We start from the raw sequence: 56,624 nt of genomic DNA, 5'->3' as shown, positions 1-56,624 counted from the left end.
ACCACCTGCAGCACCTGCGCATCCTGCCGCGAGGCAGCTCCGTTGCCGTGACTGTAAACGCGGTTGCGGGCGGCAACGGCTGCCGCGCCGTCCCGCGCGACCGCGCGCGCAATGCCTGCCAGCGTCGCCAGCAACACGTGCTGGTAATACGCGGTCTGATAACGGAAGCGCGTGGCAAAATCATACACGTGCTGCGTCTCCACATGCGCGTGCTCGAAACGCGTCGTGCCGCTGCCGGTCAGGCGCTGGCCAAATCCGTCCCAGTCATCTTCACGCGTGACGCCCGGCTGATGCGTGTTGACCAGCGCGATCACGTCACCCTGATTGTCATCGCGGCGCGCGTAAACATCAATCCAGTCGGCGAACAGCGCACCGGTGCTGTAAAACTTCTCGCCATTCAGCGTCCAGCCATTGGCGGCAGGCGTAACGCGGGTAATGACGTCGCCCAGCCTGACGTTGCCGATCTCCGTCCAGCCGCTGCCCACCAGCTCGCCATCTATAAAACGGCGAAACCAGGCATCGCGCGCCGCATTGTCCGGCTGGTTGAGCCGGTCCTCGACAAAAGCAAAGTGCGCGCGCAGCGCCTGCGGCAGGTTGGAATCCGCTTCCGCCAGCTCAATTAATAGCTGGAACAGCTGCGGCAGCGAAGCGCCCCAGCCGCCCTTTTGCTGCGGAATGCGCACCGTACCAAAGCCGGCCTCCTTTAGCCACTGTATCGGTTCATCAGGCAGAGTGCGCGTGCGCTCACGTTCCGCCGCGCCCGCCGCAATGCGGGCAAACAGCGGTCGGAAGTGCGCCGCCAGCGTGTCATAGTCAGTACCGGTAGAAAGAATGCTCATGTTTTACTCCTGAGGGGAAAGGTCGTCGATGTCGTGGCGGGTCGGTTCGTGACGCACCGCCAGCAGGAAAAAGATCGGAATGATGGCGGCCAGCGATACCACCCAGAACATGTTGGTGCCGAGCGCCGCCTGCAGAATCGGCAGAATAAACAGCGCCAGCGCACTGCCGATGCCTGACAGCGCACGGCTAAAGCCGACGCCGGTCGCGCGAATCGAAGTGGGATACGAGAGCGCCGGATAGACCATCAGCTGCGCGCCCGGCCCGAAGCCTTCGGCGAACAGCCACAGCCCGAGCATCAGCACCGCGAACACGATGCCCGGTAATGCCTGCGGGTGGCCAATCAACGCCAGCGCCACCAGCGCAAAAAACTGCAGCGCAAAGCCGGCGATCGCCACATGACGTGACGGATATTTCCACGCCAGGCGCATCCCCAGCAGCCCGCCGGTGAAGGCAAACAGCGCGTTTAGCCCCAGCGAAGCTGAAATGGTCTCGAACACGCCGGCACCGAGAAATTGCGCCAGTATCGACGGCAGGAAGAAGGCAATAGCGGTGTACTCAAACGAAATACAGATGTTCATCACGCCGGCCACAATGGTGCGTTCACGCCACGGCTTCTGAAACAGCACGCGAAAACTCACCTTCGGTGCCGCCGCCGCGGGTGGCGTTTCCGGTTCTGCTTCGTGTGCATGAATACCGTACGAATCACGCAGGATCCGTACCGCCGAGGTCAAGTCGCCCTGATTCGCGGCCCATAGCGGTGATTCATTCATGAATTTACTGCGCACCGCGATGATCACCAGCGCAGGCACCGCGCCAAACAGCAGCGAGGCGCGCCACAGCCAGTCGGGATGCTCTTTAGGCAGCAGAAAATAGAGGCCAAAAATCAGCAGGAAGCACACGGTGGAAGCCGCATACCACATCGGGCACCAGGCCGCGAGCCGTGCGGCTTTGTTGCCTTTGCCGGCGAATTTGGAAAACTCCGCCAGATAAGACATCGCCACAGGCAGATCGATGCCCACGCCAATGCCCATCAGGAAGCGCGCGCCAATCAGCACCCAGACATTGGGCGCTAAGCCGGCCGCAATTGCCGATACGACAAAAAACAGCATGTCGGCCATGAATACCGAATAGCGGCCGTATTTATCCGTTAGCCAGCCACCAATCAGGTTACCAACGATGGTGCCGACCATGATGGATGAGGTGACCAGCCCGGTGGTAAACGGCGACAGCTGGAACTCGCGCACCACGTCATCGATGCCGTACGACAGCGTAGTCAGGTCGTAGGCGTCCAGGAACACGCCACCCAACGCGAGAAACACAATCATGCGCGCATAGTTGTTTTTGCTACTGCGGGTGTTGATCAGCCTTGCCACATCACTGACCGAACGTACCGGTTGCGAAGCCGGCAAGGTGTTTTCTAAAGGAAGTGTACTCATAACGCCTCACGTCTGTTTTTGTTGTGCAGGTGAGGTGGTTATAAGCGCTTTATGCAGGCAACCAAAGCAACAATATTTGCTATTAATTACAATATAATCAATAAGATAATAAAGACACCAACACTCAAACCCGGACGCGCCATGCGGGTCCGGGTAAAGGATTACGCGGTAAAGTTATTCAGCAGAAACCGGCACCAGCACGCCTTTGACCAGCGGGTCATCGGTGGTTTTTAGCCACTGCTGCACGCGCGGATCGGCAAATGCCTGTCTGAGTTTGACGATGTTCTCCTGCTCCAGGTAAGGCGTACCGATCACCAGCTGCGAGGCAAAGGTGCGCGGCGCGGGCGGGAACAGAATACCTTTGTCACGCGGGACTTTACCGGCGTCAAATTGCGACACATAACCAATTGCCGCATCCACCGAATTGAGCGCCCGTGGCATGGTCAGTAGATCCAGCTCTTTAAACACGAAATCGTGCGGATTGCCGACAATGTTTTTCAGTTTGGCGGTGCGCGGTTCTACCGTCGGATCGAGGGTGATCAGCCCCTGTCGCGCCAGCAGCCAGAGCGCCTGGCCCTGATTCGCCCCATCGTCAGGCACCACAATGGTTGCGCCCTGCGGTAAATCCGCGACTGAGCGGTAGCGATTGGAGTAGATACCAAACGCCCACTGGAACAGCGGCAGGCTGGAAGTGAGCTGGAAGCCGTTAGCATCGACCACCTGCTTCAGCCACCACTGATGCTGATAGACCGTCGCAGCGTACTGCCCTTCTGCTACCGCACGGTCCGCCTGCACCGGGTCCTGCACACCGACCGCCTCCAGCTTCAGGCCGTAATCCGGCGCGATATGCTCACCCACATAGTCAATCAGCTTCTGTTCGCCAGCCATTGCCGGCTCATAATGCACTTTCAGCGTGGTACCAAACACCACCGCCTGCGGCTGCTGGCTGCGCCACAACCAGCCTGCGGCGGCCAGCAAAATGACCACTATAATCAGCAGCAGCCACGGCCAGCGGCGTGTTTTACGTAACTCAAATTCTTGTGTTGTCATAATGATGTCCCCTGAGGATGGCGCAAGGCCGCAACCAGCCGGTCGCCGAAAAATTGAATGGTCTGAATCAGTGCAATCAGCACTACGATGGTGGCGATCATGATGTGGTTATCAAAGCGCTGATAGCCGTACACCACCGCCAGATAGCCAATGCCGCCGGCGCCAATGGTGCCGGCAATCGCCGAGTACTCAATCATGGAGATCAGGTTAAGCGTGATGGCTGCGACGATCGCCGGCAGCGCTTCACTCAGTTGGGCGGAGCGGATGATCTGCCAGCGCGAACCGCCGCATACCAGCCCCACCGCGGTGACCTCAGCGGGCAACTCACGTAGCGCGTTATCGACCAGGAGGCCAAAGAACGGAATGCCAGCGGCGATCATCGGTACTACCGCCGCCGGAATGCCGATGGTGGTGCCGGTCAGCCAGAAGGTAAACGGGATGATGGCCGCCATTAGCACTAGGAACGGTAGCGAGCGCCCCATATTGACAATCCAGCTCAGCACGCGCTGTACGCCGGGCTGCGGAAACAGACCACGCGGCGAGGTGTTAAACAGCACCACGCCGACCACGCCACCAAGGCTCACTACAAACAGCATCACGATACCGACCATCAGTGCGGTTTCGCCCAGTGCCGGCAGCATCAGTCCAGGAATCTCCGGCCAGGGCGTATCCTGGCTTATTACCGATACGCTCATACCGCCTCCCGAAACGGCTGCACGTTGGCAGACACGCTGGCCGCCAGGCCATACTGCTCCAGCTGCGTCAGCAGCCGTGCCAGCGGCACCTGCTCCTGCTGAAAATGAATTCCTACCTGCAGTCGTCCGGCCTGCACGCCATTGACCCGCTCAACGTGTGCGCCCAGCAGGTCCACGCGTACAGCAAACTGCTGGCTGAGGCGCGAAATCCAGTCGCTGGTCACCGTGATATCGGTGCGATAGCTCAGCTGCAGCACCAGCCCGGCATCACTGGCTGAGGCTGTTAGTGGCAGCAGTCGCTGGCCCAGCGCGCTATCCGGCTGTGCCAGCAGCGCCCTGACCGCGCCATACTGCACAATCTCACCATCGCGAATCTCGGCAACCGCATCCGCCGCCTGACGTACCGCATCCATCTCATGGGTGATCAGTACAATCGCCAGCCGGTAGTCGTCGCGCAGCTTTTTCAGCAGTTCGAGGATGGTGACCGTCGCTTCCGGATCGAGGCCAGAGGTGGCTTCGTCGGCCAGCAGCACCGTCGGACGCAGCGCCAGCGCGCGAGCAATACCGATGCGCTGCCGCTGCCCACCGGAGAGCTGTGCGGGCAAGGCGCTGGCTTTGTGGCTCAGCCCAACGCTCTCCAGCAGCTCGCCGACGCGGGCGTGGATATCGCGCTCGACCACCCCCAGATAGCGCAGCGGCAACGCGATATTTTCCCAGGCCGTTTTACGCTGCAGCAGTGCCGAAGACTGAAACACCGTACCGATTGCGCGACGCGCACGACGCAGTGCTTCGCCATCCAGCCGGGATAAATCGCTGCCGTTGACGCTAATGCTGCCGCCACTGGGCTGCTCCAGCAGGCTGATGCATTTGGCCAGCGTAGATTTTCCGGCACCGCTCGGTCCGACCACCGCGGTGATGCTGGCTTCCGGCACCTGCAGCGTGATGTTTTTCAGCACGTCGGTGACGCGACCGTCCGGCGCACGGTAGTGCTTACTCAGCCGTTCGATTTCGATCATATGACCTCCTGCTGCTGTGCGCTGCGTACACGATAGCCGGCACCCGGATGAGGCGCGCTGAGCTGCGGCCCGGCGGCAAACAGCTTTTCGCGTAGCGTGCCCGCCGCGTAATCCTGCTTGTAAACGCCGCGCTTTTGCAGCTCCGGAATCAGCAGCTCAACCACATCCTCAAAGGTTTCATGGGTCAGCGCGTAAGCGAGGTTAAAACCATCCACGTCGGTCTCCTCTACCCAGCTCTGCAGCTCATCCGCCACCGTTGCGGCACTGCCCACCAGCAACGGACCAAAACCGCCGATGCCGACCCAATCCGCCAGCGCTTTCACCGTCCACTGACGGTCGGGATCGGCGGTGGAGAAGGTTTCAACCGCTGACTGAATGGCGTTGGTGTGCAGGTATTTCAGCACCTGGTCCGGCTGATATTGTCCAAAGTCGATGCCGGTCCAGCCGGAGACCAGCGCCAGCGCGCCTTCGTAGCTGACCCAGCTTTTATATTCCTGCCACTTCGCCTGCGCCGCCCGATCGGTTTCACCGACAATCACCGTCTGCAGGTTGAAGATCAAAATACTGCGCGGATCGCGACCGGCTTCGGCCGCGCGACGACGGATATCGGCCACGGTTTTCTTCAACAGCACTTTGGACGGCGCGGCGACAAACACACATTCAGCATGCTCAGCCGCAAACTGTTTGCCACGGCTGGATGCCCCGGCCTGATACAGCACCGGCGTACGCTGCGGCGAAGGCTCGCACAGATGAATCCCCGGCACGTTAAAGAAGGTACCCTGATGGTTGATTGGATGGATTTTGCCGGGATCGCTGAAAATACGACGCTGACGATCGCGCAGCACCGCATCCTGCTCCCAGCTGCCTTCCAGCAGTTTGTACACCACCTGCAGATACTCATCGGCATAGTCATAGCGGCTGTCGTGATCCGTCTGCGCCTGGTGGCCAATGTTGCGCGCGCCGCTCTCCAGATAGGAGGTAACAATGTTCCAGCCTATGCGGCCTTTGGTCAGATGATCGAGCGTCGACAAACGGCGCGCGAACGGATAAGGATGCTCAAATGACAGCGAGGCGGTTAAGCCGAAACCGAGGTGCTCAGTGACCAGCGCCATCGGCGTGATGAGTGCCAGCGGATCGTTCACCGGCACCTGCGTGGCCTGGCGGATCGCCGCGTCACCGTTGCCGTTCAGCACATCGTAAATGCCGAGCACGTCGGCGATGAACAGGCCATCAAACTTGCCGCGTTCTAACAGACGCGCCAAATCGACCCAGTATTCGAGATCTTTATACTGCCAGGAGCGATCGCGGGGATGCGCCCAGAGTCCGGGCGACTGGTGACCGACACAGTTCATATCAAAGGCATTGAGGCGTATTTCGCGTTGCGATGGCATAGCAATCTCCATAGCGAGGCCGTGATCGTGCAGCGACCCGGCGTTCGTCAGTTAATTTTCAGGATGTTGAGCGTTCAGGATGCGGAGCGGGGACATCGCTCAGCATGAGCGATTTGCAATGCAGAAAGGATTTCATGCGCCACGGCAGCAGCGTGATCGGCCACCTGCGGCAAGCCCATCAGCTCGCCAAAGCGGGCGCGCGCCGCCGGGCCGACGACAAACAGACGTGTACTGGCCTGCCCCTGAGCATTAAGAGTGCGCGAGTGGCTATCGACATCAATACCGAAGCCGAGCGCATCGGCGCGGATCAGGCCCTGCTCACTGAGCGATTGCAGCAGCGGCTGGCTGGTCGTCAGCGCTGCGTGTCCCGGTCCGGTCGTGACAATCAGTTTATCCAGCAGCCGGGTGTGCGTTGTGCCGTCGCGCTGGCGCAGGGTGATTTCCAGTTGCTGCGCGTGGCTGCGTATCGTTTCCAGCCGGGCGGCCAGCACCTGCAGTGTGCCCTGCTGCTGTCGCTGCGCGATGACGGCGGCGACCTGCGGGGCAATGCGATAACGGTGCACATCCCACCATGAACGCAGATGACGCGCAAAGCGCTGCTGTTCACGCAGCGGAAGTGACTGCCAGATGGCTTGTCCCTGCACACGCACCTCATCAAGCACACGCTGCCACGGCAGCTGCTGCGCGGCGGCGCGAGCGACTTCACCACGGATATGATGCAGCCAGCGGCGCGCGCTGGGCTGAGGTTGCGCGGCCAGTGACCATTCCGGCCATTCGCCGCTGAGATTGGGGCGTGATAGCTGTCCGCGCCGTGAGAACGCCAGCAGCGGACCGCGATGCTGACGCGTCGCCAGCGAAGCGACCACGTCAGCCATGCTCAGGCCGGTGCCGACAATCGCTACCGATGCGTCAGGCTCAACGTTATCCAGCACGCCTGGCTGCCACGGGTTGGCAATCAGCGCCGGATGGTTAGCCAGCGGCTGTAAGCGGCGCGGCAGCGACGGCGGCGGATGGCTGATGGCCAGCGCCAGCACATCGCCAGTCAGCGTTTCTCCGTTGCTCAGTAACAGCTGCTGGCCTGACCATGACAGCGCACGCGCCTGAACGTGGCGCAGGCTAACATGCGGATGTGCCTCAGCAGCGGCGGCAAACTGCTTAGCCAGATAGCGGCCAAACAGCGCACGCTGCGGATACACCGCGCCATCTGCACAGTGCGCTGCTGAATCCAGTGAACATTCCGGCTGCTGACGGTACCAGCGATCAAACGCGCCCTGCTCTTCTCCGCTGAGCTGCATACGCGCGGCCGGCACGTTGATACGGTGCGCCGGTTCCGATGTTGAATAGGCAACGCCGGCGCCGAGACTGGCACGCGGTTCGACCACTGTAATCAGTAGCGGTGCGCGTGACGTGCGGGCAAGATGAATCGCCAGCGCCGTACCGCTGAAACCGCCACCAACAATAATGATGCGTGCTGTTGCCATCGCCCTCTCCTGCATCAGCTGGCGCTCGCCTGTTTCGCCACCGGGCGCTTATCACTGCCGATGGTTTCACCAAATGGACCGGTATTGATAGCGCGGGCGCGCTGCTGATGACCGTGTGCCAGTGGTAATAACGGTAGCAGCAATTCCGCCACCCGGTGCGCCTCTTCCAGATGGGGATAGCCCGACAGGATGAAGTTGGTCACACCCAATGCCTGATATTCACGGATGCGCTCAGCAACCTGTTGCGGACTGCCCACCAGCGCGGTGCCCGCACCGCCGCGCACCAGCCCGACGCCCGCCCACAGATTGGGCGCAATATAGAGATTATCGCGGGAACCGTTGTGCAATGCGCTCATGCGCGCCTGCCCGGCTGAATCCATGCGGGCAAAAATCTTCTGCGCCTGGGCGATGGTCTCATCGTCCAGATGCGCTATCAGTTTGTCTGCCGCCGCTCTGGCTTCCTCTTCGGTTTCGCGGACAATCACATGCAGACGGATACCGTATTCCAGTTTACGCCCGCGTGACTCAGCGCGCTCGCGCACGACCGCCAGTTTTTCCGCCACCTGTGCCGGCGGTTCTCCCCAGGTGAGATAGGTATCAATCTGCTGCGCCGCCACGTCGATGGCCGCCTCTGACGAGCCGCCAAAGTAGAGCGGTGGACCGTTTTCCTGCACCGCTGGAAACAGCACCTCCGCGCCCTCGACCTGAATATGCTCGCCCTGGTAATCCACTTTTTCACCGCGCATCAATCGGCTGTAGACATCCAGGAACTCGCGCGTGACTTCATAACGTTCACTGTGGTTGAGGAAGATGCCGTCACCTTTGTTCTCCACCGGATCGCCGCCGGTAACCACGTTAATCAGCAGACGACCTTCGGACAGGCGATCCAGCGTGGTGGCCATACGCGCTGCCAGCGTCGGTGGCTGCAGGCCCGGACGCACGGCGACCAAATAGCGCAACCGGCGCGTCATGGGTGCCAGCGCGGAAGCAACCAGCCACGAATCCTCACAGCTTTTACCCGTTGGAATAAGGACGCCGTAGAAGCCCAGATTATCGGCTGCCAGCGCGACCTGCTGTAAATAGGCTAAATCAACCGGCCGCCCACCTTCAGTGGTGCCAAGGTATCGGCCATCGCCGTGCGTCGGCAGGAACCAAAAGACATTGATGCTCTCGTGCGCAGATTCAGCCATTATGCTTTTCCTATATAACTTTATGAGAAAACGGTCATTTTAAACTTTCCATTTGGTTATATAGCCTCTAGCGAAAAGCGTGCCAGCTTTCCGGTGACTGCAGTGTGTGAATTTTCAGTCAGTTAGCTCTGAAGCAGGGCGCAGCGCTGTTGCATTCGCGACGCTGTCCCGACAGCATTTGCTGCATATGCAACTGCTTATGCATTTTTCCTGCTGTTGTTTATCGGCTGCGATGTTTAGCGTGATGGAAATGCTCACTGGAATCTTCATTATGCTGACACCTTACAATCAACCCGAATCACCTCGTCTGGTCGACCCGGCATCGCTGGCTTTCCAGTCGCTACTCGATAAATTCGCCCCTACCGATGCCACGGTGCTGATCGTGGGCGAGACCGGCACCGGCAAGGAAGTGGTCGCGCGTTATCTGCATCATCACAGCCCACGCCGGCATGCCCCTTTTCTCGCGGTCAACTGCGGCGCCCTGACGGAAAGCCTGGCAGAAGCCGAGCTGTTTGGGCATGAAAAAGGGGCGTTCACTGGCGCAACACAGGCGCATCCTGGCTGGTTTGAAGCGGCGCAGGGCGGCACGCTGTTGCTGGATGAGATCGGCGAACTGAGCCTGCCGCTACAGGTCAAGCTGCTGCGCGTGCTGCAGGAACGAGAAATCACCCGCGTAGGCTCGCGCAAGGCGATAAAAGTTGATGTCCGCGTGATTGCCGCAACCCATGTCGACCTCGCGCAGGCGATTCGCGAACGGCACTTTCGCGAAGATCTGTTTTATCGTCTTAATATCGCCGTGGTTCCCCTGCCACCGCTGCGCCAGCGCCGTGAAGATATCCCACTGCTGGCGCAGCACTTCCTCGCGCTGTATGCACGCCGCCTCGGCCGTCCGGCGCGTCGCCTGTCGCCTGAGGCGCTGGAAGCCCTGCGCAACTACAGCTGGCCGGGGAATATCCGTGAGCTGGAGAATACGCTGCACAATGCGGTGCTGCTCAGTCGCGATGAAACGTTAACGCCGGCGCAGTTGCGTCTGGCGGGCTACAGCGACCGCGCATTCAGTGATGACGATGACTCTACGCTGGACAGCTTCCTGCGCCAGCAAATCGTCAGCGAACCTCAGCAGCTGTTTGATCGCGTCATACATAGCCTGATCGGTAATGCCCTGGAGATGGCAGATAATAATCAAACCCAGGCCGCCGCGCTGCTCGGCATCAGCCGTCACACGCTGCGCACCCATCTGGCCCATCGCGGTGTGATCAAAGGCCGGCGCAAATCTCCCCTCAAATCATTGCCGCACGGCGACGACAACATCCGCCCGGAAAGGGAGTTGCGCATTGGCTATCAGAAGTTTGGCAACCTTGGCGTATTGAAAGCACGTCAGAGTCTGGAACAGTGCTTCGAACAGCAGGGCATCAGCGTATTATGGAGTGAATTTCCGGCTGGTCCTCAGTTGCTGTATGCGCTGCAAAACAACGAGATTGATTTTGGCACCACCGGTGAGGTGCCGCCCATTTTCGCTCAGGCCAGCGGGAGTGCGGTGAGGTATATTGCCTGGGAGCCGCCGGCGCCAGGCAGTGTGGGTATGGTTGTGCCGCACGACAGCGCGATTCACAGTCTGGCAGATTTACGCGGTAAGCGTATTTCAGTCAACAAGGGGTCGAACGTTCACTGGCTGTTGTTACAGCTGCTGGAAGAAGCTGGCATTGGTCTGGACGAAATCAAAGTGGTCTATGCGCCGCCGAAATATCCCCTGACCGCCAGTGATTATCTCGCCGTCGATGCGTGGATGATGTGGGATCCCTTACTCAGCGCCGCAGAAAGTCACCCTGATTTGCGTGTATTAGAGAAGGGCGAAGGCCGGGTGCGTAATCATCAGTTTTATCTGGCACGCCACGATTACGCACAGCAGCATGATGATATTGTGCAGCAGTTGGTGGTTTGCCTGCAGCAAACTGGCACCTTTATCGATACCCATCGTCATGAAGCCGCCGCGTTGCTGGCTCAGGAACTGGGACTGGAATACGCTGCGGTGGCACGCGCGCTGTCCCGCCGCAGCCATCAGACACGGGCGATGGCGTTTCATGTCATTAAAGAACAGCAGGCCATCGCTGACCGCTTTTATGCGCTGGGGTTGATTAATAAGCCCGTGCGCGTGCGCGATGCGGTGTGGCAATCTACTGCGCAGCTGGCGCTGATGGCGTGAACCCCGCATTTAAAGTTATCCACGTTTTCTGTGGATAACATCCTGAATATCGTCTGGCTAAATTCACGATAATCTGATGAGTGCATAGAAATCCAGGACAATAGCCGGGCGATTTCAGCCTGAAATTCTCTCCATTAAATATCTATAATCATAGAGTTAGCGATGAAATCGCCATGGCGAACCCTATCGATTTCAGGCTGCATTTCAGCGCTAGCCTGAAGACCAAACACCATTGTTGCTTTCGCGCACAGCTGAGGCAAATTTATTCACAGTCTGAACTAACGGGCTGGGATTCAGCTACAACCCGACTGGTTGATGGCGATTTCAGCCTGAAATTCTGCGCGAGGTTAATGTGAATTCATGCACTTAGCGCTGAAATCGGCCTGGCGAACGGTAAAACGGCGACGAATGTCAGGTGGGGGAAGTAAACTCTGTAGCAGCACAGTTGACGATAGACGGTATTGTGCTGCTACAGAGATCTGACGCAGGAAGAGTGAAAGGCCTGCTACTGGTTGAGATATTTGTTCAGCGTCTCGGTGATGACGCGATCCAGTTCTTCCTGCAGCTCTTTCGACTGGCGATTGAATTCGTAGCTGAACATACGTCCTCGCGTTTTTTTGCGGGCGTAGCGGTCTTTATCGGCGAAGGTCCACAGCGGCGTGGCAACCACTTTATCTTTTGCCGGTGCCTGCATCAGCGTCTGGCTGCCATTGCGCACCAGTCGCAGAATACCGTTCTTGACTTCATCTTCTGCCAGCCCATCTCGCGCGCAGACGCTGTCCACATCCATGCCGATGGTTTCAATCAGCGCATCCACCGACTGCCCGGTCTCCTGCAGCTTTTCATAAGCCTGCAGCAGCGTTTTGTAATCGGGATAGGTCAGCTCTGAATGATTGGGAAATAACGTCACCAGTTCCAGCGGCACGCTGGCGGCCTGCAACGCACGCGTGACTTTTGCCTGAGACAGCCCTTCACTCTGCGCGATTTCCTTCTGCGACAGGCCGCTGTCCTTCAGCGACATCAGGCGCATGCCCACTTCACGCAGATTGTGTTCACGGGCAGTCTGAATATCCTGCGCCAGACGACGGGCTTCATCGGCAGAGATAGCTACCTCAGTCACCAAAACATCCAGCCCGCTTTTACAGTGCAGTGCCGCCGCACGACGACGTGAGCCATCAAGAATCTCAATCCGATCGCCACGCTTTACGCCTATGGCCGGGAAAAACTGCTGCAGTTTGATGGTGCGGATGATATCGCGCAGCGACTCGGGCGTCAGACCGGATTGATCGCGACCGTTGGTTTCCATCACCACGTACGTTCTTTCTTCAATCTGTTTCGCCGGAATGTGCTCCAGCATAAACAGGGCGCGTTTGCCGGTGGAGAGGATAAAGGTTTGTGAGTGACCCTCCTCGCTGGGTTCATTCTGTAACGGGCTCTGGCTGAAGGTTCGGCCAATAGTGATTCTTTTTGCGCTCATAGTAACCTCAGTTCAGGCGAATAAATTCAATACGATCGAATACGGCTTTGGCAAAATCCTCTGCCGCCGAACGCGCGTTTTTCAGGGCTTCGCTGCTGCCGACATACGTTGACGGGTTGGCAGAGATAACCGTGTCGAACGATTCACCGCAGCGCTCAAATCCATCCAGTCGCGGCAGTGCGGCATCGAGCATATCGCCGCCAAATATTTCTTTCGCCAGGCTGTGACACATCTTGTGGTCCGCCTTATTGGACAGCTTCGACATAAAACCAATGTTGCCCTGCAGGCGGCAGGTGGCACCGGATTCTTCAATAATGTCGATAAGCTCCGGCAGGCGCGTCAGATACTTCAGCGTTGAGTGGAAGTCGACCTGAGCCGGCGGCACCGGCGTCATCAGCAAATCGGACGCGGCGATGGCGTTTTTCAGGAAGGCGTCCAGATGCGGACCGCTATCAATAAAAATGAAGTCGTAGTCTTTTTTCAGCTTCGCCACGACGTTTTCATACAGCACCGCATGGACGTTTTGCTGCGGCAGATGCTCCGCACATAACTCTTCCCAGCGCGAAGCAATAAAAGCGTCATCGATTGAGGCGGGCAGTACGTCAACGCCAGGAATAATCGACGGCACGATAAATTCGCTTTTCAGCTCTTCGCGGCTGACATTTTGCAGCATCGCCTGTGCCGCTGTGGCCTCCACCAGACCAACTGAACGTTCATGATTCAGGAACATGGTGGCAGAGGACTGCGGATCGAGATCGATAACCAGGATGCGCAAGTCTTCAAACAGCAGATGCGGATGCGCGCGCAGTGCATGCGCCAGCGAAACAGTCGAAACAGTTTTGGAAACGCCGCCTTTGAGGTTACCGACGAACAGCGTGAACGCTTCGGAGTGGCGGTCGCGGTATTTTGGTACGCCACGATGGTGATAGATATCGATGATGTTTTGAATCGACATCGCATACTTGGTCGAGCTGCCCGCCGCGCGCTTATCAAACGGATAGCCGTTTTCTTCCATCTCATTGACCGCATAATCGACGCTGGCGCGCGTCAATTTAGGCAGCTTGGCCAGCGCCGCTTTGGCGTAAACCTGATAAAAGGTATTCTCGTGCAGCTCTTCTTTTTGCGCCTGAATCTGCTCGGTCAGGCTCATCAGCATTCTTTCTGAGCGTTGAGCGACTTTCAGAACTTGCTTCTCGTCGTTAGCCATACTTGCTCCACACATGTAGGATTTATGACTTTATACCGAAATCCTGCACATGAGGCAAATCTATCTCATCTGTTCATCATCGGCACGCGTTACAAAAAGGCCTTTTGCGTGAGGGGCTTAATGCAGAGATTCACTGCATTCAGTAAGTCGAATTGTCTGAATGATAATCAACTGGTGAAAATGTGATCGGCGTGCCGTCTGCGAAAGCGCGACATTCACTGTAATCAGTGGTCGTGTCCTGCAGGTAAATGGAAAGGTTGCGGTCACAGTTTGCGCATAGTAATCCTCAGGTCACGCTGCTGGTGTTCACTGTAATCAGCAACTCGACGTTGTTGTTGATCACTGTTCACTGTATTCAGCGTCACATTCACTGTAATCAGCAGCGTTGAAGAAGGATTCACTGTAATCAGTAAACCTATGGGTCAGCCAGATAACGCGTCAAAGCAGGGCAGGTAAGGGAAGAAGCGGTTGAAAGATTCACTGTAGTCAGTAAACCCATGAGTTTTGCAGCGCAACACGGCTAACGTTCACTGTAGTCAGTAGAGCGTCTCCTGATCAACGTTGCGTAGCTTAACGTCGCCGTGGCGGATTAGGGCTTTGCAGCCATCCGTTCCGGCGGACAAACCGTTAGCGCAGAGCATTGCTGGCGTTTGCGGTTTGGCACTACAAGCAATACGTATAGCAGCAGCGGTATAAGTGGTCCTGAGTGGCCGCAACGCGGTAAACGCCTGCCAGCCAACGGTCACCATCCCGCATAAGATTCACTGTAATCAGTAAGCCTGCACCTCATCACACCTGCCATTCACTGTAGTCAGTAAACTACGTAACCCCTTTCGTCAATGTTCACTGTAATCAGTAATGTGATCGCTGTCAGATAATGGTAATGACAATTTCCGGCTGTTCGCTGAGCAACATTCACTGTAATCAGCACTAAAAACGACCTGGTTGCACAGTGATTGAGCTGCCCGATAAAGCATTCACTGTAATCAGCACAGACGCGATTCGCTTCTGCGCGGGTATTCAAAATCGCAGGTGCGGGGCAGGGAAGGGCGATCGACTAAAACATTCACTGCAATCAGTAACCGATACCGCTCTATACCGTCTGGTAAAGCCGGATCATCACAGGCTCGTTCACTGTAATCAGCGCCCACCGGCTGCGCCTTATGACCTCTGGTGTTCACTGTAGTCAGCATTCGTCATTCAAAGATCGCTCCGTCAGCCTCTGGACGGCAGGCGGAGAAGCATCCGCGATGTTCACTGTAATCAGCAGTTGCGCGGGCTTAAGCGCAGCCAAAGAACAGAGCTGCGGGCGTTCACTGTAATCAGTAAATCACGGCAGGCATTCACTGTAATCAGTGCGTGTGACCAACCCTGTCACTTTTACTGGTTGTTTTCACAGCATAATTACTGATTACAGTGGGCACTTACTCGTTCAACTATTATTAAGCTTATTAATCATGCAATTAGGTAACAACGTTCACTACAATCAGTTCTGCTAGGCCGTCTGATATTCACTATAGTCAGCAAGACCACGTGGCAGACAGAACATTCACTGTAATCAGCCAGCCGCTGCTCTGGCGGGGAATTAAATACGATTTATACCCACCTGGTAAGTACCCACTATCGTTACAGGTGGCATAAAGTGGGAAAACGGGTAGCGTAGCGATACAGGGCGCAAAGCGGGAACGTAAGCTATTACTGATTGCAGTGAACGTTACCGATTACAGTGAACAACAGCGGCTGTACTGATTACAGTGAACGAAGAGAATGCTGCCGTGTCACTTTTGCAGCTCAGTGACACGGCGGGAAGAGGGCTTACTGATTACAGTGAATGGGGGAAATCAGTCTTCAAAATCGAGGTCTTCAAGCGAATCGATACTTTCGAGATTGCTGATGCCATCGAGTTTCGGCGTGCGACTGTGGATGATGAAAAACACCGAACGGCCGCGTTTCACTTCGGAATAGTCGAGGTAGCCGATCTCTTTCAGTTGCTCCATGGCGCGTCGCACCACATGGTTTTGCGTGGTGGTTTTTGAACCGAGATTGAGGCGCATCCGCAAGCGCGCCAGCGAAATCGGCGCCGGGTTAGTCGGCAGACTTTCCAGATACGTATACAGCGCCTGCGCCGACTCCTTACGCTTGAGGCGCGAAATAGCCCGCAGCTGCAACAGCACCTTGTGGTCGAAGTTATACAGCTCAAACAGCTTAGGATCGGCCTGAATGCGCACCAGATCTTTCTCACGATCGTAGTAAGCCGACTGCACCAGATGCGTGTGGTAGGCTTTACCATTCCCCTCAAACGACAGGGTATTGGTCGCGATACGTCGCAGCGAGGCGTCAAGACGCTTACGCAGTGCTGCGGACGAGTTGGCTGAAGGAATACCGCACATCTTGACGAAGTCGATAAACGGCAGCGTGACGGTGTCGCCCTTCGACGGATAACGCGAGAAAGACTGAATGATGCCGGCCCAGGTTTTGAAATCATTATCCATATCCAGCCGTGCGCCGGTGATGGTAATCTTTTCATAGCCTTCCGCTTTCACCAGCGACAGGTTCTTAAGTTCTTTGGTGGCATCAGTTGAAGCCATGGCGCCGGATTTGCCGCGAGCCGTCGACTTCAGGGTAGGAACAAACAGACCCAGGCGCATCAACGCGACCGGTTGTACGGTGTTATTTTTATTGGGATGAAGCTGAATAACTTCACCGCTGTTTTTTGTCACCGACAGAAAAGGTTCAAGTAACGCCTTGTTTTCACTCTCTTTATCTGCCATAGCCTGAGATCTTCATTCTGTGGATGAAAAGGATCGGTATCTGATTACAGTGAACATTAACACTGTTTATAGTGAACATTCTACTGTCTATAGTGAATAAAGTACTGACTATAGTGGATACTTTACTGATTATAGTGAACACGATCACCTTCTCAGCCCTTGTCTGGTGCGGCCTGCCGCAATCGGGGATCTCTTAGGATCTCTTTTAGATCTCTTTATGATCTTTCTTTAAGATCTAATCACTGTATAAGTGAATAACCCGTTGAGACGACTCACGCTGATAAGCGTAACCTGCAGAAAATTCGCTTACGTCGATGAATCCTCATGTGACGCTAGAAACTGAAAATCTTCAGGGCAGTTCACTCCCTCAATTCATTTCAGGTGAACAACTTGCTCTCATCTATTCATTTTTCATCACCTGATAGCTGGCGTAAGGTAGATCCCAATCTGATCAACCCGATTATCTGACGAAGGCATCTTATGACTGAGCACGTTATTTCACGTAATCCCACCAGCGGCGAAATCATTGGTACGTATCCACTGCAAAATGCCGCTGAACTGGAAACAGCGTTACAGCAGAGCGCCAGCGCCTTTGCGCAGTGGCGTAACACAGAGATGGCACAGCGCGTGAAGGTGCTGCGTCAGCTGGGTGAACAGCTGCGCCAGCGTCAGGATCATCTGGCCACGCTCGCTACGCTGGAAATGGGTAAGCCGATTGCCCAGGCGCGCGCCGAAGTCCTGAAATGCGCCAGCCTGTGTGACTGGTACGCTGAACACGGACCGGCGATGCTGGCGGATCAGCCCACGCTGGTGGAAAACCAGCAGGCATGGCAATCCTTCCGTCCACTCGGTGTGATCCTGGCGGTGATGCCATGGAATTTTCCTTACTGGCAGGTTCTGCGCGGCGCGGTCAGTATGCTGCTGGCTGGCAACACCTACCTGCTGAAACACGCTCCGAGCGTCATGGGTTGCGCTTACCTGATGGAAGAGCTGTTTGCCGCAACCGATCTACCGCGCGGCGCATTTAACGTGATCAACGTGGATAACGACGGTGTCTCTGCCGCTATCAACGATCCACGCGTTGCGGCCATCGCCGTGACCGGCAGCGTGCGCGCAGGTGGCGCGATCGCGGCGCAGGCCGGTGCGGTATTGAAAAAAACCGTGCTGGAACTGGGCGGCGCAGATCCTTTTATCGTGCTGGCCGATGCCGATCTGGATGCAGCTGTGGCCTCAGCGGTCGCAGGACGCTACCAGAACAGCGGACAGGTGTGTATGGCGGCCAAGCGCTTCATCATTGAAGAAAGCATCGCAGACGCCTTTGAGGCGCGTTTCAGCGCAGCCGTGCAGGCGCTGAAAGTCGGCGATCCATTGCTGGAAGAGACCTATATCGGTCCGATGGCACGCTACGACCTGCGCGATGAACTGGATCATCAGGTGCAGGAAACGCTGCAGCAGGGTGCTCGTCTGGTACTGGGCGGCCATAAGATCGACGGCGTTGGCAACTATTATGCGCCGACCATCCTCGCGGACGTCACGCCAGCGATGACGGCTTTTCGCCAGGAGATCTTTGGACCGGTTGCGGCGATCAGCGTGGCTCGCGATGCGCAACATGCGCTGCAACTGGCAAATGACAGCGAGTTTGGCTTGAGCGCCACCGTGTGGAGCGGTAATGAAGCGCTGGCCCAGCAACTGGCGGAGCAACTGGAAACCGGCGCGGTGTTTATCAACGGCAACGGTGCCTCGGATCCGCGCGTCGCTATCGGTGGCGTGAAGAAAAGCGGCTATGGCCGCGAACTCTCCAGCTTCGGTGTTCACGAGTTCTGTAACATCCAGACGGTGTGGAAAAACCGTCGCTAACCACACCGGGGCGCGCGATACTGTGCGCCCCGATTTCCGGAAGCCATCCTAAAATGCAGACGCCAGGCATTCTCATCCTTGCTGCCGGTCTTGGCAGCCGTTTTCGTCAGGCCGGCGGTACCGGACACAAACTGCTGGCACCGTATCCTGATGATAATGGCGTGCCTCAGCCGCTGCTGAAGCTGACGCTGCAGCAGGCGCAGCGCAGCGGTTTGCCACTTCTGCTTGTGCACCGACCGGACGATCACCCCCTTCAGCAGCTGGCACAGCAGTGCGGTGTGGCGAGCTGCTCTATTGCCAGCGCCGGCAGCGGTGAAAGCATTGCCGCTGGCGTGCGGGCCACCGCGCACTGGCATGGCTGGCTGATACTGCCGGGCGATATGGCGTGGGTGAGGGCGGAGGATCATCAACGTGTGGCACAGGCGCTGCGCCAGGGCGCGCCACAGGTGCGGCTCAGCTGGCAAAACCAGCCGGGCCATCCGGTGGGATTTGCCGCGCACTATGGCGCGGCGCTCGGTCAGCTGCAGGGCGATAGCGGTGCCCGCGCGCTGCTCGACCCGGCGATGCTCATCACCTTACAGGCCCATCAGGGCACGATCCGCGACGCGGATCTGCCACGATCCGGCGAGCGCCGCTAACCGGTATCGTGCCGCCTCAGTCAGTGGCTGCCGGGATTCGCGCGCACCTGCGCCACCTTTTCAGTCAGATTTTGCCACGCCGGTTCATCAGGCGCGTAGCGCTGGCGCAGCCAGGCGGCGATATCAGCAACCTGCTTATCCGACAAACTGGCCGCAAAACCGGGCATATAACCGAGTGCATCGGTTGCCGGTTTGTCGATACCGTGCAATACCACCTGCAGCAGATTATCGGGCGTTGCGCTGGTCACGCTGCTGCTGTTGGCCATTGACGGGCTGACGCCGAACAGCTGCGGTCCGCCCTCGCTGGCGCTGTGACAGGCCTGACAGGCGCCTTTAAACAGCCGTTCCCCCGCGGCAGTGTTCCATGCCGGTTTTGCCGCCGGCGCCGCGACAGGGCGCGCAGCCTGACCATTAATATCCGCCAGATAACTGGCCATCGCGCGCACATCGGCTTCCGGCAGGGTGGCGAGATGGCTTACCACCGGTGCCATCGGTCCGGCGGCAACGCCGTGCTGCGCATCGTAACCACTGCGCAGATAGTTATACAGCGACTGCGCCGTCCACGGCTGCGGGGCTTTACTCAGCTGGTTAAGTGCGGGCGCTTCCCAGCCGTCGACCCAGCCACCGGCGAGGAAATTGTCCCCGCTTTTTTCCGCGCCCATCAGGTTGCGCGGCGAGTGGCAGGCGCCGCAGTGTCCGGCTCCGTTCACCAGATAGGCACCGCGATTCCATTCGGCGTTTTTGCGGGGGTCAGGCTGATATTCGCCGCGCCCGAGGTAAAGCGCGTTCCAGCCCGCCATCAGGAAACGCAGGTTATAGGGAAAGCGCATCTGGTTTTCTGCTGGTGCCTGTTGTACCGCCGGTTGTGACATCAGCCAGGCATACAGTGCCTGCATATCGCCTTCGCTCAGCTGACGAAAGCTGGTGTAGGGAAACGCCGGATAGAGATGATGGCCGTCGCGGCTGATGCCCTGGCGCATGGCGCGATCGAAGGCGTTGAATGACCAGCTGCCAATGCCGGTCTGTTTATCCGGCGTGATGTTGGTGGTGTAGAGCGTGCCAAACGGCGTCTCCATCTTCAGGCCGCCGGCATTGGTCGCGCCACCTTCCGTGGTGTGGCATACGGCGCAGTCACCGGCTGCGGCCACCTGACGGCCGCGTTCCAGCATTTCCGCCGACCAGCTTCCGGCAGCGGGGGGTGTCACAGGTGCAATCGGCGCGCGCCACGGCAGCGCGTTGATCGCCACGCCAGCGGCGAGACCGAGCAAGCCTGTCACGCCGCCCAGCGCCCATTTACGCCTGCGGCGACGAGCGGTTTGGGCCGGTGCCGCCAGCCGGGGCTCCGGCTGCGGATCGGGGCCGTTCAGCGCCTGACGCAGTTTGTCGGCGGTAATCGGCAGCTCGCGAAAGCGGATGCCGGTGGCATCAAATACTGCATTGGCGATGGCCGCGGCGCTGGGCACCGATGCAGATTCTCCTGCGCCGAGCGGCGGTTCGTGCGGGCGCGGCACCATCATTACGTCAATATCCGGCACTTCCGGAAACGTCAGGATCGGATAGCTGCCCCACTCCTGGCTGGCGATCAGGTTGCTTTCAATCGTCACCTGTTCTTTGAGCACCCGGCTGGTGGACTGAATGACATTGCCGTGTATCTGATGCTTAACCCCTTCCGGGTTGATCATCATGCCGGCATCATGGCCCACGGTGATGCGCGTAACGGCGATCTCGCCGCTCTGCTTATCAATCGCGACATCCGCGACCCAGGCAGCCCAGGCGGCACCGAAGCCGGGAAATTTGCTGTGAATGTAGCGGGCATAGGCAAAACCGCGCCCGCGCAGAATGCCGGGCTCGCTGGCCGTCTGCTGAATGGCGGTGCGCGGCGTCCAGTCCGCGCGCGCGGCGGTGGAGCGCATCAGCTCAGCGGCGCGATCGTCCTGAATGTAGCGCAGCCGGTACTCGACCGGATCGACGCCTGCCGCGTGCGCCAGCTCATCCATATAGGATTCATGGGCGAAGGTGTTGGGCAGGGCCGAAACGCCGCGCATCCACGAGGCGCGCACGATGGGCGCCATGTCCTCAATGGTGACGCGCAGATGGGGAAAATCGTAAGGCGGAATCGAGGTGCGATCGCCCATTTCATACGCCAGCGCCACCGGATCGACGCGGCCGGTCAGCAGCAGCGCAAGGGTAGGCGCGCCGTTGGATGGATAAGACGTCCTGAAATCATACACCTGCGGATTGCCCTGCGCGTCCAGCCCGCCGTCGACCTCCATCAGCTGCGCGGTGCCTTTTGGCTCCCAGACGTGCTCCTGCGCGCGCGTCAGCTGTACCCGTACCGGCTGGCCCACCGCGCGCGACAACAGCGCAGCATCGGCGGCCACGTCGTCAGCGCAGTTGCGACCGTAGCAACCGGCAGCTTCCATGCGGTTCACTTCAATCGTCTCTTCCGGCCTCTCCAGCAGCCATGCCAGATCGGCGCGCAGCAGGTGCGGATTCTGCGTACCACTCCACACCTGCAGCGAATCGGGCTGATAGTCGGCCACCGCGCAGGAAGGGCCAATCGACGCATGCAGCTGATAGGGCCAGACATAGCTGAGGGTGAAACGCTGCGCGACATTCGCCAGCGCGTCATCCACTGCACCGCTGTCATGCACCACGCGCGAGGTGCGGGGATTATCACGAATGGCCTGTTCGATATCGCGCAGGTCCGGCAGGCTGTGCTCCCACGGCTTCCAGCGCACTTTTAACGCATCCATCGCGGCGATGGCCTGCTCTTCGCGCTCGGCCACCACGCCAACAAAATCGGCGATCTGCACCACTTTCACAATGCCTTCGAGATGCGCGATCGAGCTCTCATCAATGCTCAGCAGTGAAGTGCCAACAAAGCTGCCGGTGTCATAACCTGCATACGGCGGACGGATCACCCGGCCGTGCAGCATGCCGGGCACACGCAGGTCATGCACCCAGGTCAGTTCGCCGGTGGCTTTGGCGGGAATATCCACCCGCGCCGAGCTGGTGCCGACTAAGCGATATTCACTGGCGGGTTTGAGTATCACCTGATGATCAATCGGCACGGTGCTGCGCTGCTGCTGCACCAGTTGCGCGAATGACAGTTGCACTCCGCTGGGGTGCTGCACGCAACCGCCGTCCAGCGTCAGGCTCCCGGCTGGCAGCTGCCAGCGTGCGGCGGCCTGCTGTAGCAGCCACTGGCGTGCCGTCGCGGCGGCTTTACGCAGCGGCACGGCAGAAATTTGCAACGTGGCGCTGGCGATGGTAGCGCCCTGGTTGGGCACGCGCAGCGTATCGCCCAGCACCATCTGCACCTGATCCATGCGCAGATTGAGCTCTTCGGCGACGATTTGCATCAGCGCGGTTTTCACCCCGGTGCCGAGGTCAACATGCCCGTTGAACGCCCAGACGTTGCCGGCCCCGTCGATAGCCAGAAACAGCGCCAGCTCTTTGGCCTTCAGCGTCGGGGTTTGTCCTTTGGGCACCAGCCCCGGCGGCGGCTGAATCTCATCGACAATCAACAGAACGTCGCTGGCTGCCAGCAACTGCTGCTGCGTGGGGACGTTAGCAGCACTCATGATGCCGCCTCCGCCTGTTGCAGGCACAACGTAATGGCGCGCTTCACTGCGCACAGGATCTCCTGATGGGTCCCGCAACGGCACAGGTTGCCGCTCAGTGCCAGACGTATCTGCCGCTCATCGGGGCAGGGCTGAGCACGCAGCAGCGCGGCGGTGGTCATGATCATACCGTTGAGGCAGTAACCGCATTGCGCCGCCTGCGCCTCAATAAACGCCTGCTGCACCGGATGCAGCGCATCGCGGTGGCCAAGACCTTCCAGCGTAGTGATGGCGCGCTGCCGCACGCCATAGGCCGGGATGACGCAGGCGCGCGCGGCAACGCCATCGATCAGCACGGTGCAGGCACCGCATTCACCCAGGCCGCAGCCATATTTTGGCCCGTTAAGCTGGAGTTGATTACGCAGCACCAGCAGCAGCGAGGTATCGCGGTAGCTGGTGACGGAATGAGTCGCGCCGTTAACCTCAAGGGCGTAATGGCGCATATGTGCAGGTGAAACCGGTGTGGCAGTCTGAGGTGCCAGCATTTTCATTATTAACCGCCTTACCGAGGCGGCTGAGCGCCCCGGATTATGGCTGGCTCGTATCGTCCAGCATTTTCTTCAGCAGATAAATCAGCGCGACCCGTTCGGCCGGATTCAGCTGCCCGTAAGTCATTTCGGTGATGCGCGTGGCGTTGTCAGTGGTGCTGTTGATCAGGCTGTGGCCCGCGTCGGTCAGCATCACAATCACTTTGCGTTTGTCGGTGGGATCGGGACCCAGACTGACCAGATCGCGCGCCTTCAGGCGCTCGACGACGCCGCGAATGGTGGCCTGATCGACGGCGGTATAGCGCACCAAATCGTTCTGTGCGCTCGGACCGCGATCGCGCAGCGCACAGAGGGTAATAAATTGCACCGCGGTGATCTGTGAATCACCAACGTGTTGCTGAAAAATCGCCGCGTGGCGTTGATAAACCTTGCGCAACAAATGGCCAACCTGCTCGGTATAGTCATAGCGCTGCTCTGCGCGCGGATCCTGCTGGTGCGACATGCCCTTATCCTTTTTCCCGGAAACTGTCAGGCAGTGTAATGCATTGTCACTGCGCTGACAGCCGTTCCCTGCGTACGATTAACGCGCGCGTGAGGCCTCCGGTGCCACCACTTCACCTTCCGCCACCACCAGCAGATCGTCTACTTTGATGTCGCAGCGGCGCAGGGCAATGTCCATGTGGCATGGCGTTTTACGCTTACCGCCCACTTCGGTGTTCGGTCCGGTCGAGAACAGGAAGTTGCCGTAAAAGGCGCGCGCGTCCATACACATGCCGTCGTTTTTGTCGTGTAACCCCATCGCGGTCCACTGCGCGCGCGGCTGCAGCCCCCAGCCGATGTGGGAAATGCCGTACACTTCCGGATCGTTGAAGTAGCGCATGTAATCACGCAGATACTCGGCTTCAAAGCCGCCGTGAATGCGGGTGACAAAGCCTTTCTCGATCTCCAGCGTGATGCGTTCGCGCGCGTAAGATTTAAACGGCAGCAGGATGTCACCCACGTCCAGCACTAGCACGCCTTCAGCCTGGTCTTCATTTGGCCAGGTAAACAGGAAGCCGCTCGGCCAGTGATCCCAGCGGCCCGGCTCGTCGGCATAGCCATATTCCGTCACCGTAGGATACTGACCGAGCGGGGCACGAAAATCACTGCCAGCCGGCGACTTCACCGTCATCATGCGCGCTTTTTCCAGCACTGCCGCCGCTGCCAGCACGCGCGACTTGTCCTCTTCGGTTGGCAACATTCGTGCCAACACTTCCGGCGGCTCAACCGCCAGCAAAATTCGCGTCCCGGTTTTCAGGATTTGCTCCTGCTCCGGCGAATGCAGCAGCATCATGGTATCGACGATCAGGTCCGCCGCTTCCAGCGCACGCTGCGCGGCAATGTTGCCGGTGAGCGCGGTATCACCGCAGTAGGCGGTCATGTCGTTGCCCATCGCCGTTGGGTGATTAAAGGCCGGCAGCTCGACGCAATACACCTTCGCGCCCAATCGTAGTGCAGCATCGGTGGCGGCCTGCACGGTACGTGCATCGGAATAGTGACTTTTCAGGATGGCGACGCTCTGGCTGGCATCGACTTTTGACAGCCGTAAAACCTGCTCGAACATCTGGCCTAACTGGCTCTGATTTACTGCCATACCGGTTTCCTCTCAGGGTTAGATGTCAGACAACCTGTTGCGCAAAACTTCAGCTATTTATAGCGAATACGCTGTATGTGTTTGTTATAGACGTGTTGCGAAGAACAGTGCAAGCATTTCTTTTTGACATAAGAAAAGCCTATTTAACCTTCTCATCAGGCTGTGATTAACATCATGTTATCGAGTTTTCACTGTAAATACGGTTGCTTTTAACAGTGTCATAACCTCAATAATTAAAGTGTATGCACTATAAATGAATCGTCGAATTTGATTGTTTATCCGCGTGCATACCTTCAAATCAGCGTCAGTGTGAGAGGAAAATATGAGCAATATGAAACGCATCGCGGTGATCGGGGCCGGGCTGGGCGGTCTTGCCGCTGGCTCGCTGTTACAGAAAGCGGGTTTTCATGTCACGGTCTACGAGCAAAGCCCGGCGTTCTCGCGTCTCGGCGCCGGGATCCACATGGGGCCAAACGTGCTCAAAGTGTTTCGCCGCATGGGGATTGAGCAGCAGCTGGAGGATCTGGCCTCGCATCCGGATTTCTGGTTCAGCCGCGACGGTGAAACCGGCGATTATTTGTCACGCATTCCGCTGGGTGCCCATGCGCGTAAAGAGTACGGCGCGGCTTATGTCACCGTGCACCGCGGTGATTTGCAGGCCATGCAGATGACCAGCCTGCAGCCGGGCAGCGTCCAGTTCGGCAAGTGCCTGAGCAGCGTCGAGGACAGCGGTAGCGATGTGGTGCTGCGTTTCCAGGATGGCAGCGAAGCGCGCGCGGATATCGTGATTGGCGCGGATGGCATCAACTCAAAGCTGCGTGAACATCTGCTGGGTGTGGAAGCGCCCACGTACAGCGGCTGGGTGGCACACCGTGCATTGATCCGCGGCGAACAGCTGCGCAAGTACAACCTCAGCTTTGAAGATTGCGTGAAGTGGTGGTCTGAAGATCGTCATCTGATGGTCTATTACACCACCAAAGCGCGCGACGAATATTATTATGTCTCCGGCGTGCCCCATCCGGCGTGGGACATCAAAGGCAGCTACGTCGATAGCAGCCAGCAGGAGATGCTGGAAACCTTTGGCCACTACCATCCGGTGGTACAGGCGCTGATCGAATGCAGCGAATCGGTGACCAAATGGCCGCTGCTCAACCGTCAGCCGCTGCCGGTATGGAGTGAAGGGCGCATTGTACTGCTGGGCGATGCCTGTCATCCGATGAAACCGCACATGGCGCAGGGCGCCGCGATGGCCATTGAAGATGCCGCCATGCTGACGCGCTGCCTGACGGAAACCGGTCTTGACGATTACCGCACCGCATTCCGGCTGTATGAAGCCAACCGCAAAGAACGCGCGTCGCGCGTGCAGGCAGTGTCCAACGCCAATACCTTCCTGCGCACTCAGGAAGATCCGGCGTGGGTATACGGTTATGACGTGTTTGCCTCACCGCTGAAAAGTGAGGTGACCTCATGAGCCGTTTCATGTACGGCGGCCAGGTGCAGGCCAACGGCATTCGCCAGCACTATTTACGCTACGGCGGCAGCGGGCCCGCGCTGATCCTCGTGCCGGGCATCACCAGTCCGGCAATCACCTGGGGTTTTGTGGCGGAGGTATTCGCGCAGCATTTCGATACCTGGGTACTGGACGTGCGCGGGCGCGGGCTCTCCAGCAGCGGTGAAGGGCTGGATTACGGCATGGAAAGTTGCGCCGATGACATCAACGCCTTCGCCGACGCGCTGGGGCTGACGCGCTATCATCTTGTCGGACACTCGATGGGCGCGCGCTTTATCATGCGCGCGGCGGTGAAACAGCCGGCCGGCGTGCTGTCGCTGTCGCTGATCGATCCGCCGGTTTCCGGTCCGGGCCGGCGTCTCTATCCCGGCCAGTGGCCGTGGTATGAAGATTCCATTCGCGATGCGCAGCGCGGCATGGACGCTGAAGCCATGAAGCAATACTGCCCGAGCTGGAGCGATGAACAGCGTCAGCTGCGCGCCGAGTGGCTGCACACCTGCTATACGCCGGCAATCCGTCGCGCCTACGACGATTTTCATCAGCTCGATATCCATCAATATTTCCCTCAGCTGCCGGCAAACACCCTGCTGATGGTGGCAGGCAAAGGCGGCGTCATTCAGGCGGAAGACGAAGCCGAAATCCGCGAGCTGCTGCCGACCATCGCGATCAGCCGGGTGGCCAGCGCCGGTCACATGATCCCATGGGATGATTTTCACGGCTTCTTTAATGCCTTTGGCACCTTCCTTGGCCCCTCACTGACTCCGGAGACGCAGCCATGACGCGTTCATATCGTATCGGCCAGATTGTGCCGAGTTCCAACATCACCATGGAAACCGAAATTCCCGCCATGCTGCAGGCGCGTCAGCTGATTCGCCCAGAGCGGTTTACCTTCCACTCCAGCCGTATGCGCATGAAGCACGTCAATAAAGACGAACTGGCGGCGATGGATAAAGAGTCCGATCGCTGTGCGCTGGAGCTGTCCGACGCGCGCGTTGACGTGCTTGGCTATGCCTGTCTGGTGGCGATCATGGCGATGGGGCCGGGCTATCATCGCCAGTCACAGCAGCGCCTGACGCAGGTCACGCGCGACAACGACGCGCTGGCACCGGTGATCACCAGTGCCGGCGCGCTGGTCGATGCGCTGCACATCATGGGCGCGAAGAAGATCGCGCTGGTGGCGCCTTACATGAAACCGCTGACCGAACTGGTGGTGGATTATATTCAGCGCGAAGGGATCGAAGTAAAGCAGTGGCGCGCGCTGGAGATTGCCGATAACCTCGCCGTCGCCCGGCACGATCCGGCCAATCTGCCGGGTATTGTGGCGGACATGGCGCTGGCCGATGTCGATGTGGTGGTGCTGTCAGCCTGCGTGCAGATGCCATCGCTGCCGGCGGTGGCAAAGGTGGAAGCGCAGACCGGCAAGCCGGTGATCACGGCGGCGATCGCCACCACGTACGCTTTGCTGAAAGCGCTGGAGCTGGAGCCGGTGGTGCCAGGCGCGGGCGCACTGTTGTCCGGTGCGTGGTAAGGAGAACTCATGAGCCAGAGTGTCAGTGATAACTACGCCGGTGTCTGGGGCAACCGCATCGGTTTTGGTCAGCGTCCGGCGCTGCTGATGATCGACTTTCTGCAGGGCTACACCACGCCGGGCGCCGCGCTGTATGCGCCCGGTGTGGTAGACGCCGTGGCTGCCGCGCAGGGCCTGCTGGCGGCGGCGCGGCAGTGCGCGATTCCGGTGATCCACACGCAGATTCGTTACCATCCGCAGCATCAGCAGGACGGTGGGATTTGGGTGCAGAAAGCACCGGTAATGCGTGACATGGTGGAGGGCAATCCGCTGGCCGCGTTTTGCCCGGCGGTACAGCCGCTCGCCGAAGAAGTGGTGATCGGTAAGCAATATGCCAGCGCCTTTTTTGGCACGTCTCTGGCATCAATGCTGGTGGCGCAGGGCATTGATACGCTGCTGATCGCCGGCTGTTCCACCAGCGGCTGCATTCGCGCCAGCGCGGTGGATGCGCTGCAGTATGGTTTTCGCGCCATGGTGGTGCGCGAATGCGTGGGCGATCGCCATGACGCGCCGCATCAGGCCAACTTGTTTGATATCGACAGTAAATATGGCGACGTGGTGAGCAAAGCTGCGGCGCTGGAGTATCTCGGGAAGTTCAGCGCCCGTTAAGGGCGCGTTTCACCTGCACGGAGTGCGCACAAACAGTCCGTTTCGGCTGCGGCTGAGACGCATAACAACATCTCCCCGATAACGGGGTTATTGCGCCCGGAGAACACCATGACTGACGTTTCAACCCGTCCCGCTGCGCTGGCAGCCGAGGACACCGCTTCGATTTATCGCAAAATCACCTGGAAGCTGATTCCGTTTCTCTGCCTGTGTTACCTCGCGGCCTACCTTGATCGCATCAATATCGGCCTGGCCAAACTGCAGATGGCAAGCGATCTGGCGCTGAGCGAAACCGCGTTTGGTCTGGGTGCCGGACTGTTTTTTGTCGGCTATATCCTGTTTGAAGTGCCGAGTAACCTGATCCTGCAGCGGGTTGGTGCCAAAATCTGGATCGCCCGCATCATGATCACCTGGGGATTGCTCTCGACCGCCACGCTGCTGGTGCAAACGCCGACCCAGTTCTACATCATCCGTTTTTTCCTCGGCGCGGCCGAAGCCGGTTTCCTGCCTGGCGTGCTGTTTTACCTCACCAAATGGTTTCCCTCATGGCGCCGCAGCCGCATTATTGCGCTGTTTATGATTGGCCTGCCGCTCTCCAGCCTGATTGGCGGACCGCTTTCCGGCTGGATCATGGGCCATTTTCATGAGGTTTACGGCATGCGCGGCTGGCAGTGGCTGTTTCTGCTGGAAGGCTTGCCCAGCGTACTGTTAGGCGTGCTGACCTTCTGGCTGCTGCCGAACAGCGTCGAGAGCGCCACGTGGCTCAGCAGCAGTGAGAAGCAGGCGGTGCAGCGTGAGCTGGAGCGCGATGAAGGTGACGCCAAAGGCCTGAAACACAGCCTGCGTGATGGTCTGCTGAATATTCGCGTGGTGATGCTCGGCGGCATCGACTTCTCGATTCTGCTCAGCGCTTACGCCATGGGTTTCTGGATGCCGACCTTTATTAAGAATGCCGGCACCACCGATATCACCACCATTGGTTACCTGACGGCGATCCCCAGCCTGGCGGCGTTAATTGGCATGCTGGCGATCGGTGCCAGCTCAGACCGCCTGCGTGAACGCCGCTGGCACATCATCGTTCCGTTTATTATTGGCGCGGCAGCGATGGGCACCAGCACCTTCTTTGCTCATAACGTGGCGATGACCGTGCTGCTGTTCTCGATTGCGCAGGCGATGATTATCGGGGCGGTGCCGGTGTTTTTCAGTCTGCCTGCCACCTTCCTGAAAGGTACGGCGGCAGCGGCGGGCTTTGCGCTGGCCTGTTCGATTGCCAATATCGCCGGGCTGGTGAGCAACTCGGTGATGGGCGTGGCGCTGGATCTCACCGGCAGCAGCAACGGCGCGCTGTGGTTCTTCGCCGTCTGTCTGCTGCTCAGCTCGCTGCTGGTGGTCGCGTTGCCGGCGAAGCTGGTGAACCGGTAGCGAATCCCCTGCGTGTTAGAACCATCGCTGATGGATTGCCATAATAGCGTAATGCCAAATAGTTCAGAACACTGCAATACGCACAAATTCGTAGCGGCGCGATTCATCGCGCAATGAATTGCGCCGCTACGATAAGTGCAATCATTTATGCACAAATTCAAAGGTTAACGGGCAAGGATTTCTCCATTCATGGCGACCGCCTCACAGCCGCAGGATGCAGCTTCGCACCCTCCAGACCGTAACGGCCGCCCGCACCAAATCCTCCTCGCTTATCGTTTATCCATAAGGTAAAAATCTTGTGGGATAGCTCAAACTATCAGCTAAAGGTATTATAAAGGTATCTAAACTGGTGTTAGATTGGTTCTACCAACACCGGGGAGTCTATTTCGATGAAAACTACAATTCCAAAGCTGTCGTTCATGATGTTCTTAGAGTGGTTTATCTGGGGGGCATGGTTCGTGCCGCTGTGGGCGTTTCTCAGCAAAAACGGCTTTTCGCCGGTTGAGATCGCCTGGTGCTACGCCTGTACCTCCATCGCCGCCATCCTGTCACCGATCCTGGTTGGCTCGCTGGCTGACCGTTTTTTTCAGGCACAGAAAGTCCTGTCGCTGCTGACCATCGCCGGCGCGATTCTGATGTTCTTTGCCGCGCAGCAAACCCATTTCGGCAGCTTCTTCCCGCTGCTGCTGCTGTATGCGCTCACGTATATGCCGACCATTGCGCTGACCAACAGTATCGCGTTCTCTCACGTCGGTGACGTGGAGCGCGATTATCCGCGCATCCGCGTGATGGGCACTATCGGCTGGATCGCCTCCGGCATCGCCTGTGGCTTTCTGCCGCCGCTGCTTGGCTTTGGTGATATCTCCGCCAGCAACGTACCGTTGCTAATCACCGCAGCCAGTTCGCTGCTGCTGGGCCTGTTCGCCCTGACCCTGCCAGCCACCGAACCCAAAAGCACCGGCAAGTTCAGCCTGCGCGTGGCGCTCGGCCTCGACGCACTGCACCTGCTGAAAGATCGCAGCTTCCTGGTGTTCTTCGTCTGTTCATTCCTGTTCAGCATGCCGCTGGCGTTCTACTACATTTTTGCTGAGGGCTATCTGACCGAAGTCGGTCTGCCACACGCCACCGGCTGGATGACGCTCGGTCAGGTGTCGGAAATCTTCTTCCTGCTGGCGCTGCCGTTCTTCATTAAACGCTTCGGCATCGGCAAAGTGCTGCTGCTCGGTCTGGTGACCGCCGCGCTGCGCTACGTGTTCTTTGTGTTCGGCGGCGATCAAAACCTGCTGACCTTCGGCCTGCTGTTTATGGGCATTCTGCTGCATGGCGTCAGCTACGACTTCTACTTCATCACCGCCTACATTTACGTGGACAAGAAAGCGCCGGTGGCGATGCGTAACGCTGCGCAGGGCCTGATCACTCTGGCCTGTCAGGGCATTGGCAGCCTGCTGGGTTACCGCCTCGGCGGCTATCTGATGCAGGAGATGTTCGCGTATGACCAGCCGCGCAATGGTCAGACCTTCAACTGGGCGGGGATGTGGATGTTTGGCAGCGTGATGATTGTCATCATTACCATCGCCTTCATCGTCCTGTTCCGCGACGGCAAAAAACGCAGTGATGAATTAACCGCTTTTGAGAACTCAGCAACCGCTGACAGCCATAAATAAGAGATGTAACCATGACGATGACACACCAGGAAAAACGGATTTTGGGCGCATTTTACGGCCAGGCATTGGGCGATGCGATGGGCATGCCATCGGAACTGTGGCCGCGCAGCCGCGTGAAACAGCACTTCGGCTGGATCGATCGCTTCCTGCCCGGCCCGGCAGAAAACAATGCCGCCTGCTACTTTGGCCGGGCGGCTTTTACTGACGACACCTCAATGGCGCTGGCGCTGGCCGATGCCATTATCAGCCACGACGGCGAAATTAATGCGGAAACCATCGGCGCCAATATTCTGCGCTGGGCGGAAGCGTTTGATGCCTTTAACAAAAACGTGCTCGGGCCGACTTCCAAAATCGCCCTCAACGCGCTGAAAAACGGCACGCCGGTGGCGCAGCTGGAAAACAACGGCATGACCAACGGCGCAGCGATGCGCGTGTCGCCGCTGGGCTGCCTGCTGCCGGCACACGACCTGCCGGCCTTTATTGATGCTGTCGCGCTGGCTTCCAGCCCGACGCACAAATCTGACGTGGCGATTGCCGGCGCGACGGCGATTGCCTGGGCGATTTCCCGCGCGATCGACGGTGCCGGCTGGGCGACGATTCGTGATGAGCTGCCGGCGATTGCCCGCGCGGCGCAGGAGCGGCGCGTCACCACTTTCAGTGCGGCGATGGCGGCACGCATCGAACTGGCGTTGCAGGTGGTGGCGCAGGGCAGGGGCACCGAGTCGACCATGCAGCAGATTTATGATCTGGTCGGCACCGGCACCAGCACCATTGAATCAGTACCGGCGGCGATTGCCATGGTGGAACTGGCGGCGACCGATCCCAACCGCTGCGCCATCCTGTGCGCCAATCTCGGCGGCGATACGGACACCATCGGCGCGATGGCGGTTGCTATCTGCGGCGCGCTGCACGGTATCGATGCGATTGATGCGCAGCTCAAAGCCGAACTGGATGCCGCCAACGCGCTGGATTTCACTCACTACAGCCGCGCGTTTGTCCGCTTCCGCCAGCAGCGTGAGGCCGCCTATGCTGACGCCTGACGATCTGGCACGGCTGGCGGGCCGGTTGCCGGTGTGCGTGGTGGGTGCGGCGGTCGTGGATGTGATTGCCGATGCCTGGTCGTTGCCGCATCGTGGCAGCGACATCGAACTGCATCAGCAGGGCGTGAACGTTGGCGGCTGTGCGCTCAACGTCGCCATTGCGCTGCATCGTCTCGGCATTCCATCCATCAATGCGCTGCCGCTGGGCAATGGCATCTGGGCCAGTATCGTGCGGCAAAAGATGGCGGAGTATGGCGTGCAGAGCGTGCTGGAAACCGCGCACGGCGATAATGGCTGGTGCCTGGCACTGGTCGAACCGGATGGCGAACGCACCTTTCTTTCCGTCAGCGGTGTGGAGAACCAGTGGGACGCCGCGCTGCTGCGCACGCTGCCGCAGCCGGCGCAGCGCTGGATCTATCTGTCCGGTTATCAGCTCACCAGTAAAAGCGGCGAGGTGTTGATCGACTGGCTGGAGCAGCAGGCACCGCCGTATCAGCTGCTGGTGGATTTCGGTCCGCGGCTGGCGGACATCGGCGAGGCGCAGTTTGCGCGCATCATGGCGCTGCAGCCACTGATTACAGTGAACAGGCAGGAAGCGGAACTGCTGTGGCACGAACGTCTGCACGCTTCCGAACCCTTCGATGCGCAGCAACTGATGGCGCGCTGGCAGCAGCAGTTTGGTGGCGCGATGGTGGTGAGGCTGGACAGCGAAGGCGCGGGCTATATCGACGCTGAGGCGCAGGGCTGGCAACCCGCGCTGGCGACGACGGTGGTGGATACCATCGGCGCGGGCGACAGCCATGCCGGCGGGTTACTGGCGGGATTAGCGTCCGGCTGGTCGCTGGCGGAGAGCGTGGCGCTTGGCAATGCGGTGGCGTCGTATGTGGTTTCTCAGCGCGGCGGCGACTGTGCGCCCGATCGCGCCACGTTACGCGCTTACTGGCAGCAACGTCTTACTCAGCAATAAACACGTACATATCGCTGCGGCAGTAGCTGATGCTGTACTCCAGCGGATTGCCCTGTGCGTCGAGTGCCAGCTGCTTAATCACCAGCACCGGCACAGTGGCGGGCAGGGCGATTTGCTGCTGTAACGCTTCATCCGGCATACGCGCGCTGACCCGGCTCTGGGATTTCACCGGCAGGATCTGCTGGCGATGAAAATAGTCATACAGCGAAATACCAATCTCATCGGCATCGGCGATGTAGCGTGCCGGCACCCACGACTCTTCAACCGAGACCGCCTGGCGGTCGACATAACGAATACGCTTCAGCAGATAAACATCGCTGCCGGTGGTCAGCCCCAGCTTGTCGGCGATCTCTGCGCTGCAGGCGATTTTGCTTTTATTGATCCACACCGTGTCCGGCTTTTTACCGCGCAGCACCGCCTGCTGCGACAATCCTTTCGGCTCTTTGAGTGAGTATTCAAACTGGCTGCAAATCTGCGTGCCGTAGCCGCGCGAGCGGAACACCACGCCCTCTTTCTCCAGCTCGTCCATGGCTTTGCGCACGGTGATGCGTGAAATATTCAGCGACTGGCTGAACTCGCGCTCGCCCGGCAGAATCTCTTCATGCACCAGCGTGCCATCGCGTACCGCCTCTTTAATCGCGCTGGCAAAGCGCTTGTAAAGCGGGGTGCGGCTCTCTGCCGCCAGCGTGGTAGTCAGCCGCGCAAACAGCGCATTGTGGTCAGTCATAGCGGGCAGGGCACTCACTCGGGTCAGCGGCAGGAACCGCTATAATACTGAATTTTAATGCGGCGCGCAGCCAGCGGCGTTTTGACCAGCCATCATGTCTCTTTATCCTGCTGATACTGAGGCACATCGTCGCGTTCTGTTAGCCACGGCACGGTGTGTGAACACCAGATATAGGAAACCGGCGTCTGAGCCGGATCGTCGTCCAGCGTGGCCACACGCAGAATCACGTGGCTCTGATGAAGTCTTTCAGCCATCAGATGAGAACCGCAGACTGAACAGAAATAACGCAACTTATCCGGGGAAGAGTTAAATGCCGTCAGAAATTCTTCTCCCTGGGTCCACCGGAAATCCTCACGCCGTACGCGCGCGGTGGACGTATAAGCGGCGGCGTGCGCTTTTCTGCAGGTGTGACAGCAGCAATGCATGATGCTGCCCGCCAGGCGATCACATTCGTAGCGCACCCTTTTACAAAGACAACTTCCGTTCATTTTTTTCTCCTGATTCCTGTGCCGGATTATTGCATCAGCTTCAGATGGAGGAGGGGAAACGGCTTTCCCTCACCATCTACGGCAGACCGTCCAGTCGCCTGAATCAATAAGTAATACTCTTCCTTGCTGACTTTGCTAATTGTCACAACGCCTCCCTGTCAGGCTAACGCGATGGATTAGCGCAATGCCTGCGCTAATCGCTGGTCAGCCGCGCATAAAGATATTCATCCCCCCACATCCCTTTGAAAAAAATATTCTGCCGGTAATGTGCTTCACGGCGAAAATTCAGCTTTTCCAGCAGGTTTATGGCGCGACTATTACGGGTGTCTACCACTGCAGTGAGTCGGTGTTTCGCAAACTGCGTGAAAAGCAGGGTAACGATGGCACTCATTGCTTCCAGCGCAAAACCCTGGTTCTGATATCCGGCATCAAATGTCATGCCGAGTTCAGCTTGTCTTCCTCCATCAAAAAAATGAATTCCGATGTCCCCAATCAGCCGGTCACCTTCCTGTTGTGCAACGGCAAGCTGGAACCAGGTGTTATCGCTGTTAAATGGCAGCGCATCCTGCTGCGCATATAATTTCTCAGCGTCCTGCCGGGTAAATTCTTCCCAGCTCTGACAACGAGCAACGTCTGGCAGATTGCGATAGCGCGACAGATGCGGCAAATCAGCCACTGCCAGCTTGCGCAACACCAGGCGTTGAGTATAAATCGGCAACGTCAGCGCCATATGTTCTCCGCTGCCTGCGTGCAGGCACGTTAAAGTAAACCGGGAGCGGTGCGTATTGCTTCCAGCCCGACGCGTTGCCCGAAAGACAGCTCCAGCGTATTTCCATCGGGATCGGCAAAAAATACGTAATATCCCACCGGTTCGCCAGCCTCTTCAGGGGCTTTGCGTAACACGCCTTCGGCGACGGCCATCGCTGTTTTACGATCGATCTCTTCGCGTGATGCGCAGGCAATGCCTAAGTGTCCAAATTTACCCAGTGGCGTATCTGACACGTCATCCGCCTGCACCAGAACCAGCGCGAAGGGACGGGTATGATCGCTCAGCCATGCCACCTTGCGGGCAGCCGGGACGTCAGGTTCACGGGTGTGTATCACCTTCATTCCTGCATAGCGGCGGTAGAAATCCATGCTCTTCTCCAGATCCCTCACCATAAACGCAACGTGGGTAAATCCAACATCGATATCCTTCATCTGCATCCTGTCTCCATTTATTGCCTCCCTGACACGACAAAAACTCAAGCCTGATAAAGGTTAATCGCCATAACGGGTCTTGTAGCTGATCATTTTTTCGTGTGCAGGCGTGGTGCGTGAAACGGTACTCTTTCCGTAAATTTCTATATAACTCAACAGTCTTAAGATAAATGCGGTACAGCATCGCCTGTGATATGCCTATTAATAACGTTGACGGAGTGGAAATAAAAACGATTTAATTTCCGCCTGTTTTTTAGGAAAACTAAACAATGCGAAACAGCCTGCCTTCTCTTAACGCCCTGAAGGCGTTCGAATCCGTTGCCCGGCACCTCAGCATGACCCTTGCAGGCCAGGAGTTGCACGTCACGCCCGGCGCGATCAGCCTGCACATCAGGGAACTGGAACGGCAGCTGGGCCTGTCACTGTTTCAGCGAAACGGACGCAAGCTGGCGCTGACGGCATCCGGTCAGGGCTATTACTACTCGATTGCTTCGGCTTTCAGCCTGATACGTGAAGCCACCGAAACGCTGGTGCAGGAGACCCAAAAAAACACCATCACGCTGGCCTGCACCACCGGATTTGCGACCCACTGGTTACTGCCGCGACTGGCTGATTTTGAACGTGACTGTGCGGATATTGACCTGCGCATCAGCGCCACTTCCCGCATTCAGTCTTTCGCCACGGATGGTATCGACCTGGCCGTACGGCATGGCAACGGTTTCTGTGAGGGTTGCGTGAGTGAGAAGCTGATCGACGACGACTATATTGCAGTCTGCATTCCTGCTGTGGCGCGGCAACTGGGAGAGCCGCCGGCACTTGCCGCACTCGGTCATGTCACGTTACTGCATGATATGCACCGGGAAGACTGGCAGCGCTGGCTCAATGAAGCCGGTGTCGGCCATATTGATAGCCGTAAAGGGCCCTTGTATAGCGATGGCAGCGGGGCATGGCTGGCGATGCTTGCCGGCATGGGCGTAGCGCTGATGCGCAGGCGATTTGTTCAGGCGAACCTGGCATCCGGTGAAGTGGTCGCACCGTTTCCAGATACGCTGAATACCGGACACGCTTACTGGCTTATTACGCCTCACGAAGCGCTGCTGCGTTCTGCCGTGGTAAAGGTAAGAGCCTGGCTTATGCAGCAGTCCACAGAATAGAACAGCGTCCGGTATTTCTTCCTGTTGACAAGAAATAGTAAATTCCTGAGTGAGCCGATATAACAGGGGCAGGACATTTCACCTGCAGAGGATATCATGGCGCTTTCACACGAATTACTGCTGATTTACACCACGTATTTTGTGGCAACCGCCAGCCCCGGTCCGAGCAATATGGCGATCATGGGCACGGCGATGAATAAAGGACGTGGCGCTGCCTTAGCGCTTGCGGGCGGCGTTATCGGCGGCTCAATGCTGTGGGCGCTGCTGGCGGCCTGCGGGGTATTAACCGTGCTGGCGACATTTGCCCAATTGCTGCTGGTGTTGAAAATCGGCGGTGGATTGTATCTGTTGTGGCTGTCATTTAAAGCCGGTAAATCTGCGTTAACCCGAACCGGCTCAGCGGATGCGATTGTCAGTGATGAGCGTATTGCCTATGGCAGGTTATTCCGGCAGGGGATGTTGATGCATGTTGGCAATCCGAAAGCCATTTTAACCTGGGTCGCCATCATGTCAGTTGCTCTTAAACCAGGCGCGGCGGCCGCGACGTTACCGATGATTATTGTCGGCTGTGCAGCAATCTGTGCGACGGTATTCTGTGGTTATGCGCTGATATTTTCCACCGCCGCAATGAACGCGTTTTATCGTCGTATCCGCCGCGGATTGGATGCCCTGTTAGCCTGCTGTTTCGCCATTGCCGGCCTGAAGCTGGTGTTGAGTCGCAACTGAAGACATTTTTTCAATCCAGGGTCGCTGTTGAGGGCGATCCTCATGCACAACGAACAAGCTAAGTGTTTATCATTCTCGCGCCCGGGCTTCAGGCAACCATTCCGCTGTGGTATCCGCGCCTAGAGTCTTGATCTCAAATGTGTTTAGATACCTGAACCTCAAAGCCAGTGAACAGTTGCTATGAACCTTAGGGAAACTATCGTCCGCGAGTTCAATGAATTATCGCCTGAACTACAGCGGGCTGCCGAATTCTCACTGCAAAATACCAATCAACTGGTAGTGCAATCCATGCGCACCTTTGCCCAGCAGGCCGGGGTTAAACCGGCCACGCTGCTGCGCCTGGCAAAACGGCTGGGCTACAACGGCTGGAGTGAACTTAAAGACGCGTTCATCGACGACATCGGTTTGCGCAATGATACCTATGTCTCAAAAGCGGAGAGGCTCGTCGCCGCCGGCACGCAGCCGCAGCTGTATGATGAGATGTTTCAGGCACATCAAACCAACCTTACCTTCACCCAAAACGAAAACCGCCAGACGATGGAACAGGCCGTGACCTTACTGGATGCGGCTGACAATGTTTACATCTGCGGTTTTCGTGCCAGTTTTCCCATTGCCTGGTCGTTATTTTATGTCTATCGGCTATTTAACCGGCAGGTGGCCTTAATTGATGGTCTGGCGAGCAACATCGAAGTCTTTACCCGCGAACTGACGGCGGCGGATTGCCTGTTACTCACCAGTTTTGCCCCTTATTCGCGTGAGTCGCTTGACGTATTACGGGCAGCACAGCAGGCCGGCGCGAAAATCATTACCATCACCGATTCGCCGGTTTCGCCATTAGCGCAGGCCGCAGACTGTGCATTACAGTTCTCGATTGACAGCCCTTCGTTTTTCCCTTCCGTGGTCTCGGGTATGGGCCTGGCGGAATGCCTGCTGGCGATGCTGGTGGCCCGTCATGGCCGTGATGCCGTCAGTAAAATTGAAAATGCCGAACGCTATTTAATCGATTCGGGCGCTTACGTTAATGCCGGAAAATCCTGATCAATGATTCATTTGTATCTGTCATAAGAATATTGAATGCGATTGGATCATTATTGCGTTGACGTGATTCAAATGGATCCTGCAAGATGCGCTTAACAACCTCGCATTTTCAGGAGCAGGACCCGCATGAGCCGAATCATTCACCGCAGTCTGCGCAGCGTGCCCGCCGTGGCTGCGCGCGCGCAGGGGGCATACATTTTTGATGCACAGGGAAAACAGTATCTTGATGCCTGCGGTGGTGCCGCCGTGTCCTGCCTGGGGCACGCTCATCCTGATGTCCTGGCAGCCCTGCATCGTCAGATCGATGAACTGGCTTACGCCCACACCAGTTTCTTCACCAGCGATACCGTTGAACAGCTGGCTGAACAGTTAACGCGCACCGCACCAGGCGATCTCAACTATGCCTATTTCGTCTCCGGCGGTTCCGAAGCGGTTGAAACCGCGCTGAAACTGGCCCGGCAATATTTCGTTGAGATCGGCCAGCCCGCGCGCACCCGCTTCATTGCCCGCCAGCAGAGCTACCACGGTAATACGCTGGGCGCGCTGGCGGTCGGTGGCAACGAATGGCGTCGGCGTCAGTTCGCGCCGCTGTTAATCGACGTCATTCGCGTTTCAGCCTGCAATGAGTATCGCGATCGCCGGGCCGATGAAACCCAGCAGCAGTATACCCAGCGGCTACTGAGCGAACTGGAGCAGGCGATTGTGGATGCGGGCCCGGAGACCATTATTGGCTTCTGCGCCGAGACCGTGGTGGGCGCCACCAGCGGTGCCGTACCGCCGACGCCGGGCTACCTGCAGGGCGTGCGCAGCTTGTGCGACAAATACGGCATTTTGTTTATCGCTGATGAAGTGATGTGCGGAATGGGGCGCACCGGCACACTGCACGCATTTGAGCAGGATAACGTTGTGCCCGATTTAGTCACCATCGCCAAAGGGCTGGGCGGCGGCTATCAGCCGATCGGCGCGGTGCTGGCCAGTGAAAAAATCGTGTCTGCGCTGCAGGCCGGCAGCGGTCTGTTCCAGCATGGCCACACTTATATCTGTCACGCGACAGCCGCTGCAGCTGCACTGGCCGTACAGCAGGTGATTGAGCGCGACAATTTGCTGGACGCGGTTAAACAGCAGGGCGCTTATCTGCATCAGTCGCTGCGTGAAGTACTGGGAGAATCACCGCACGTTGGGGATACACGCGGCCGCGGCCTGTTTGCCGGGGTTGAGCTGGTGCGCGATAAAGCCACGAAAGCGCCGTTTGACCCGGCGCTGAAACTGCATGCGGCGATCAAGGCTAACTGTATGGCACGTGGCCTGCTGGTCTACCCGATGGGTGGCACGCTGGACGGGCAATATGGCGACCACATCCTGATCGCGCCGCCGTTTATCGTCACGCCGGCGCAGCTGGATTTTGTCGTGGATACGCTTAACACCGTGATACGCGAAGAGACCGGCAAATTATGATTAACCGATTACCGCCGCTGGCGGAGCAGGAGTGGGACGAGCAGCAACGTCCATTAGCTGAAGAGATCATCAACGGACCGCGCGGCGCGCTGCTGCCGCCGTTTGAGCCGCTGCTGCGCAGTCCTGAATTGATGGCACACGCGCAGCGCATGGGCGAATACCTGCGCTATCGCAGTGCGCTGGGCCAGCGGTTATCGGAGCTGGCGATTTTACTCACGGCCAGGCATTGGTCACAGCCGGTAGAGTGGGCAATTCATGCACCGATAGCGCGCGAGAAAGGCATTTCGGCCGCCGCAGTGCAGGCTATTAATGAAAAACGTCAGCCCGGGGATTTACAGCCCGATGAGTGGGTGATTTACCAGTTCTGCCAGCAGTTACACCAGCAACAAAAGATCAGTGATGCCACCTGGCAACAAGCCATCGATTTATGGGGCGAGAAAGGCGTGGTGGATTTGATCGGTATCAACGGCTATTACAGTTTTCTCTCGATGATAATGAATGGCGCACAGACGCCAGTACCCTGTACGCAGGATCATCTGCTACCTGCATAAGTAGTCGCTTTAATCCGGGCGCGCCGGATGCGCCCGTTATATCGCAAGCTTACTGATACGTCCGCCGATCTATTTCGCTGGATGACGTTCATTGCACGCTATTTCACTGACGCTGAGGGTTATTATGTCCGCATTATTAAATAAATTAAAGATCACATTAGCATTGATTGCCTGTTCCGCTAGTTGTATCGCTGCGGCACAGGATAAATTAACGGTTGGGGTTGATACGGCATTTGTCCCTTTTGAATTTAAACAAGGTGATAAATACGTTGGCTTTGACATTGATTTATGGGATGCGATTGCGAAAAAGATGAACGTCAGTTACGAATTACATCCGATGGACTTTGGTGGGCTGATTCCGGGCCTGCAATCACGCAATCTGGATGTCGCGATGGCCGGCATTACCATTACCGATGCGCGTAAACAGGTGGTGGATTTCAGTAACGGTTATTATGATGCTGACTTATTAATGGCTGTTAAAAGTAGCGATAACAGCATTAAAAAATTCAGCGATCTGGCCGGAAAAAAAGTCGGACTGAAACAGGGTACTGCCGCAGCCAGCTTTATGAAAAGTCACTACAAGGCCAACTATGTTGAGTTCCCGAATATCGATAATGCCTATCTGGATTTACAGGCTGGCAACCTTGATGCGGTGGTTCATGACTCGCCTAATGTCCTTTACTACGTGAAAACTGCGGGTGATGGCAAAGTGAAAGCCAGCGGTGAAAACGACACTATTCTGCCGCAGCAATATGGCTTTGCCATGCAGAAAAACAGCAGCCTGACGCCGAAGGTCAACGCCGCGCTGCAGGCGCTACGCGCGGATGGGACTTACAGCAAAATCTACGTGAAATGGTTTGCTAAGCAGCCGAAATAATCCTGCCAGGCCGGAGCCCTCCGGCCTCGTTTAGCGTTAACGGGTAAGACTATGAATTTTGACAGTAAATATATTTGGGAGTCGCTGCCAGTATTGCTGCAGGGACTACAGCTGACGTTGATTATTTCGCTGTCAGGTCTGCTGGGTGGTTTTATTATTGGTTTGCTGGCAGGAACCTGCCGTGCCCTGGGTGGCAAAATCGCTAAAACGCTGTCGCTGATTTTTGTCGAGCTTATCCGTGGCACGCCAATAATGGTACAGGTGATGTTTATTTACTTCGCACTGCCAATGGTGTTGCCGATAAGAATAGATCCTGTCACCGCCGCGATCGTGACCATTGTGATTAACTCCGGCGCGTATATTGCTGAAATTACCCGGGGCGCGATTCTTTCCATCAATAAAGGCTTTAAAGAAGCGAGTCTGGCGATGGGCTTATCACAGCGTAGTACGCTGTGGTACGTCATTATGCCTTTGGCGTTACGGCGCATGATTCCGGCTTTAGGTAACCAGTGGATTATCAGTATTAAAGATACCTCACTGTTTATTGTGATTGGCGTGGCAGAGCTGACGCGTCAGGGGCAGGAGATCATTGCAGGTAATTTTCGTGCGCTGGAGGTGTGGACCGCCGTAGCCATGATTTATCTGCTGGTAACGTTGTGTTTGAGCTTTTTGCTGAAGCAGCTGGAAAAGAGGATCCATATTCTATGAGCATGGTTGAATTTAACGCAGTGTCGAAGAATTTCGGCGCCACGCAGGTCCTGCATGATATCAATCTAAAAATTGAAGCGGGCGAGGTAGTGGTGATTATTGGCCCTTCAGGTTCGGGCAAATCAACGCTGTTACGCTGCATCAACAAGCTAGAGGAGATCTCATCCGGTACGCTGCTGGTCGCGGGCATGCACATCACCGATCCGCATGCCCGTGAGTGTGATATCCGCCGCGAAGCCGGCATGGTGTTTCAGCAGTTCCACCTGTTCCCGCATCTGACTGCGCTGGAGAACGTGATGTTCGGCCCGATTCGCGTGCGTCATCAACCTAAAGCTGCGGCGCGCGAACAGGCGCTGGCACTGCTGGAGCGCGTCGGCTTGCGCGAGCGCGCCAATCATTATCCGTCTGAACTTTCGGGCGGCCAGCAACAGCGCGTGGCGATTGCCCGGGCACTGGCGGTTAAACCCAAAATGATACTGTTTGATGAGCCGACTTCCGCGCTGGATCCGGAGTTGCGTCATGAAGTCTTGAAAGTCATGCGCTCGCTGGCCGAAGAGGGCATGACCATGGTGATCGTAACGCATGAGATCGGCTTTGCCCGGGATGTGGCTTCGCGCCTGATCTTTATTGATGGGGGCACCATTGCTGAAGATGGGCCACCTGATATGCTGCTCACTGCCAGCCGTAATCCGCGCCTGAAAGAATTCCTGCAACATGTATCCTGAGAAGAAGTGAAACAACACGCTATGAAAATACTCGACATCCGTGGTTCGGCTTTTGCCATTGGTCAGCAACTCGGTGAATTTGGCCGCGATGCCTGGCATAACAAACTCACGCATACCCGTCTCTGGCAAACGGTCACCGCTCAGAAAGATGCGGCACAAACCCGCCGCATGCGCGCGCAGGTTGAGCAGCAGTTCCCGCTGATCTGGCAGGAGCTGGAAGGGCTGGCCGCTGGCTTACAGGCACCGGTTGACGAGGTGTTTGCCTGGAACTGTCGGGGCGATCTGGTGCGTTCAACCTCGGATGGTTGCACTACGGTGGCAGGACAAAGCGCCTCTGGAGAATTGATCATCGCGCACAACGAAGACGGTTTTCCGCAGCTGCGCGATGACTGTGCCGTGGTGCGCATTACCCCGGACGACGGCCTCGCGTTCACCAGCTTTGCCTATCCGGGCTCGCTTTGCGGTCACACTTTTGCCGTCAATGAGAAGGGCATTGTTAATACCGTCAATAATATCCGTGCACAGCACCGTCCGGATGGCCTGCCGCGTCAGATCATCGCCCGCGCGTCGCTGAACGCGACCACGCTGGATGACGCGATCGCCATTCTGAGCGCTACGCCGCGCGCCGGCGCGTTTCATCATACGCTGGGGCAGCAGGGCGACAGCCGCCTGGTCAGTATTGAAGCGACAGGCTCAGGCTGTTCAGTGATCCCACTGACCGCGCCTTTCGGGCACGCCAACCATCTTATTCACCCGCAGCTTGCCGCCGTCGAACAGGTGGTCACCGCCAGTTCCGGCTCGCGCCAGCAGCGGCTGGATGCATGGCTGACGACGCAACCGGCTGTTGATAGCGCGGCGGCTAAGGCGATTTTATCGGATCAGCAGGATGCAGCGTTGCCGATTTACCGGCTGTCTCCGCAGGATCCGGATGAAGAGAATACGCTCGCCACGGCTGTTTTCACCCTCAGCGATGACGAGGTGACGTGGCAGATCTTCACGCGCGACCGCCAGCGCGCCGCACTGCAATCCGCTAACGATTAATGCCCCGCTATTTTCCGGCCGTCGCCGAAACGGGGCGGCCAGGACTATGGGTGAACGGCCTGTTGTTCCGACATTATGCGTCCTGCACTGAAACTCCAGTCATCGGCAGTGTTGAAGTGAATCATCACCATCACATCCTGCGGATCGATCGCCAGCGATTGCGCGAGTCGCTCACATAAGCTGCGACACAGCCTTTGCTTCTGCTTGGGCGTGCGCGGCTTGCCGGCAGTGATCATAAACTGAATAAAATTCTCTGTGCGTCCGCGGCTTCGATAGTGGCGATCAAACACCCTGAGCCGTGCCGGCAGTTCTTCGAATACCTGAAAGCGGTCGCCGGGTGGAACGGCAAATTCCTCCTCCAGACTCTGTTGCAGGATGTCGGAAATCTGCGTTAACTGCACGTCGCTGTAACCCTGGCGCAGCATAATGCGGGTAAACGGCATGATGGTTACGCCTCTTCCAGACAGCTGAGCGCCGATACGGCCGCAGGCCAGCCAGCATAAAACGCCAGATGGGTGAATACTTCAACGATCTCTTCTCGCGACAGGCCGTTGTTTTGCGCGAAATCGATATGCCACGGCAGCTGTTGCACGCGGCCCAGCGCCGTCAGCGCCGCCAGGGTAATCAGGCTGCGCTCGCGCGGCGTAAGCGCGTCACGTTGCCAGATATCATTGAAAAGGACCTGCTGACTGAGTTCGGCCAGCTTTGGCGCGACGCGCGCCAGTGTTTCACGATCGAGTGCGTTTGCCATGATGATTCTCCTTATTGACTTAGCCGCGATTGTGGCGAACCATCACCATCCTGAAAATCAAATTAAACGATGCCTTTCATCCCTTAATTCAGGACGATTATGCAAAAGTTAGTTCAGACGCTGGACCTCGATGCGCTGCGCAGTTTTGTTACCGGCATCGAGTGTGGCAGTTTTGCGCAGGCCGCCGTGCGACTCTGTCGATCCACTTCGGCGGTCAGCGCCCAGCTAAAAAAGCTGGAGCAGCAATGCGGCAGCAAGCTGGTGATGAAAAGCGGGCGTTATCTGGCGTTAACCCGTGAGGGGGAAGTGATGATGGGTTATGCCCGTCGCCTGCTGGCACTGAATGACGAAGCGCTGCGCACCTTCACCGGTGAACCGTTGCAGGGGGAAGTGCGCCTTGGCATGCAGGAAGATTTTGGCGACACCCTGATGCCCGGTATTCTGGGCGAATTTACACGTCACCATCCCGGGCTGCGGATCACCGCCCGCGTGGCGCGTAATCAGGAGCTGCTTACCGCACTCGACAGCGATGCCCTTGATATGGCGCTGCTGTGGCAGGCACAACCGTTGCAGCGCAAAGGCGCGTTGATCGGCCAGTTCCCGCTGGAGTGGATTGTCCATCCCGATTGCGACGTCAGCGCGCTGCTAAGCCAGGGCGAACCGCTGCCGCTGGTGATGTTTGATAATCCATGCCTGATGCGCTCGCGCGCCATCGACAGTCTGGACCAGGCGGGCATTGCGTGGCGAATCGTGTTTGTCAGCCATAGCCTGAGCGGCATCTGGGCGGCGGTGCGGGCCGGTCTGGGGATCACCGTGCGCACGCGGGTCGGCATGCCCGCTAACCTGGTGAGCGCCAGCAATGTTTTGCCGCCGCTGGGCGCGCTGGGCGTTACGCTGGAACCAAAAAGTGGCAGCCAGACTGAACCGAATGCGCAAAATCTGCTGGCCAGACTGATGGAAAATGCGCTGCGCAGCATAGAACCGTTACCGGGTCTGAGGCCCGCCTGAGTTGCTGCGCGAATCCCTGCGACCGTTACTTCGCAACCAGCATCGCATCAGCAATATCCAGCATGGCGCGCAGGCGATCCATGTGCCGCAGATCCTGATGATAGCCTACCCAGATATCGCGTGAAGGCGGCGGTTGCGGGGTGGCAATTCGCTGCAAACCGGCGGTGCCATCGCCCAGTGGCTGAGGTAACACCGCCACGCCCATGCCGCGCAGGCACATCTGCGCCTGCACCGCCCGGCTGGTGCTGGTAAAAGCCCGCCGCGACTGCGGGAATTGGTCGAGCAGCCAGACGACATCGGGAAAATGCGCCTGTCCGGTATTCATCAGGATTAGCCCCACTGACGCCGGATCCTGTTGAAATGCCAGTGCATTTTCAGGTGTGCCGTACAACGCATAGGGCATGCTCATCAGGCGCCGCTGCACAATATCCGGCTCGGTAAAAGGCACGATGCGAAAAGCCACGTCGGCATCGCGCCGTGACAGATTGAGCAAGCGGTAGCTGGCGATGATTTCCGGCACGATGGCAGGATGGAGTTGCGTCAGCTCGCTCAGCACCGGTGCCAGCACGGCGGTGGCAAACCACTCGGCACAGGAGATGCGCAAAATCCCTTCCAGCCGCGGATGATTGCCCGCCAGCCGTCTCTCCATCGCCAGTGCGGCATTTTCCATGCTTTCCGCCAGGCCCAGCACGGCGTCACCCGCATCAGTTAACACCAGGCCATCCGGCGTGCGGCGAAACAGCGCCTGATGGGCCTGCGCTTCCAGCACCTTAATGCGACGACCCACGGTCGGATGGCTGACGCCCAGCCGGCGCGCGGCCTCGCCATACGATCCGCTGCGCATCACCGCCAGAAAGATCCGTACATCGCTCCATTCCATTGCGCTTATTCCGTTCAAAAATGAACATCGAATATACAAAAATGGCAGTTCTCAAACAACTTTGTAGCTATCACCATAACGGCGACATCCACACTGAACTGATCGAGGATTGCAGAACATGAAAAAGCTTCAGGACAAAGTCGCGCTCGTAACCGGTGCATCCAAGGGCATTGGTGCGGCGATTGCCCGCCAGCTGGCGGCCGACGGCGCAAAGGTGGTCGTCAACTATGCCGCCGACAAAAACGGGGCAGATAAGGTGGTGGCCGCGATTGACGCCGCCGGTGGCACGGCGGTGGCGCTGGCAGCGAACGTCACCGATCAGCCGCAGGTCGAGGCACTCATTCAGTCTACCCTCGCGCAGTTTGGCCGGCTGGACATCGTGGTGAACAACGCCGGTGTATATCAGTTCGCGAAAATCGAAGAGAGCAGCGAAGCGCTGTATCGCAGGCAGTTTGACATCAATGTACTCGGGCCGCTGCTGGTGACCGGTGCCGCCGTGCCGCATCTGGAGAAGGGCAGCAGCATTATCAACATTAGCTCATTCGTGACGCGGGTTTTCCTGGCGGAGAGCGCTATCTACAGCGGCAGCAAAGGGGCGATTGACGCCATCACCGGCGTGCTGGCGCGTGAACTCGGCCCGCGCGGCATCCGCGTCAATGCGGTCAATCCGGGTCTAATCGAAACCGAAGGCACCCACAGCACCGGCGCGATGGGCTCGGAGTTCCAGCACTGGAACGAAAGCCAGACGCCGCTCGGGCGGATTGGTCAGGTGCAGGATATTGCGCCGATTGTGGCTTATCTTGCCTCCGACGATGCTGGCTGGGTGACGGGCGAAGTGTTGATGGCGTCTGGCGGCATGCGCTAACGGGAGAAGGATATGCATCAGATGATAGTGGTGTGCGTCGGCGATGAAACCCATCGCTTTGATCGCGACTATTATACCCACACGCATCTGCCGTTAGCGCTGGCGTGCTGGCAGAACTATGGGCTCATTTCGGCGGAAGCGTTCTATCCCGCGTCAGACCGCAGCGGCTGGCTCTCGATCGGTGTTTACACCTTTGGCTGTCAGCAGGACGTCAACCGGGCGCTGGAGTCCGACCAGACCAAAAGGGTGATGGCCGATGTGGTGCATTTTACTGATGCTACCACGGTGATCCGCAGCCATTTTATTCCCTTCTGAACGGCCGCAACGCTGATATGCCCTCCGTTAACTGCTCAGCTCGCCTGCTTAATACACGCCCTATGCGTTAGGCAGGCATCCCGGCCGCAAAAACGGGACACGCTGGTGTCAAATCAGGACAAACCATTGCCTGAATCTGGCACGCTGCGCCGCCTTCTGTTATTTCATGATGATGTATCACCGCAGCACCAGACAGGATGCAAACATGAAGTTTTACAGCAGCAGGGAATTCAATGGTTCGAAAGCCTGGGCGTCTCAGCATATTGCCAGCTTTGACAACACCAGCGTTAAACTGCACTGGACCGATCAACCCTATCAATGGCATGTCAATGATGGCCAGGAGGTATTTGCCGTTATGGATGGTTGTGTTGACATGTTTTACAAAGAAAACGGTGAAGTGAGAACGAAACGATTAACCGCCGGCGATATTTTTTATGCCAGTGAAGGCACAGAGCACGTTGCCCATCCGCAGGGCATCGCGCGGGTGCTGGTGATTGAACAGGAAGGATCGATTTAATGCGCTTCCTGACGGTCGTTATTTCAGCTGATCATGACCCTTACCCGCGATAACGCGCCGGCGATAGCAGTCGGCGGGATCGAGCCGTTGTCCCTGGGCAGAATAGACCGCCAGTTCCGGTAACGGTTCGCCGTTGGCGTTATCCAGCAATACCGAGTGGATTTCGCCTTTTTCAAACAGATAACGCTCTCCCCACTGGCGCATCGCCACGACGATCGGGAAGACAGCTCGCCCCCGTTCGGTGAGGATGTATTCCTTGTACGCGCTGCCATCTGACGCCGGACAAACCGCAAGCACGCCGACTTCAACCAGCAGTTTCAGCCGTGAAGCCAGGATATTTTTTGCCAGCCCAAGGTTTTTCTGGAAATCACTGAAGCGGCGCACATCATCAAACGCTTCACGGATGATCATCAAACACCAGCGTTCGCCAATCAACTCCACAGTTCTGGCAACCGGGCATTCGCTGGTTCTGAGCGCTTCCTGTTTGGCCATTTTCTCTCTCACTCTGCTGACTTACTGACGGCAGCTTAGCCTTCAGCGAAACAAGTTGCAAAAAAAAACCGCTGCTGATACTTATAGCGCAAATCGGTTTCAAAAAAAAACCACATGGGGTGGCAACATGTCTTGCACCACGGATTCACGCGCAGATACGAAGACAAAAGAGTGTGCGACGGCTGTATCGTTGCTGCCGTCCCGTATCATTTTTCTGTTTTCACTGATCTGCGCGCTGGCTGTCGGCAATGTCTATTCTGCCCAGCCGCTGCTGGAATCGATATCTGCAACGCTGCAGGTTTCGCCCGGTACCATTGGTGTTGTGATTACGGCAACGCAGGCAGGTTATGCCATGGGATTGTTCTTGCTGGTACCGCTCGGCGATCGCGTTGATCGCCGAAAGCTGGTGGTGACGCACCTGCTGCTTTCGGTGCTGGCACTGACCGCAGCAGCGTTAGCAGAGAGTTTGCTGGCGCTGCTGGGGGCGATGTTGCTGGTGGGTTTGATGGCGGTGGTGACGCAAACCGTGGTGGCGTGGGCCGCTATCCTGGCGGCTCCCGCTCAGCGTGGCAAGGTGGTGGGCAGCGTCACCAGCGGCATCGTCATGGGCATACTGCTGGCGCGCCTGGTCTCCGGCATCATCGCCGATATCGCCGGCTGGCGGGCGGTGTATATGACGTCAGCCGTGCTGATGCTGCTGATTACCGTGGTGCTGATAACCGTGATTCCCGCGAGTGCCACGCAGCAGGCGCGCGCTCACCCGACTGGGTGGCTGTTTTCTGTCCCGCGTCTTTTCGTCACTGAGCCCCAGCTACGCCAGCGCGGCGCTTTGGCTCTGCTGATTTTTGCCGCGTTCAGCATGTTGTGGAGCGCCATGGTTTTGCCGCTCAGTGCGATGTCGCTGTCGCATACCCAAATGGGGTTGTTTGGTCTGGCAGGCATCGCCGGTGCGCTGGCGGCATCCCGAAGTGGCGGTTGGGCTGACCGGGGAATAGGGCAGCGTGCCAGCGGATTGGCACTGGTTGTGCTGACGCTCTCCTGGCTACCGATCGCTTTCGCGCAGGCTTCTTTATTGTCGCTGGTTGTCGGCGTCATCATGCTGGATTTCGCCGTGCAGACGGTGCACGTCATCAACCAAAGCATATTGATTGCCGGTAAACCTGGTGCGACCAGCCGACTGATCGGCGCCTACATGTGTTTTTATGCGGCAGGCAGTGCGCTGGGCGCGATTGCTGCCACCCAACTCTACGCCCACTGGGGATGGTCTTCAGTGTGCTACGGCGGTGCGTTCGTCAGTGCCTGCGCGCTTATTCTCTGGTATGGAACACGTCAATCATGAAATCGTCACACTTGCTGCTGGCCATAAGTATTACCGCTATCTGGGGCATTAATTTTTCCGTGATCAAGTTGGGGCTGCACGCCATCGATCCTTTTATTCTGGCAGGGCTGCGCTTTACGCTGTGTGCCATTCCGGCGCTCTTCTTTATTAAAAAACCCAATGTGCCGTGGCGCTACATTATCGGTTACGGGCTGGTGTTCGGCATTGGCTTGTGGGGCCTGGTCAATCTGGGGATAAAAACCGGGCTTTCGGCGGGGATCGCGTCGCTGGTGCTGCAGTTCAGCGCCTTTTTCACTCTGCTGCTCGGCAGCTATGTGTTTAAAGAACAGCTCAGCCGCTATCAAATTGCCGGGTTTGTGCTGGCGTGCAGCGGCTTGATGAGCATCGTGTTTATTACCGACGGCTCTGTCACGTTTGCCGGGTTGCTGCTGGTGCTGGCGGGCGCAATCGCCTGGAGCCTCGCCAATATCATCATGAAAAAAGCGAGTACGAAGCAGGTATTTGCCTTTCTGGTGTGGTCGAGCGCCTTTTCGCCGATTCCGCTGTTCCTGCTGGATGGATTAATCAATGGCAGTGCGGGCTATAGCGCATTAATCAGCCATATGGATACCCGTGCAATATTGTCCATTCTGTTTCAGGTCTACCCCAATACGTTATTAGGCTACTGGGTCTGGAACTCACTGCTTAAACAGTATCCTGTCTCCACCGTCGCGCCATTATCGCTGCTGGTGCCGGTGTTCGGCATCCTCGGCTCAATGATGATATTCGGTGAAACTATTTCTCCGATAAAAATCGTGGCGCTGATACTGATTATCACCGGGCTGGCGGTTGGGTTATATGGACAACGCATCAAACGTTATTTCATTCCGCAATCGGACTCGCTGTGATCCGACAAGAGCGGGCATCCCGCCCGCTCTCACTGTCAGTGAAAATCTGCTTACTGCACCACGAAACGCGATACTGAGCCTTCCAGCGTCGACGCCTGATCGCGCAGCGCGCCGGCAGCGGCCGATGATTCCTGCACCAGCGCGGCGTTTTGCTGCGTTACGCTGTCCATCTGAACAATCGCCACGCCAACCTGCGAAATGCCGCGATTCTGCTCATCCGATGCCTGTGCAATGTCCGCCAGAATACTGGTGACATTGCCGACGGATTGCACAATTTCATCCATGGTTTTACCGGCCTGACCCACCAGCTGTGAACCGCTGCTGATGCGCGCGACCGATTCGCCAATCAGGGTTTCGATCTCTTTGGCCGCCTGAGCGCTGCGCTGCGCCAGACTGCGCACCTCGCTGGCGACCACGGCAAAGCCGCGGCCCTGCTCACCGGCGCGTGCCGCTTCTACGGCTGCGTTGAGCGCCAGGATGTTGGTCTGGAAAGCGATGCTGTTGATGACAGTGGTGATCTCAGCGATTTTGCCTGAGCTGGCGCTGATCTGGTCCATGGTCTCGACCACGCCCCTGACCAGCGCTCCGCCCTGATTGGCCTTCTCCGAGGTGGCGCGCGCCAGTTCGCTGGAGTGATGAATGTTTTCCACGTTCTGTTTCACCGTGGCGGTGAGCTGCTCCATGCTGGCTGCCGTCTGCTCCAGCGCGGCCGCCTGCTCCTCGGTGCGGGCTGACAAATCGTTATTGCCCGCCGCGATCTCCGCAGACGCGTGGCTGACCTGCATTACGCCGCTGCGAATGTTACCGATGATGCCGCGCAGGTCATTGCTCATCTCACCGACCGCCTGCATCAGTTCGCCCAGTTCGTCTTTACGCGAAGTTTGTAGTTGCACGCTCAAATCTCCCTGCGCAATCTGCCGCGCGACCTGCAGTGTCACCGCTAAAGGACGGGTAATCTGCCGGGTGATAAACACCGCAATCAGAATGCTGATCACCACGGCTGCAGCAAGAATCAGCGACATCCACAGGATCGCCCGGGCGATATCCTGATGTGTGGCGGCCAGCTGCTGGGTAAACAGCTGATTACTGGTGTTGGTCAGATGCAATCCGGCAATGGCCAGTTGTCGGGTTGCCTCCACTTCTTCTTCCGCAGAGGCGTTGTAGTCCTGGACGCTGTCGCGTCTGGCCGCCAGCGTGACGGCAATTTTATCCAGCGCGATGCTGTCATCAGCGCTCAGGCGCGGTCGCACCTGGTCAATAAGTTGAATCGTTTCAGCTATAAAGCCAGACAAAGCCAGACGATTTGCTTCACTGTTGTCCAGCGCCATCAGCTTTACGCGAATGCTGATACCGGTCAGGTATTTACTGACTTCGCGCAGAGCCGCTGCTGTGTCCTGCTGTGCCGCCTCGTAGTTTTTGGCCAGGGCGTCAACTGCCGTAATTTCGCCACTGAAGCTCAGCGCCTGCAGAATGCTCTGGCGCTTGTGCACTTCATTGACCGTCTCGGTACGATGCTGACGATAAAGATTCATCGCGGCTGGCAGTGAAGCAATCAGCGCAGTCTGCGCGCTGTCCCATTGCCAGGTTTTCAGCTGATTGATACTGCCTTCAATCACCTGCAGTCGCGCTTCGTTGTCGGCAATAAATTTTTCATCGTGGGTTTTTACGTATTGCAGGCGGGCATCTTTTGCCTGCGCAAACTGATCGTTGATCCCTTTCAGCTGGCTAAGTTTCTCCGCACGCTCCGCGATGTCGTGCAGATTTTTGATGCCACAGGATGCTACAGCAATGCTGAGCAGAAGCAGCACACCAAACCCGAGCATGAGTTTTCTGCCGACCCTGATATCTTCCAAAAAAACACGCATTGTTTTCATAAAACTAAAACTCCCTGGTTGTTGTTGTCCACGCTTTTGCCTGATGGCAATGGCGTTATCGGCAGGGAGATGATTAATTTCAATTTAAATAATTAAAAAACATATAATCACGTAAATTAATTAGATAGGCGACGCTGGGGGAGATATGGAGCAGGCGATTAGTGCGCGTTTTCTGTTTTAGAATGGTACTGATTCGTGGATGTGATCGTGCGGAGGAGAGTATTGACGCAACCTGCCGGTTTGTCAAAGCGCCGGGATTCCAGGCGAAGGGCCCGATAGTCCTCAGGCCAGGCGTTGCGCCCGAGGGCATTATGCTGTGCCTGAAATCCTCAGGAATGCGCTGCATGGCATCACACAACACATGCTGACGCGCGCACTGCGTTCGCTTGAGCGTGACGGCCTTATTTCCCGATGTGATTATCCGGAAAAAGTACCGCGTGTCGTCTGTACGGCCACAGACGCGGGCGAAAAAATGATGCCGCTCTGGTCGTAATGCCGATCGGTTAAGTCCCCAATTCAGTTACCGCACATTTCGTAGCGGCGCGATTCATCGCGCGTACCAATCGCAGCACCGTGCCTGTCCATGCTTCGCGCAATAAACTGCGCTGCTACCAAAAAGTGCGTGCTGTTTACTCTTCACTGACAAGCAATGCGCTCGGGTTGTTGATCATCTCGTCGGCCGACTAGTTTAAGCAGCATCGGGTTGAATTTGATCACCATGGCGGTAAGGCGGATAATAGAACCTCATTCTGACAGAATGATGGCTAGCTACCCGGCCCTTTTTCGTGCAGCAATTGCTGAATGGCCTGCTCCTGTTGCGCATAGTTGCCTTCGCCAAACGCGCTGAAGCGTAATTGTCCCTGCTTATCGAACAGATAAAACGCCGGCCAGTATTGGTTACCGAAGCGATTCCAGATGGCATAGTGATTATCTGTCACCACCGGATAGGGCAATTGCCACCGCCGGATGGCGCGACTCACCGCTTTTTCATCACGCTCCCACGGATATTCCGGCGTATGCACACCGACAACTACCAGTCCCTGAGGCTGATATTTCTTCGCCCAGTCGCGCACATGCGGCAGCGTGTGCTGGCAATTAATGCAATCAAACGTCCAGAAATCCACCAGCACTACGTTGCCGTTGAGCTTCTCTGCTGTCAGCGGTGCACCGTTCAGCCATGCCGTTCCACCATCAAGCGCCGGCAGGGCGCTGCGCGGATGTGCCAGTGCGGCAGGCTGAGGAGAGACGGCTGGCTTTGTCGTTGCTCCCCACTGACTCAAATGCTGCTCAAGGGTTGCAGCCCAGGCTGGCGTCGTTTGCAGCACACTTGCGGATCCGGTAGCAATCAGCACCACAGCCGCCAGCATGACAGCCCCCGCCAGCTGACGCAGGCGGGTCATGTACCGCAGTCCTGGCCTTAAACGTTTCACCAGCTCACGTCCCGCGAACCACAGCAGAGCCAGCATAAGGGCGGCACCGCTGCCGTAAGCGATGAGCAGTAGACTGACGGCGAGTGGATCGTTTGTTACCGCCGCCAGACTCAGGATCGCGCCCAGAATCGGACCGGCACAGGGTGACCACAGCAAGCCCGTCGCCAGCCCGGCCAGCAGCGCCGCAACCAGACCGTGTTGACGGCTGCTGAGCTGATTGATGTGATTTCCCAGGGCAACCAGCGGTTGCGTAACGCGGTTAGCGATACGCTCCGAAAGCAGCATCAGCGCGCTAGCGGCGAAAAAGAGTATCGCCGCCCAGCGTCCGGCCAGCGTGATAGTGGTGATCCACTGACTCGCCACCGTCGCCAGGAGCGCTACGGCGGTAAACATCAGCACCATCCCGCTCAGCAGCGCCAGCAAAGGGCCCTTACGGCCTTGTGCGCTGGCAAATACCAGCGGAATAACCGGAAGGGTACAGGGGCTCAGCAGGGTTAACATGCCGGCGAAAAAAGCAATCATCACAGACATGATGTCCCCCTTAGCGCATTACAACGGCAACCCTGATGAGCAGCACGCTGCACGCGCTCCATCCAGGGAATCGGGCCAGCTTGCGTGAGAGTGGGCAGGGGCAGCGCCAGCCGCCCCGGAGAGTAAAACCGTGTGAATATTTGCATGATCGACCTCATTGCAGTGAATGAACGTCTGCCCGGGAGCAGTGACGTCATTACAGCCACCGCATGTGTTCGGGCTGTGTCGACCATGGCCGCAGTTGTCGGATTGTGTGTATTACTGCGCAGCAGATACAAACGGCGACAATTCTGCCTGACGTAACGTAATGTGGGCGTCGAGGCCACCCTGCGGCCGGTTGCTCAGGCGCAGCGTACCGGACATCTGACCGATCAGCTGGCTGGCTATCGCCAGGCCCAGCCCGGTGCCGCCGGTGTGGCGGTTGCGCGAGCTTTCAACCCGATAGAACGGTTCCAGCACCGCCTGTAATTCCGCTTCAGGTATTCCCGGCCCGTTATCCACCACATGAATCGCTACGCTGCCCTGTTGTGGCGTGTTGAGCCGAATTTCTGCCTCGTTGCCAAACTTCAGGGCGTTATCAATCAGGTTCGTCATAATGCGGTGCAGCGCCTGCGGTCGCACAGCGAAGGTATCGGCGCCGGTACAGGGCACAAACGTTACCGGTTTCCCGACATCCTGATAGTCACAGGCGATGCTGTCGAGCAACGCATTCAGGCTCACTTTTTGCGGTCGCTCTTCAGGGACGTCAGAAGAGCGTGCATAAGCAATACCTTCGCGCACCAGCTGGCTCATGACGTCGAGATCGCCCAGCAGCTTGTCACGCAGCTCCTGCTGTTCTGACATTTCGACGCGCAGCTTCATGCGGGTAATGGGGGTCTGCAGATCGTGAGAGATGGCTGCCAGAATCTGTGCGCGCTCCTGCAGATGGTCCTGAATGCGCATCTGCATTGCGTTGAAGGCGCGTGCCGCCTGCTGCACTTCTGCCGGGCCACTTTCCGCCATCATCGTGCTACTGGTGGCCGGTTTTAACGCATCGACCGCCTGGGTAAAACGCGTGAGCGGTCGCACCACCTGACGTACAGCAAGCCAGGCGCAAAGCAGCAACAGCAGCAACTGCCCGGTCAGCACCAGCGGTAGCCAGCGGGCGATGGCGGGCATGCGCGGCCAGAGATCGAGCGTCAGCGGGGCGCCATCATGCAGGGTCAGATGCACCTGAATATGCTCACGTGCACCCGGGATGGCGTGAATGCTCATCTGATAGCGACCGCCC

At 57.7% G+C, this 56,624-nt stretch carries 53 protein-coding genes (2 of these 53 running past the window's edge); 27 read left to right on the top strand and 26 right to left on the bottom strand.

Going from position 1 to position 56,624, the window contains the following annotated elements; translation table 11 throughout:
• From MXF20_RS06750 to ssuD, 8 genes are all read right to left on the bottom strand, one after another.
• Window positions 1–839, bottom strand: partial view of an acyl-CoA dehydrogenase family protein gene (locus MXF20_RS06750; RefSeq protein WP_325968364.1) — the 5' portion only. Its footprint begins 376 nt before the window's first position; only the first 839 of its 1,215 coding nucleotides appear in the window; it begins with the start codon at window positions 837–839; the stop codon falls past the left edge of the window.
• 3 nt (window positions 840–842) lie between these two features.
• Window positions 843–2,276 (bottom strand): MFS transporter, encoded by a 1,434-nt coding sequence (locus MXF20_RS06745; RefSeq protein ID WP_325968363.1) that lies wholly within the window; start codon window positions 2,274–2,276, stop codon window positions 843–845.
• Between the two features lie 174 nt (window positions 2,277–2,450).
• On the bottom strand, window positions 2,451–3,326 hold the full coding sequence (locus MXF20_RS06740) for a MetQ/NlpA family ABC transporter substrate-binding protein (protein WP_325968361.1): 876 nt from the start codon (window positions 3,324–3,326) through the stop codon (window positions 2,451–2,453).
• Window positions 3,323–4,021 (bottom strand): methionine ABC transporter permease, encoded by a 699-nt coding sequence (locus MXF20_RS06735; RefSeq protein ID WP_325968359.1) that lies wholly within the window; start codon window positions 4,019–4,021, stop codon window positions 3,323–3,325. Before MXF20_RS06735 ends, MXF20_RS06740 begins: the two co-directional genes overlap by 4 nt.
• Window positions 4,018–5,037 carry a methionine ABC transporter ATP-binding protein gene (locus tag MXF20_RS06730; RefSeq protein ID WP_325968358.1) on the bottom strand — a complete coding sequence of 340 codons (1,020 nt, stop codon included), beginning with the start codon at window positions 5,035–5,037 and terminating at the stop codon, window positions 4,018–4,020. The genes MXF20_RS06735 and MXF20_RS06730 overlap by 4 nt, the downstream gene beginning before the upstream one ends.
• A complete protein-coding gene (locus tag MXF20_RS06725) occupies window positions 5,034–6,428 on the bottom strand; it encodes an LLM class flavin-dependent oxidoreductase (protein WP_325968357.1) in 1,395 nt (464 codons plus the stop codon). The genes MXF20_RS06730 and MXF20_RS06725 overlap by 4 nt, the downstream gene beginning before the upstream one ends.
• 74 nt (window positions 6,429–6,502) lie before the next feature.
• Complete coding sequence (locus tag MXF20_RS06720; protein ID WP_325968356.1) at window positions 6,503–7,909, bottom strand: FAD/NAD(P)-binding protein; 1,407 nt, start codon at window positions 7,907–7,909, stop codon at window positions 6,503–6,505.
• Between the two features lie 14 nt (window positions 7,910–7,923).
• Window positions 7,924–9,099, bottom strand: coding sequence for an FMNH2-dependent alkanesulfonate monooxygenase (ssuD, locus tag MXF20_RS06715; RefSeq protein WP_325968355.1), 1,176 nt, complete (start codon window positions 9,097–9,099; stop codon window positions 7,924–7,926).
• A gap of 271 nt (window positions 9,100–9,370) precedes the next feature.
• Between ssuD and MXF20_RS06710 the strand changes: the two genes are divergently transcribed.
• Window positions 9,371–11,302 (top strand): aliphatic sulfonate ABC transporter substrate-binding protein, encoded by a 1,932-nt coding sequence (locus MXF20_RS06710; protein ID WP_325968354.1) that lies wholly within the window; start codon window positions 9,371–9,373, stop codon window positions 11,300–11,302.
• A 505-nt stretch (window positions 11,303–11,807) separates the two neighbouring features.
• Here the strand turns inward: MXF20_RS06710 and MXF20_RS06705 are convergent.
• The 3 genes from MXF20_RS06705 to MXF20_RS06695 form a co-directional block, all read right to left on the bottom strand.
• Entirely contained in the window at window positions 11,808–12,779 is a 972-nt protein-coding gene (locus tag MXF20_RS06705) for a ParB family protein (protein WP_325968353.1), read from the bottom strand.
• A 7-nt stretch (window positions 12,780–12,786) separates the two neighbouring features.
• Window positions 12,787–13,986: an AAA family ATPase gene (locus MXF20_RS06700; RefSeq protein ID WP_325968352.1), complete on the bottom strand. Its 1,200-nt coding sequence runs from the start codon at window positions 13,984–13,986 to the stop codon at window positions 12,787–12,789.
• Window positions 13,987–15,827: 1,841 nt separating this feature from the next.
• On the bottom strand, window positions 15,828–16,757 hold the full coding sequence (locus MXF20_RS06695; RefSeq protein WP_021508802.1) for a RepB family plasmid replication initiator protein: 930 nt from the start codon (window positions 16,755–16,757) through the stop codon (window positions 15,828–15,830).
• 480 nt (window positions 16,758–17,237) lie between these two features.
• On the opposite strand from MXF20_RS06695, the gene MXF20_RS06690 reads away from it, so the two are divergent.
• Entirely contained in the window at window positions 17,238–18,614 is a 1,377-nt protein-coding gene (locus MXF20_RS06690) for an aldehyde dehydrogenase family protein (RefSeq protein WP_325968351.1), read from the top strand.
• Between the two features lie 53 nt (window positions 18,615–18,667).
• The gene (locus tag MXF20_RS06685; protein WP_325968349.1) at window positions 18,668–19,252 is read left to right on the top strand and encodes a nucleotidyltransferase family protein; all 585 of its coding nucleotides are present in this window, start codon (window positions 18,668–18,670) and stop codon (window positions 19,250–19,252) included.
• Window positions 19,253–19,272: 20 nt separating this feature from the next.
• On the opposite strand, the gene MXF20_RS06680 is transcribed toward MXF20_RS06685, so the two are convergent.
• From MXF20_RS06680 to MXF20_RS06665, 4 genes are all read right to left on the bottom strand, one after another.
• A complete protein-coding gene (locus MXF20_RS06680) occupies window positions 19,273–22,839 on the bottom strand; it encodes a molybdopterin cofactor-binding domain-containing protein (RefSeq protein ID WP_325968348.1) in 3,567 nt (1,188 codons plus the stop codon).
• The gene (locus MXF20_RS06675) at window positions 22,836–23,363 is read right to left on the bottom strand and encodes a (2Fe-2S)-binding protein (protein ID WP_418936842.1); all 528 of its coding nucleotides are present in this window, start codon (window positions 23,361–23,363) and stop codon (window positions 22,836–22,838) included. Before MXF20_RS06675 ends, MXF20_RS06680 begins: the two co-directional genes overlap by 4 nt.
• Before the next feature lie 43 nt (window positions 23,364–23,406).
• Window positions 23,407–23,868 (bottom strand): MarR family winged helix-turn-helix transcriptional regulator, encoded by a 462-nt coding sequence (locus tag MXF20_RS06670; RefSeq protein WP_325968347.1) that lies wholly within the window; start codon window positions 23,866–23,868, stop codon window positions 23,407–23,409.
• Window positions 23,869–23,946: 78 nt separating this feature from the next.
• Window positions 23,947–24,999: a 2,5-dihydroxypyridine 5,6-dioxygenase gene (locus MXF20_RS06665; RefSeq protein ID WP_021508808.1), complete on the bottom strand. Its 1,053-nt coding sequence runs from the start codon at window positions 24,997–24,999 to the stop codon at window positions 23,947–23,949.
• A 322-nt stretch (window positions 25,000–25,321) separates the two neighbouring features.
• On the opposite strand from MXF20_RS06665, the gene MXF20_RS06660 reads away from it, so the two are divergent.
• From MXF20_RS06660 to MXF20_RS06625, 8 genes are all read left to right on the top strand, one after another.
• On the top strand, window positions 25,322–26,470 hold the full coding sequence (locus MXF20_RS06660; RefSeq protein ID WP_325968345.1) for an FAD-dependent monooxygenase: 1,149 nt from the start codon (window positions 25,322–25,324) through the stop codon (window positions 26,468–26,470).
• A complete protein-coding gene (locus MXF20_RS06655) occupies window positions 26,467–27,288 on the top strand; it encodes an alpha/beta hydrolase (protein ID WP_325968344.1) in 822 nt (273 codons plus the stop codon). Before MXF20_RS06660 ends, MXF20_RS06655 begins: the two co-directional genes overlap by 4 nt.
• 47 nt (window positions 27,289–27,335) lie before the next feature.
• On the top strand, window positions 27,336–28,037 hold the full coding sequence (locus MXF20_RS06650; protein WP_325968495.1) for an Asp/Glu racemase: 702 nt from the start codon (window positions 27,336–27,338) through the stop codon (window positions 28,035–28,037).
• A 9-nt stretch (window positions 28,038–28,046) separates the two neighbouring features.
• Window positions 28,047–28,685 carry an isochorismatase family protein gene (locus MXF20_RS06645; RefSeq protein WP_325968343.1) on the top strand — a complete coding sequence of 213 codons (639 nt, stop codon included), beginning with the start codon at window positions 28,047–28,049 and terminating at the stop codon, window positions 28,683–28,685.
• A 108-nt stretch (window positions 28,686–28,793) separates the two neighbouring features.
• The gene (locus tag MXF20_RS06640) at window positions 28,794–30,104 is read left to right on the top strand and encodes an MFS transporter (RefSeq protein WP_325968342.1); all 1,311 of its coding nucleotides are present in this window, start codon (window positions 28,794–28,796) and stop codon (window positions 30,102–30,104) included.
• A gap of 389 nt (window positions 30,105–30,493) precedes the next feature.
• The gene (locus tag MXF20_RS06635; protein ID WP_325968341.1) at window positions 30,494–31,768 is read left to right on the top strand and encodes a nucleoside permease; all 1,275 of its coding nucleotides are present in this window, start codon (window positions 30,494–30,496) and stop codon (window positions 31,766–31,768) included.
• Window positions 31,769–31,779: 11 nt separating this feature from the next.
• Window positions 31,780–32,808: an ADP-ribosylglycohydrolase family protein gene (locus MXF20_RS06630; RefSeq protein WP_418936837.1), complete on the top strand. Its 1,029-nt coding sequence runs from the start codon at window positions 31,780–31,782 to the stop codon at window positions 32,806–32,808.
• On the top strand, window positions 32,795–33,775 hold the full coding sequence (locus MXF20_RS06625) for a PfkB family carbohydrate kinase (protein ID WP_325968340.1): 981 nt from the start codon (window positions 32,795–32,797) through the stop codon (window positions 33,773–33,775). Before MXF20_RS06630 ends, MXF20_RS06625 begins: the two co-directional genes overlap by 14 nt.
• On the opposite strand, the gene MXF20_RS06620 is transcribed toward MXF20_RS06625, so the two are convergent.
• From MXF20_RS06620 to MXF20_RS06605, 4 genes are all read right to left on the bottom strand, one after another.
• A complete protein-coding gene (locus MXF20_RS06620; protein WP_325968339.1) occupies window positions 33,762–34,502 on the bottom strand; it encodes a GntR family transcriptional regulator in 741 nt (246 codons plus the stop codon). The two genes, MXF20_RS06625 and MXF20_RS06620, sit on opposite strands and share 14 nt — an antisense overlap.
• Before the next feature lie 92 nt (window positions 34,503–34,594).
• On the bottom strand, window positions 34,595–34,927 hold the full coding sequence (locus MXF20_RS06615; protein WP_325968492.1) for a GFA family protein: 333 nt from the start codon (window positions 34,925–34,927) through the stop codon (window positions 34,595–34,597).
• A 256-nt stretch (window positions 34,928–35,183) separates the two neighbouring features.
• The gene (locus MXF20_RS06610) at window positions 35,184–35,714 is read right to left on the bottom strand and encodes a GNAT family protein (protein ID WP_325968490.1); all 531 of its coding nucleotides are present in this window, start codon (window positions 35,712–35,714) and stop codon (window positions 35,184–35,186) included.
• Between the two features lie 35 nt (window positions 35,715–35,749).
• Window positions 35,750–36,190, bottom strand: a complete 441-nt coding sequence (locus MXF20_RS06605) for a VOC family protein (protein WP_031279954.1) — start codon at window positions 36,188–36,190, stop codon at window positions 35,750–35,752.
• Between the two features lie 269 nt (window positions 36,191–36,459).
• Between MXF20_RS06605 and gcvA the strand changes: the two genes are divergently transcribed.
• The 9 genes from gcvA to MXF20_RS06560 all read left to right on the top strand — a co-directional run bounded on the left by gcvA (window position 36,460) and on the right by MXF20_RS06560 (window position 44,465).
• Window positions 36,460–37,344, top strand: a complete 885-nt coding sequence (gcvA, locus tag MXF20_RS06600; RefSeq protein WP_325968338.1) for a transcriptional regulator GcvA — start codon at window positions 36,460–36,462, stop codon at window positions 37,342–37,344.
• Between the two features lie 96 nt (window positions 37,345–37,440).
• Entirely contained in the window at window positions 37,441–38,070 is a 630-nt protein-coding gene (locus MXF20_RS06595; protein ID WP_325968337.1) for a LysE family translocator, read from the top strand.
• A gap of 180 nt (window positions 38,071–38,250) precedes the next feature.
• Window positions 38,251–39,108, top strand: coding sequence for a MurR/RpiR family transcriptional regulator (locus MXF20_RS06590; RefSeq protein WP_325968336.1), 858 nt, complete (start codon window positions 38,251–38,253; stop codon window positions 39,106–39,108).
• Between the two features lie 126 nt (window positions 39,109–39,234).
• Window positions 39,235–40,563: an aspartate aminotransferase family protein gene (locus MXF20_RS06585; protein ID WP_325968335.1), complete on the top strand. Its 1,329-nt coding sequence runs from the start codon at window positions 39,235–39,237 to the stop codon at window positions 40,561–40,563.
• Entirely contained in the window at window positions 40,560–41,114 is a 555-nt protein-coding gene (locus MXF20_RS06580; RefSeq protein WP_325968334.1) for a carboxymuconolactone decarboxylase family protein, read from the top strand. Before MXF20_RS06585 ends, MXF20_RS06580 begins: the two co-directional genes overlap by 4 nt.
• 124 nt (window positions 41,115–41,238) lie before the next feature.
• Window positions 41,239–41,991 carry a glutamine ABC transporter substrate-binding protein GlnH gene (gene glnH, locus MXF20_RS06575; RefSeq protein ID WP_325968333.1) on the top strand — a complete coding sequence of 251 codons (753 nt, stop codon included), beginning with the start codon at window positions 41,239–41,241 and terminating at the stop codon, window positions 41,989–41,991.
• A 51-nt stretch (window positions 41,992–42,042) separates the two neighbouring features.
• On the top strand, window positions 42,043–42,699 hold the full coding sequence (gene glnP / locus MXF20_RS06570) for a glutamine ABC transporter permease GlnP (protein ID WP_325968332.1): 657 nt from the start codon (window positions 42,043–42,045) through the stop codon (window positions 42,697–42,699).
• Between the two features lie 2 nt (window positions 42,700–42,701).
• Window positions 42,702–43,424, top strand: coding sequence for a glutamine ABC transporter ATP-binding protein GlnQ (gene glnQ / locus MXF20_RS06565; protein ID WP_325968489.1), 723 nt, complete (start codon window positions 42,702–42,704; stop codon window positions 43,422–43,424).
• A 21-nt stretch (window positions 43,425–43,445) separates the two neighbouring features.
• Complete coding sequence (locus MXF20_RS06560; RefSeq protein ID WP_325968488.1) at window positions 43,446–44,465, top strand: C45 family peptidase; 1,020 nt, start codon at window positions 43,446–43,448, stop codon at window positions 44,463–44,465.
• Window positions 44,466–44,509: 44 nt separating this feature from the next.
• On the opposite strand, the gene MXF20_RS06555 is transcribed toward MXF20_RS06560, so the two are convergent.
• Complete coding sequence (locus tag MXF20_RS06555) at window positions 44,510–44,908, bottom strand: tautomerase family protein (protein ID WP_325968331.1); 399 nt, start codon at window positions 44,906–44,908, stop codon at window positions 44,510–44,512.
• Between the two features lie 5 nt (window positions 44,909–44,913).
• A complete protein-coding gene (locus MXF20_RS06550) occupies window positions 44,914–45,216 on the bottom strand; it encodes a carboxymuconolactone decarboxylase family protein (RefSeq protein ID WP_325968330.1) in 303 nt (100 codons plus the stop codon).
• A 99-nt stretch (window positions 45,217–45,315) separates the two neighbouring features.
• Here MXF20_RS06550 and MXF20_RS06545 point away from each other — a divergent pair, with 99 nt between their 5' ends.
• The gene (locus tag MXF20_RS06545; protein ID WP_325968328.1) at window positions 45,316–46,224 is read left to right on the top strand and encodes a LysR substrate-binding domain-containing protein; all 909 of its coding nucleotides are present in this window, start codon (window positions 45,316–45,318) and stop codon (window positions 46,222–46,224) included.
• Window positions 46,225–46,249: 25 nt separating this feature from the next.
• On the opposite strand, the gene MXF20_RS06540 is transcribed toward MXF20_RS06545, so the two are convergent.
• Window positions 46,250–47,104: a LysR family transcriptional regulator gene (locus MXF20_RS06540; RefSeq protein WP_325968327.1), complete on the bottom strand. Its 855-nt coding sequence runs from the start codon at window positions 47,102–47,104 to the stop codon at window positions 46,250–46,252.
• A 118-nt stretch (window positions 47,105–47,222) separates the two neighbouring features.
• Between MXF20_RS06540 and MXF20_RS06535 the strand changes: the two genes are divergently transcribed.
• The 3 genes from MXF20_RS06535 to MXF20_RS06525 all read left to right on the top strand — a co-directional run bounded on the left by MXF20_RS06535 (window position 47,223) and on the right by MXF20_RS06525 (window position 48,801).
• Complete coding sequence (locus MXF20_RS06535; RefSeq protein WP_262264117.1) at window positions 47,223–47,969, top strand: SDR family NAD(P)-dependent oxidoreductase; 747 nt, start codon at window positions 47,223–47,225, stop codon at window positions 47,967–47,969.
• Window positions 47,970–47,981: 12 nt separating this feature from the next.
• The gene (locus MXF20_RS06530) at window positions 47,982–48,284 is read left to right on the top strand and encodes an EthD family reductase (protein ID WP_325968326.1); all 303 of its coding nucleotides are present in this window, start codon (window positions 47,982–47,984) and stop codon (window positions 48,282–48,284) included.
• A 205-nt stretch (window positions 48,285–48,489) separates the two neighbouring features.
• Window positions 48,490–48,801, top strand: coding sequence for a cupin (locus MXF20_RS06525; RefSeq protein WP_325968325.1), 312 nt, complete (start codon window positions 48,490–48,492; stop codon window positions 48,799–48,801).
• Window positions 48,802–48,819: 18 nt separating this feature from the next.
• Here MXF20_RS06525 and MXF20_RS06520 read toward each other — a convergent pair whose 3' ends face one another.
• Entirely contained in the window at window positions 48,820–49,293 is a 474-nt protein-coding gene (locus MXF20_RS06520) for a helix-turn-helix domain-containing protein (protein WP_325968324.1), read from the bottom strand.
• A gap of 127 nt (window positions 49,294–49,420) precedes the next feature.
• On the opposite strand from MXF20_RS06520, the gene MXF20_RS06515 reads away from it, so the two are divergent.
• Entirely contained in the window at window positions 49,421–50,632 is a 1,212-nt protein-coding gene (locus MXF20_RS06515) for an MFS transporter (RefSeq protein WP_418936841.1), read from the top strand.
• A complete protein-coding gene (locus MXF20_RS06510; protein ID WP_325968322.1) occupies window positions 50,629–51,519 on the top strand; it encodes an EamA family transporter in 891 nt (296 codons plus the stop codon). Before MXF20_RS06515 ends, MXF20_RS06510 begins: the two co-directional genes overlap by 4 nt.
• Window positions 51,520–51,569: 50 nt before the next feature.
• Here MXF20_RS06510 and MXF20_RS06505 read toward each other — a convergent pair whose 3' ends face one another.
• Window positions 51,570–53,342, bottom strand: coding sequence for a methyl-accepting chemotaxis protein (locus tag MXF20_RS06505; protein ID WP_325968321.1), 1,773 nt, complete (start codon window positions 53,340–53,342; stop codon window positions 51,570–51,572).
• Between the two features lie 367 nt (window positions 53,343–53,709).
• Here MXF20_RS06505 and MXF20_RS06500 point away from each other — a divergent pair, with 367 nt between their 5' ends.
• Window positions 53,710–53,886, top strand: a complete 177-nt coding sequence (locus MXF20_RS06500; protein ID WP_418936836.1) for a winged helix-turn-helix transcriptional regulator — start codon at window positions 53,710–53,712, stop codon at window positions 53,884–53,886.
• Between the two features lie 271 nt (window positions 53,887–54,157).
• Here the strand turns inward: MXF20_RS06500 and MXF20_RS06495 are convergent, their stop codons facing one another.
• Complete coding sequence (locus tag MXF20_RS06495) at window positions 54,158–55,354, bottom strand: cytochrome c biogenesis protein/redoxin (protein WP_325968320.1); 1,197 nt, start codon at window positions 55,352–55,354, stop codon at window positions 54,158–54,160.
• Window positions 55,355–55,612: 258 nt separating this feature from the next.
• Window positions 55,613–56,624, bottom strand: partial view of an ATP-binding protein gene (locus MXF20_RS06490; protein WP_325968319.1) — the 3' portion only. It continues 320 nt past the right edge of the window; only the last 1,012 of its 1,332 coding nucleotides appear in the window; its start codon lies off the right edge, out of view — the gene reads right to left on this strand; its stop codon occupies window positions 55,613–55,615.

This window comes from Pantoea dispersa, assembly GCF_035783935.1.
GTDB lineage: Bacteria > Pseudomonadota > Gammaproteobacteria > Enterobacterales > Enterobacteriaceae > Pantoea > Pantoea dispersa_C.
The sequence above is the reverse complement of the archived record's forward strand: the minus strand, read 5'-3'. Positions and strand labels throughout refer to the sequence as shown.

Excerpts from the sequence above, each read along its gene's own strand:
- MXF20_RS06690 (WP_325968351.1), top strand. The coding sequence starts at position 17,238 with ATGACTGAGCACGTTATTTCACGTAATCCCACCAGCGGCGAAATCATT.
- MXF20_RS06655 (WP_325968344.1), top strand. The coding sequence starts at position 26,467 with ATGAGCCGTTTCATGTACGGCGGCCAGGTGCAGGCCAACGGCATTCGC.
- MXF20_RS06710 (WP_325968354.1), top strand. The coding sequence starts at position 9,371 with ATGCTGACACCTTACAATCAACCCGAATCACCTCGTCTGGTCGACCCG.
- MXF20_RS06680 (WP_325968348.1), bottom strand. The coding sequence starts at position 22,839 with ATGAGTGCTGCTAACGTCCCCACGCAGCAGCAGTTGCTGGCAGCCAGC.
- MXF20_RS06705 (WP_325968353.1), bottom strand. The coding sequence starts at position 12,779 with ATGAGCGCAAAAAGAATCACTATTGGCCGAACCTTCAGCCAGAGCCCG.
- MXF20_RS06685 (WP_325968349.1), top strand. The coding sequence starts at position 18,668 with ATGCAGACGCCAGGCATTCTCATCCTTGCTGCCGGTCTTGGCAGCCGT.
- MXF20_RS06530 (WP_325968326.1), top strand. The coding sequence starts at position 47,982 with ATGCATCAGATGATAGTGGTGTGCGTCGGCGATGAAACCCATCGCTTT.
- MXF20_RS06670 (WP_325968347.1), bottom strand. The coding sequence starts at position 23,868 with ATGTCGCACCAGCAGGATCCGCGCGCAGAGCAGCGCTATGACTATACC.
- MXF20_RS06595 (WP_325968337.1), top strand. The coding sequence starts at position 37,441 with ATGGCGCTTTCACACGAATTACTGCTGATTTACACCACGTATTTTGTG.
- MXF20_RS06520 (WP_325968324.1), bottom strand. The coding sequence starts at position 49,293 with ATGGCCAAACAGGAAGCGCTCAGAACCAGCGAATGCCCGGTTGCCAGA.
- MXF20_RS06495 (WP_325968320.1), bottom strand. The coding sequence starts at position 55,354 with ATGTCTGTGATGATTGCTTTTTTCGCCGGCATGTTAACCCTGCTGAGC.
- MXF20_RS06615 (WP_325968492.1), bottom strand. The coding sequence starts at position 34,927 with ATGCATTGCTGCTGTCACACCTGCAGAAAAGCGCACGCCGCCGCTTAT.
- MXF20_RS06745 (WP_325968363.1), bottom strand. The coding sequence starts at position 2,276 with ATGAGTACACTTCCTTTAGAAAACACCTTGCCGGCTTCGCAACCGGTA.
- gcvA (WP_325968338.1), top strand. The coding sequence starts at position 36,460 with ATGCGAAACAGCCTGCCTTCTCTTAACGCCCTGAAGGCGTTCGAATCC.
- glnH (WP_325968333.1), top strand. The coding sequence starts at position 41,239 with ATGTCCGCATTATTAAATAAATTAAAGATCACATTAGCATTGATTGCC.
- MXF20_RS06555 (WP_325968331.1), bottom strand. The coding sequence starts at position 44,908 with ATGCCGTTTACCCGCATTATGCTGCGCCAGGGTTACAGCGACGTGCAG.
- MXF20_RS06535 (WP_262264117.1), top strand. The coding sequence starts at position 47,223 with ATGAAAAAGCTTCAGGACAAAGTCGCGCTCGTAACCGGTGCATCCAAG.
- MXF20_RS06660 (WP_325968345.1), top strand. The coding sequence starts at position 25,322 with ATGAGCAATATGAAACGCATCGCGGTGATCGGGGCCGGGCTGGGCGGT.
- glnP (WP_325968332.1), top strand. The coding sequence starts at position 42,043 with ATGAATTTTGACAGTAAATATATTTGGGAGTCGCTGCCAGTATTGCTG.
- MXF20_RS06580 (WP_325968334.1), top strand. The coding sequence starts at position 40,560 with ATGATTAACCGATTACCGCCGCTGGCGGAGCAGGAGTGGGACGAGCAG.
- MXF20_RS06540 (WP_325968327.1), bottom strand. The coding sequence starts at position 47,104 with ATGGAATGGAGCGATGTACGGATCTTTCTGGCGGTGATGCGCAGCGGA.
- MXF20_RS06590 (WP_325968336.1), top strand. The coding sequence starts at position 38,251 with ATGAACCTTAGGGAAACTATCGTCCGCGAGTTCAATGAATTATCGCCT.
- MXF20_RS06740 (WP_325968361.1), bottom strand. The coding sequence starts at position 3,326 with ATGACAACACAAGAATTTGAGTTACGTAAAACACGCCGCTGGCCGTGG.
- MXF20_RS06725 (WP_325968357.1), bottom strand. The coding sequence starts at position 6,428 with ATGCCATCGCAACGCGAAATACGCCTCAATGCCTTTGATATGAACTGT.
- MXF20_RS06510 (WP_325968322.1), top strand. The coding sequence starts at position 50,629 with ATGAAATCGTCACACTTGCTGCTGGCCATAAGTATTACCGCTATCTGG.
- MXF20_RS06505 (WP_325968321.1), bottom strand. The coding sequence starts at position 53,342 with ATGCTCGGGTTTGGTGTGCTGCTTCTGCTCAGCATTGCTGTAGCATCC.
- MXF20_RS06550 (WP_325968330.1), bottom strand. The coding sequence starts at position 45,216 with ATGGCAAACGCACTCGATCGTGAAACACTGGCGCGCGTCGCGCCAAAG.
- MXF20_RS06620 (WP_325968339.1), bottom strand. The coding sequence starts at position 34,502 with ATGACTGACCACAATGCGCTGTTTGCGCGGCTGACTACCACGCTGGCG.
- glnQ (WP_325968489.1), top strand. The coding sequence starts at position 42,702 with ATGGTTGAATTTAACGCAGTGTCGAAGAATTTCGGCGCCACGCAGGTC.
- MXF20_RS06560 (WP_325968488.1), top strand. The coding sequence starts at position 43,446 with ATGAAAATACTCGACATCCGTGGTTCGGCTTTTGCCATTGGTCAGCAA.
- MXF20_RS06640 (WP_325968342.1), top strand. The coding sequence starts at position 28,794 with ATGACTGACGTTTCAACCCGTCCCGCTGCGCTGGCAGCCGAGGACACC.
- MXF20_RS06645 (WP_325968343.1), top strand. The coding sequence starts at position 28,047 with ATGAGCCAGAGTGTCAGTGATAACTACGCCGGTGTCTGGGGCAACCGC.
- MXF20_RS06630 (WP_418936837.1), top strand. The coding sequence starts at position 31,780 with ATGACGATGACACACCAGGAAAAACGGATTTTGGGCGCATTTTACGGC.
- MXF20_RS06735 (WP_325968359.1), bottom strand. The coding sequence starts at position 4,021 with ATGAGCGTATCGGTAATAAGCCAGGATACGCCCTGGCCGGAGATTCCT.
- MXF20_RS06635 (WP_325968341.1), top strand. The coding sequence starts at position 30,494 with ATGAAAACTACAATTCCAAAGCTGTCGTTCATGATGTTCTTAGAGTGG.
- MXF20_RS06665 (WP_021508808.1), bottom strand. The coding sequence starts at position 24,999 with ATGGCAGTAAATCAGAGCCAGTTAGGCCAGATGTTCGAGCAGGTTTTA.
- MXF20_RS06730 (WP_325968358.1), bottom strand. The coding sequence starts at position 5,037 with ATGATCGAAATCGAACGGCTGAGTAAGCACTACCGTGCGCCGGACGGT.
- MXF20_RS06675 (WP_418936842.1), bottom strand. The coding sequence starts at position 23,363 with ATGCTGGCACCTCAGACTGCCACACCGGTTTCACCTGCACATATGCGC.
- MXF20_RS06585 (WP_325968335.1), top strand. The coding sequence starts at position 39,235 with ATGAGCCGAATCATTCACCGCAGTCTGCGCAGCGTGCCCGCCGTGGCT.
- ssuD (WP_325968355.1), bottom strand. The coding sequence starts at position 9,099 with ATGGCTGAATCTGCGCACGAGAGCATCAATGTCTTTTGGTTCCTGCCG.
- MXF20_RS06605 (WP_031279954.1), bottom strand. The coding sequence starts at position 36,190 with ATGAAGGATATCGATGTTGGATTTACCCACGTTGCGTTTATGGTGAGG.
- MXF20_RS06625 (WP_325968340.1), top strand. The coding sequence starts at position 32,795 with ATGCTGACGCCTGACGATCTGGCACGGCTGGCGGGCCGGTTGCCGGTG.
- MXF20_RS06700 (WP_325968352.1), bottom strand. The coding sequence starts at position 13,986 with ATGGCTAACGACGAGAAGCAAGTTCTGAAAGTCGCTCAACGCTCAGAA.
- MXF20_RS06720 (WP_325968356.1), bottom strand. The coding sequence starts at position 7,909 with ATGGCAACAGCACGCATCATTATTGTTGGTGGCGGTTTCAGCGGTACG.
- MXF20_RS06650 (WP_325968495.1), top strand. The coding sequence starts at position 27,336 with ATGGAAACCGAAATTCCCGCCATGCTGCAGGCGCGTCAGCTGATTCGC.
- MXF20_RS06545 (WP_325968328.1), top strand. The coding sequence starts at position 45,316 with ATGCAAAAGTTAGTTCAGACGCTGGACCTCGATGCGCTGCGCAGTTTT.
- MXF20_RS06525 (WP_325968325.1), top strand. The coding sequence starts at position 48,490 with ATGAAGTTTTACAGCAGCAGGGAATTCAATGGTTCGAAAGCCTGGGCG.
- MXF20_RS06515 (WP_418936841.1), top strand. The coding sequence starts at position 49,421 with ATGTCTTGCACCACGGATTCACGCGCAGATACGAAGACAAAAGAGTGT.
- MXF20_RS06695 (WP_021508802.1), bottom strand. The coding sequence starts at position 16,757 with ATGGCAGATAAAGAGAGTGAAAACAAGGCGTTACTTGAACCTTTTCTG.